We start from the raw sequence: 57,671 nt of genomic DNA, 5'->3' as shown, positions 1-57,671 counted from the left end.
CGTGGCTGCAGCGCCAATGTGAGCCAGGGCGGCAACGACAATGTCGCGGCCTTCGTGCAGGCCTGCCCTTAAGCAGCCCGCGATGAGGTGAAACGCGTCGAGATCGAAATATCAGATCGTCAGGGAGACGAGCCATGCCCCATACCCTCAGACATCCACGCCGTCTGGCGGCGATCCTTGCAATGGCCCTGCTTCCTTTCGGCGCCGTTGCGGCCATATCGACTGCAAAGGAACCGGCCGAAGGGCAGCGTTGCGAGATCAGGGCAACACCGCAGGCCGGCATGGTAAGGCTGGAGGCCGTCACGAAGGGTGACACCGGTGGCGGCGGGACCTACTCCTTTCACGTCGAAAAATCGGGCGGCAGCGGGCGTTCCGTCATCAATCAGGGCGGCGACTTCGACGCCGCGGCCGGACGTTCGCAACTGCTGAGATCGGTGACGCTCGATGCGAAGGGAGCCCGCTACAAGGCGGTGCTCGATCTCGTGATCGATGGCAGGAGCTTCAGTTGTACGAAGCAGATTGGCGGCGATTAGGCTGCCGTCATGTCGTATATTTCACCAGAAAGGGCGCCGGTTTCGGCGCCCTTTTCTTTTGATCGTGCCGAACCGCTGAACGACATGTGAATGGGCAATTCCGGTCTGGTTCAGTTGCGAAATGCGACAGTGGATCATCGGCAAGAGGCTGACAGATGGAGATAAGAATGACCAACAACCTATTGAAACTTATTACCATTACTGCGCTTGTCGGCAGCCTCGCGCCAATCGGGTTTTCCGCACCCGCTCAGGCCGGCGGCCGGATTTCATTCGACCTCGCGCCGGGCGATACAGCGGATGGAGATCTTCTTTCCACCGGGCTGCGCGCCTATTCGCTGTACCGTGGCCTGAAGGATGCCGATATCCGGCAGCTCGGCCGTGGCAACGCCGCCGACATCGCCCAGAACGGCGGCGGCAATCTCGGTTTCATCCGGCAACGGGGCAACGGTCATGCCGCAACATTGCAGCAGAATGGCAACAACAACGCCTATGGCATTTTCCAGTATGGCCGCAACACGCAAACCAATGTGGTGCAGGATGGCGACAATGGCAGCGGCCTGACTTTCAGCTATGGCTGGTGAGGCAATAACCGAACTGCCATGCCCACGGCACCTCGCCGCCGCGCGGGATCAATTCTGGAGAACGGACAGAACCTTTCCGTCCCTGCCCTGCACGATACCGTGCGACGGCACCGGTGGAGCATCGGCAGCCGGCAGGGGCGCGATTATCAACCACGCGCCGGGATAGTCCTTGCGAAGATGCCGGGGATTGTAGCGAATATTGGTTCCGGCAGCATGGTGAAGCGTCCCGAGCGTTGCGTCTTTTGACAGGACACCTCTTTTGATCTCGTGGAGTTTTCGCTCGCCATCAAGGGCAAGCGTCGCCTCGGAAAGATCGAAACCGTCGATGTGAACGGTCTGGTCCTTAGCCGTATCGAGAACCCATCGATCGGAATCGACGAAGCCATCGATATAGACATTTCCCGTGGAGGCACGCAGGGACGTGCCTTTCGGCAGGGTAATGCCATCAACAACATTGCTATCGGAAAGAGTGCAGTTGCTGAAAGCGGATATGCCGCCATCGGGCGAAAGATCGAACTCCACCGGTTGCGTCGCGTCGCAGCGCCAGCCGCTCTGGGTGGTCACGCCGTTGCCGGTGATCCGCATGGTCTGCGGGGTAAAGCCCACCGTTTCGTAGTTCTCGTTGGTTTTTATCGCGATATAACGGGCGATTTCGACGGCATCGATATCTGCCACCCGCACTGGATGTGGAAACACGGCCCGGTCGAAGGCTTCCCTGTTGTTGGCAATGGCCAGTTCGAGTTTCGTGCCCTTGGGCATATCGATCTGGCCAAGGCGCGTTGGCTCGAGCAGTTCCGGCCGATGGCTTGCCGCCCTCTCTTTGTCATAGGCGCGCATCTGGAGATAAAAATCACCGAACCGAAAGAGGGTGAAAAGCGCGACGACGGTTACCAGCCCATAGGGCAGGATCATCGGGCGCTTCCAGCGGCCTGCCACATATCGAACGAACAGCGAGAGCGTCCAGACGATCCATATGAGGGTCGTGATGAGCAAGAAGGCAAGAAGAAGCAGCGCTTCGACGGAGGGGAGTGCGACAGGGATCATGCAAACCAATGGTCTTGGGCGGATCGTTTTGATCCTGAAGAGACATCAGGGCTTTAGCCCACAAGCGGTTGTCTTTTCAACTCTGGGGATGGCGAGCGGGACAAGCCAGCGATCTGCTGGGACATTTTTCGGTGTTAACCGGGCGACAGATGGCCGCCGCCCGGTCAATGCGCTTATTCAGGCGCCAAGGACGAAACGGGAGAATGCCAGGGCATTGCGGGCATCCTCGTCCATTTTCGCGAGGTCGGCGCCGCCGCTGAGATCGCGCCACACCTTGATGTCGGAGCCGATCGTGCCGCCGGTCTTGACGAACGGCTCCATGACGACCGCGCCGGTGTAATTGATATCGCGAAGGGCGAGGCCGATTTCGTGCCAGGGCATTCTGCCCTTGCCCGGTACGCGGCGATTGCTCTCGCCGGTATGGAAATGCCCCAGCAACGGGCCGGCCGTGCGGATGGCCTCGCCAAAACTGTCTTCCTCGATATTCATGTGGAAGGTATCCAGCATGACTTTCACGTTGTTCTTGCCGACATCCTTGACGAAAGCAACACCTTCGGCCGCCGTGTTGAGCACGTGGTTTTCGAAGCGGTTGAGGACTTCGATGCACAGGTTGATACCGAGATCATTGGCGAAATCGGCAATGCCGTGAATGCCTTCGACACCGCGCGCATAATCGCCCGCCTTGTCGACCGGTTGCGAATAGTCGATCGGCCAATAGGAATGCAATGCCCCGCCGATAGTGTGGATGTCGAGCTTGGCGACATTGAACAGGGTACGTTCAAAAAACGCCTTGCCGGCTGCGCGAACTGCGGCATCCTCAGACGACAGGTTCTTGGTTTTCGAAGGGCCGATGCCGGCGGTGAGGATGATGCCGTTATCCTTCGCGCTCTGCCTGATGACGGCGAGTTCGGCGTCGCTGTATTCATTGATGTGGTGGGCGGCCACTTCGATGATATCGAAACCGAGCTTGGCGACCTTCTCGATATAGGGGCCGAACTTGGCGCTCCACTCATGTTCCCAGTAGGAATAATAGATGCCGTGTTTCATGGGGGTCTCTTTCGCTTTTCTGTTTCGCTTGACTTTGGATAGGGAGGCTCAGCCCTTCAGGCAGGTTCAGGACGCGGAACTGCTTCCCGGATTTCCGATGCGAAGATCCGGCTCCGTGCTTGTCGACGTGATGAAGCGGCCGTTGGGGAGATCGTTTTCCTCCACCTTCCGGTTGATCTCGTCCTCGCCGAGACCGAAGCTCCACCAGCGGTCCCGCAGCCGCGCACGCAGGTCGTCTTCGTCGACATCAACGAAAATCGTGAGATCGAAGATCGGCTTGAGACGATCCCATGGCGACTGGCCGGCGAGGAGATAATTGCCCTCGCAGACGATGATATCGACGGATTGCGGGATCAGGCGGCCGCCGGCGCGGGCGATTTCGATGGCCCGGTCAAAGACGGGGACGGCAACGACATCGTCTTGATTGGCCTTCAGGCGCTCAAGCATGTGGCGCAGGCCGTGAGCATCGAAGGTATCGATGGCGCCCTTGAAGGGACGGCGCTTCATCTCTTCCAGAACGGCATCGTCATAATGAAAACCATCCATCGGGAACAGTGCGGCGGACACGCCTTCGCCTGCATTCAACGTATCGACCACGCATTCGGCGATGGTTGATTTTCCCGATCCGGGAGCGCCGGCAATCGCAATCATCACACGCCGGCCCTTTGACCCTTCCAGTCGCTGGAGGGCAAGGCCCGCAATCTCGCGGGCATTATCGTCAATAGTGTTCAAGGTGCTTGCCCCGATAATGAGTGCTTTCAGAAAATGCGGTACTGGCTTGCCTTGTCGCGCAGGAATGACAGTCCCCTGTCGAGAACCTCATCGGCGCTGGGCGCAACCGGCCGCCAGGTCGAAATCGCGCCCGCCATCTCCCTGGGCATCGCGGCGAAGCTTTCGAGCGTCAGCACACCCTTGAAGCCAATGGCCGCGAGCGCCGAAAACACCTCGTCCCAGGCAACATTGCCGCAACCCGGCGTGCCGCGGTCGCTTTCCGACATATGCATGTATTTCAGATGGTTGCGGGCGGCGATGATGCCATTGGCGATGCCCTTTTCCTCCATATTCATATGGAAGGTATCGAGATGGATGAAGACGTTGTCGGCGCCGATGCGCTCCACCAGAGCCACCGCCTGTTCGGCGGAATTGAGCAGATGGTTCTCGTAGCGGTTGACCGTCTCGATGCCGAATTGCAGGCCAAGTGTTTTTGCGTGGCCGGCAGCGCTGGAGAGCGCCCTTGTCAGATTGTCATATTCACCCTGTGTCGGCGGAAATCCGGTTCGCTCATTGGTGCCGCCATAGGTAACACCCGTCAGCGCTTCCGCGCCCATATCGGCGGCCTTGTCGAGCGCGGCATTCAGATGGCCGATTGCCGCATCGGGACGCACGGACGCCCAGGCGGGCTCCGGCAGCACCAGCGAACAGACGGCGCGCAAGCCGTATTTCTCCAGCAGGGCGCGCGTGTGTTTTGCATCGACGGCGGGAATATCGATAAGCGGAATCTCGATGAAATCCTGACCGTAATCCGCAGCAGCGGCGATGGACCGTCTGGCGTTTTCGTGGTCCCATTTGAGAGACCACATCATTGCGTGAACACCGAAGCCTTTCACGTCATACCTTCTTTCTGAGAGATGCGAAGTAGCTTGAAAACAGGCCGCGCGCCGCCATGACGACAATCATCAGCACGCCCCAGAGCGCCGTTGCCAGATGCTGGTTGGCGCCAAGAAGATTGAGGCCGGATGACAGAAGTTGCAGAACGATGAGCGCGACAAAGACGGGCAGCACCCGACCGAAACCGCCGAACGGATTGATGCCGCCGAGAAAGGCCGCGAGCACCGTGATCAGCAGGTAGGATTCCCCGTGGCCGACACGGACGGAGTTGAAACGGGCAAGCATGATGATGCCGGCAACCGCACACATCAGACCCGAGAGCGTGTAGACGAGAACCTGGATCTTGCGCGTATTGAGGCCCGAATAACGCGCGGACTCGATGTTCGAGCCGATCATCAACAGGCCGAAGCCGAGCTTGGTGCGCGTCAGCAGCACATGCCAGAGCCCGACGCAGACGATGAAGATCAGAAGCGGGATCGGCAGACCGAGAAGCGTGCCGTGACCGAGTGGCGCCATATAGGCGGGGAAACCGGAAACGTCTCCGCCACGGGTGAGAAACTCGCCAAGGCCACGCAGGAAGATCATCATCGACAGCGTCACCAGAATGGGGTGCGCGCGGGTGTAGGCAATCGCCGCCCCAGTCATCGCTCCGGCAGCCCCGCCGGTGACAAGCGCGGCAAGGCAGGCGAACAGGAAGGCGCTCGGCGGCGCATCCACCCCGCCATGGGCCTGCAGCACCCAGGCTGCGGCCAGGCCGGAAAGATTGGCGGCGAAGGTGACGGACAGATTGATGCCGCCCGTCAGCAGCGGCAGCAGCATCGCCAGTGTCAGCAGACCGAGTTCCGGCAGCTGGAAGGCGACCGAACCGAATGTCGCTAGCGAGAGAAAGTTATCGGCAAAGGTTCCGAAGATGAGCATGACCGCGATGAAAGCAATCACCGGCCCGGCCATGTCGGCACCGAAAATCGCGTTGAATTTCCTGACAAGGCTGCTCATCGCTGGGCGCTCCCCTTCTTTGCGGATGTCCGTAAGGCGCTCGGCAGGAGCTTGTCGAAGCGGGTGGAAGAGAGTGTGATAGCGATGAGGATGATGGCACCGACGATCATCTTGAAGGCAAAGGGAGAAACGCCCATCAGGTTGAGGCCGTTCTGGGTGATCGACACCATCAGCACCCCGAGCACACAGCCGATGACGGAGCCCTTGCCGCCGCCAAGCCGCGCGCCGCCGAGGACGGTGGCTGCAAGAACATCCAGCTCGCGGCCATAAAGCGCGTTCGGCACCACCTCCTGCGCGTAATGCGCCTGCATGAGCCCGGCAATGCCCGCCATCAGGCCGAGCCAGCCGAAGGAAATATAGTGCATGGCGCCGATATTGATGCCGAAGCGGCGTGCGCCTTCGGGATTGTCACCGAAGGCATAGAGTTTGCGGCCGACGGTGGTGCGCGAGATCATGAACCAGGTGGCAAAGCAGCAGAGGATCATGACCACGACCGGCAGCGTCAGCTCGACCCAGGAACCATCGGACATCTCGCGCTCGTAAAACACCACGCGCGTCGACAGCCATTCCGGCAGATCGTAGATCGACACGCCCTTGGTGAAGAACATCAACAGCCCGAAGAAGATGTTGAAGGTGGAGATGGTCGCGACGATGGAAATGATGTTGAGCCGCCAGACAAGGAAGGCGTTGACGAAACCGAGACCAAGGCCAACCGCGCCGGCAATGATGAAACCTTCCGCCCAGTTGCCGCCGCCGAGCGCATTGAGCGCCAGCACCGTGACATATTGAACGACGGAGGCCGCGACCGCGAAGGAGATGTCGATGCCGCCGGAGATCAGCACCACGAGCAAGCCGACCGCGAAGATGATGTTGACCGCCGAGACATTCAGCACATCGAAGGCGTTGGAGATGGTGAGGAACCGGTCGGTCGCGAAGGACAGTCCCGTGCAGAGCAGCACCATGACGACAAGCAGTGTGAATTCGGTCGTATGTCCGAGAATGAGCCTACGCATAGATGGCGGACTCCAGTTCGGTAAGCGACAGGCGTCGCGGATCATAGGTGGCGTGGAACCGGCCTTCGACCATGTGGATGACCCTGTCTGTATTGAAATAAACTTCCGGGGCTTCGTCGGAGATCACGATGATCGAGAGACCTTGTGCGGCGAGCTTGCGGACGATTTCGAAGATGCCGGCGCGCGCGCCGACATCGACCCCCACGGTCGGCGCATCGAGGATGAGGATTTTCGGCCCAATCGCCAGCCACTTGGCAATCGCCACACGCTGCTGGTTGCCGCCCGAAAGCGTGCGGATCGGATCTTCGGGCAGGCCGATCTTCACCCCGAGCGCAGAAATCCAGCGGGAAACGACATCCGCCTTTTTCGACGGTGAGATCAGGCCGCCGCTCAGCAGCCGGTCGAGCGAGGCCATGACCAGATTGTCGGCAATGGATTGCGGCTGGTTGAGACCAAGCGATAGCCGGTCTTCGGAAAGATAGGCGACGCCCGCCCGGATCGCATCGCGGTTGGAATGAAAATCCACCTTCTTTCCATCGATGAGGATTTCACCCGATTGCGGCCGATGCATGCCGAACAGCGTCAAAGCCAGTTCCGTGCGGCCGGCTCCAAGCAGGCCGGTAATGCCGAGCGTTTCTCCCCGCCGCAGATCGAACGAAACATCCTCGAACTCGCCGGCCCGGCTCAGCCCGCGCACCGAGAGAACGACGGGCTTGTCATCGTGATCGGCGGCAATGACGGCGCTATCGAAGTTGCGGCCGGTCATCAGCTCGGTCACCCGAGACTGGGTCATGCCTTCAACGGGAAAGACACCGACAAGCGATCCATCCCGCAGCACGGTTATGCGATCCGAAATCTCGAGCACTTCCGCAAGGCGATGCGAGACGAAGACAACCGCGACACCGGAGGCCGACAGGTTGCGGACGATGTCGATCAGGTAATCCGTTTCCGACTGCGTGAGCGACGCGGTCGGTTCGTCCATGAAAACGAGCCGCGCTTCCCCGACCAGCGCGCGGGCAATCGCCACGATCTGACGCTGGGCGATAGGCAGTTCCTTGAGCGGCCTGTCGAGATCAATCTCGACGCCGAGCCGGGCCAGCGCCTTTTCGGCCGCCTGTTCGATGGCGCGCTTGTCGACCAGCCCGTATTTTCCATTCACCGCGTACTGGAAGCCGATATTCTCAGCCACCGTCATTTCATCGAACAGCGCCAGATCCTGCCAGATCACCTGGATGCCAAGCGATTGCGCAAGCGTTGGGGTCATCGTGGCTATCGGCTTGCCGTCGAAATAGAGCTCAGCATCGCTTTGGGGCGTGTAAACGCCCGTTATGACCTTGATCAGCGTGCTCTTGCCACAGCCGTTTTCGCCGGCAAGGCAATGCACTTCACCGGGATTGACCTCGAAAGAAACACCCTTCAGCGCGCGGACGCCGCCGAAGGTGACTTTGACATTTTTAAGGGACAGGAGCGGTTCTGCGCTCATGATAATGTAAATCTCCTTCGCCGCGGCAGCATTGCAGACGTGGCGCTCGGCATGTTTTCCAGATGGAACGTCGCGCGAGTATTACAACTCGCGCGACGCCCTTGGCCTTGGGGAGGATCAGAGGCCCATGGAAACGAGCTTGTCGATGCTTTTCTTGTCGATCTTCAAAAGCTGGTCGACGACGATGGTGTTACCCTCGGGATTGATGGTGCCGAGACCTTCGATATTGTCACCGGCCTTGGGTGTCTCGCCCTTGGCGATACGATCCGCGAGGGTGATGAAGACCTCACCGGCCTGTTTCGGGTTCCACATAAATCCACCCGTCAGCGCCCCCGACTTGATCAGCTTGGCGCCCTGCCCCGGCGAAAACGGGCCGATGACGAAGACCTTGCCATCCTTGCGTCGCTCTTCGACGGCGCGCCCGGCACCGATCGGTCCCTGCGAACCGAAGGCGAGGAAACCGCTCAGATCGGCATTGGCGGACATCAGGTCAAGCGCCGTCGAACGGCTCTTGTCGAGGTCCTCCGCCACGCCGTAGCGATCGCCGACGAGTTTCATGTCCGGATAATTGGCCTTGATGTAAGCGATGGCGGCATCGGCCCAGGCATTATGAAGCGGAACGGTGAGCGAACCGACGAAGACGGCATAGGAGCCCTTGCCGCCCATCTTTTCCGCCAAGAGCTTGCCATGCGCCTCACCGAAACCCTTGGCGGAAGCCAGTTCGAAATCCCAGTCGGCGCCGAGTTGCTTGGGCGATTCATGGGTGATGACCTTGATACCGGCGGCCTGGGCCTTTTTCAGTACCGGTTCCAGCACCTTCGCATCATTGGGCACAACGCCGATGAAATCGACCTTCTGGGCGATCAGGTCTTCGATGGCACGGACCTGCAGGGCGGGATCGGCGCTGGTCGGGCGACCATGAAACCGTCAACGCCGAGCTTCTTGCTCTGCTCCTTGATGCCGGCCTCCATGGCGTTAAACCACGGAATGCCGCCGATCTTGACGACGACGCCCACCTTCGGCCCTTCGGCAAAGGCTGCGGACGAAAGCAGCGCGAGCGACAGGCCGACCGCTGCAGCAATAATTTTCTTCATGATGTTCCTCCTCAAAAAACTAGGCAAACGAAACCCGCCGCAGCCATTTTTCATCTGGCGCGTTCAAAATTTCTCATCTCGCTTATTCGAGACTCTCCCTTGCCACTCCCACAGCAACCATCTTGCACAATCGATATTGCCAAGCTGCACAATCGATGGTGCAATAACCATATCACGAAGCGCCCTTCCGTCAAGGGGATGTGTGCTCTAATAATTGGAATCAGTTGGGGAGATCGCAGTGACGGGTATAACTTCCAAGAAAGCCACCATTTATGACTTGTCGATATTGTCGGGCGCATCAGCCTCGACAGTGAGCGCGGTCTTGAACGGATCGTGGCGCAAACGGCGGATTTCGGAGGAGACTGCCGACAAGATTCTCTCGCTCGCCAAGGCGCATCGCTACACCACCAACCTGCAGGCCCGCGGCCTGAGAAGTTCGAAATCCGGTCTCGTCGGGCTTCTGGTGCCCATTTATGACAACCGGTTCTTTTCATCGATGGCGCAGACATTCGAAGGGCAGGCGCGCAAACGCGGCCTGTCGCCCATGGTGGTCTCCGGGCGGCGCGATCCCGAAGAAGAACGCCGCACCGTGGAGACCCTGATCGCCTATTCCATCGATGCCCTCTTCATTGCGGGCGCGACCGATCCCGACGGCGTGCACCAGGTCTGCGCCCGCGCAGCACTGCCGCATGTCAATATCGACCTTCCCGGCAAATTTGTACCATCCGTCATTTCCGACAACAGGCACGGCGCGGAAATACTGACATCGGCGATCCTTGCCCATGCGGAAAAAGGCGGGCCTCTCGGCCCTGACGACGTCATTCTGTTCGGCGGTCATGACGACCACGCCAGCCGCGAGCGTATCGACGGCTTCCATGCCGCCAAGGCCGCTTATTTCGGGGCGGATGGCGGAGACGATATCGAGATCACCGGCTATTCACCGCATATGACGGAGCTGGCCTTCGAACGTTTCTTCGAGCGCAGGGGCCGCCTGCCCCGCTGTTTCTTCGTCAATTCATCGATAAATTTCGAAGGCCTGCTGCGTTTCATGGGGCGTCATGATGGCGAGGCCTTCGGCGACATCGTTGTCGGCTGCTTCGACTACGACCCGTTCGCATCCTTCCTTCCCTTCCCGGTCTATATGATCAAACCCGATATCGCGCAGATGCTCGAAAAGGGTTTCGAACTGCTGGAAGAGAACCGGACCGAGCCGGAAGTCACCATCATCGAACCGAAGCTCATCCCCCCGCGAACCGCTCTCGAAGGCCCGCTCGACGACATATGGGACCCGGTTGCATTGCGTCGCATGGCGAAGTAACCCCGCGAAATCCCGCTTGACCTCAACTGCGCTTGAGGTCGTACCGATTGCATGGTGCTTCACCATTGCAACGGGACAACGATGATCGAAAAACTCATGAGGATGCTGGAAGACGGACGGGACAGTCCGCTCCTGCGCTTTTCAATCGCGAAGACGCTCAAGGCGGCTGGGCAGTTCGAAGATGCCGCGCTTCATCTCCAGGAGGCCATCCGGCAGGATCCCGACTATTCGGCGGTCTGGGCCGAACTCGGCGAATGTCGCACACGGCTGGGAGATGACGACGGCGCCATTGCCGCATGGGTGGAAGGCATCGCGGTGGCCGTCAGGCGTGGCGACATTCAGGCAAAGAGGCAGATGGAGGTCCGGCTGCGACGTTTGCGGTCACGCGCCCTGAAGGGCGTCAGTTGACGAGAGCCTCCACCCATATCGTCAGAGAGTTCCGGCCCGCCTCCGTGAGACGGGCCGGGCGTTTTTACGACTGCGGCTTATCGGATCGCCAGAACCGATAAAGCTCGGCGACATTGCCGCTGGTCATGAGCGGCATTGCCGCCTTCAGCCGTGCCGCCGGCCAATCCCACCATTTCATCTCGAGCAGCAAGGCGATGCTGTCGTCATCGAACCGCTTGCGGATCGGTTTTGCGGGATTGCCGCCGACGATGGCGTAGGGTTCGACATTCTTCGTCACCAGCGCCCGCGTTCCGATCACGGCGCCATCGCCGACCGTGATGCCGGGCATGATGATCGCTTCCGAGCCTATCCAGACATCGTTGCCGATGACGGTATCGCCAGCCGGCAGATAACCGTTGCCGGCATTCTCGAATTCCGGCACCTCCGGCATGAAGAAGAACGGGAAGGTGCTGATCCACTCGTTACGATGGCCCTGATTGCCGGCCATGATGAAGGCGGCGCCCGAACCGATCGAGCAGAAGCTTCCGATCACCAGCCTGTCCGCGCCTTCATCCGGCAGCAGATAGCGGGCGCAATCCTCAAAACTGTGGCCGTGATAATAGCCGGAATAATAGCTGTATTTCCCGACCACGAGGTTCGGGTTCCTGACCTGCTTGTCAAGCGTGATGCCCCGGAACGGGCTTTCGAAGTAATTTTCCATTGGAGTAATCTCACTGCATATGTTCGCATTCGCTTGCCTTCAGACAAGCCGACGCCGAGCGCCAAGCCTGTCGGCTTTTCGCTCGATGCTCCTCGCGCGGCGGCGGGAGCTAGATGCAGGTGATACTCGAGGCTTTTATCATTCAGTCTGGTTACCGCAAAAAGGGGCGAAGGCCAAGCTGAGACATGTCGCCAGTCTCCCACGGCGTAGTTGGAGCACCGCCGGCCCATAAAAAACAGCGGGGATTTCTCCCCGCTGTCCGCGTTCATTCGGCATTTTCAGTGTATCGCCAGCGCAGAGCCTGTAGCCCACGCACGGCGATAATCACGACCTCAGTAATGGACCGACTGGGAATCGATCGGCGTTACCTTCGGTGGCGCGAACTTCGTCAGGTCGATCCCTTCGACGGCAGAGCGATATTCCTCGATGCTCGGCGTGCGGCCAAGGATGGCCGAGAGCACCACGACCGGGGTGGAGGCCAGAAGCGATTCACCCTTCTTTTCAGCCGTATCTTCCACCACGCGGCCCTGGAACAGGCGGGTGGAGGTTGCAAGAACCGTGTCGCCCTTTTCGGCTTTTTCCTGATTGCCCATGCACAGGTTGCAGCCCGGGCGTTCGAGATAGAGAATGTTCTCGTATTCCGTCCGGTTGGTGGTTTTCGGCTTCAGATCATCGAACTCGAAGCCCGAATATTTCTGTAGGATTTCCCAGTCGCCTTCCGCCTTCAGTTCATCGATGATGTTGTAGGTCGGCGCGGCGACGACGAGCGGCGCCTTGAACTCGACCTTGCCTTCGGACTTTTCGATGTTCTTCAGCATCTGGGCGACGATCTTCATATCGCCCTTGTGCACCATGCACGAACCGACGAAACCGAGATCGACCTTCTTGGTGCCGCCGTAATAGGAGACCGGGCGGATCGTATCGTGGGTGTAGCGTCGGGACACGTCGTTGTTGTTGACGTCAGGGTCGGCGATCATCGGCTCGTCGATCACGTCCAGATCCACGACGACTTCGGCGAAATATTTCGCATTGTCATCGGGCTTCAGCGCCGGCTTTTCGCCCGAGCGGATTTCGGCAATGCGCTGATCCGCCTTGGCAATCAGACCCTTGAGCGTCTGGGCGGGGTTATCCATGCCCTTGTCGATCATGATCTGGATGCGCGACTTGGCGATTTCCAGCGACTCGATCAGCGTTTCGTCCTGCGAGATGCAGATCGACGCCTTGGCCTTCATTTCGGCCGTCCAGTCGGTGAAGGTGAAGGCCTGATCGGCGAGCAGCGTGCCGATATGCACTTCGATGATGCGGCCCTGGAAGACGTTGTCGCCGTGCTGCTTCAGCATCTGCGCCTGCGTGGCGTGTACCACGTCGCGGAAGTCCATATAGGGCTGCATCGTGCCCTTGAAGGTGACCTTGACCGACTGCGGGATCGGCATGGTCGCCTCGCCCGTTGCCAGCGCCAGTGCGACGGTGCCGGAGTCAGCGCCGAAGGCAACGCCCTTGGACATACGGGTGTGGCTGTCGCCGCCGATGATGATCGCCCAGTCATCCACGGTGATGTCGTTCAGCACCTTGTGGATCACGTCCGTCATGGAGTGATAGGCGCCCTTCGGATCGCGCGCGGTGATGACGCCGAAATTGTTCATGAAGGACATGAGCTTCGGAATATTCGCCTGCGCCTTCTTGTCCCAGACGGAGGCCGTGTGGCAGCCCGACTGGTAGGCGCCATCCACCAGCGGCGAAATGACGGTGGCCGCCATCGCTTCCAGTTCCTGCGCGGTCATCAGGCCGGTCGTATCCTGCGAGCCGACGATGTTGACCTTGACGCGAACGTCCGAGCCGGCATGCAGCACCTTGCCGGGGGTGACGCCGACGGCGTTGCGGTTAAAAATCTTCTCGACGGCGGTGAGACCCTGGCCTTCGATGGAGATTTCCTTGTTGGGCGCGAAGACCGGAGTGGTCTCGACACCGAGCGTTTCAGCCGCGAATGTCTGGAGCTTCTTGCCGAAGACGATAGCGTAAGAGCTGCCGGCCTTCATGAACTCCATCTTCTGGGGCGTGAAGGAAGAGGCGATATCCACCAGTTCCGTGCCGGCCTCGTCGCGGAGCTTGCGGTTCCTGGCGTCAATTTTGAGGACAGTGCCGGTCTCGACCGAATATTTCTGTTCGAGGATCGGGTTACCATCGTTGTTGAGGATCGGCTTGCCGTCTTCGCCGAGCTTCTTCACCCAGTTCTTCAGGTTGATGCCGATGCCGCCCGTCACATCGACGGTGGTGGCGAAAATCGGCGAGATGCCGTTGGTGCCGGCGACGATGGGAGCGTAATTGACGAAGGGCACATAGGGGCTGGCCTGCTTGCCGGTCCACAGCGCCACGTTGTTGACGCCCGACATGCGCGACGAGCCGACGCCCATCGTGCCCTTTTCGGCGATCATCATCACCCGCTTATCCGGATGCTGCTTCTGCAGCGCGACGATTTCCGCCTGCGCTTCCGGCGAGATCATACACTGGCCGTGCAGCTGGCGGTCCGATCGCGAATGCGCCTGATTGCCGGGAGACAGGAGGTCGGTGGAAATATCGCCTTCGGCGGCGATGAAGGTGACGATCTTGATCTCGTCTTCGACATCCGGAAGCTTGGTGAAGAATTCGGCCTTGGCGTAGCTTTCCAGCACGGCCTTGGCGATGGCGTTGCCGGCCTTGTAGGCATCGCGCAGGCGGAACATGTCGGCATCGTAAAGGAACACCTGCGTCTTCAGCACTTCGCCGGCCTCAGCGGCAATCGCAGCGTCGTTGCCGAGCGCGATATCGAGCAGCACCTTGATCGACGGGCCGCCCTTCATGTGCGACAGGAGCTCCAGCGCGAAGGAAGGCGCGATCTCCGGCACGACGACTTCGCCGAGGATGATCTGCTTCAGGAAGGCCGCCTTGACGCCGGCAGCGCTCGTGGTGCCCGGCAGGGTGTTGTAGATGAAGAATTTCAGGGCGTCAGTGCGGTGCTCGCTGCCGGCATCCTTGATGAGTTCGATAATCTCGGCCGTCAGTGCACCGTCATCGATCGGCTTGGGCGCGAGACCCTGTGGTTCTCTGCTTTTGATTTCAGCCAGGTAATCCAAGTAAAGGTTCATCGCAATCCCAACGTCATGATGTCTATGGGGCCGAACACAGCGTCACCGAACGGTACTGTTGATCGGCCCGGGTTTCTATCGATTTCGAGTACGCCAACCGGGGCCGGCTGACAAGATGTCGCATTTCAGTAAAAAACTCGTAGACGGGATTTAGCGCCGATCCTGTGCTTTGCAACCACGTCGCGACACTTTTGATTGTGGCGGCTGCTGCATTTCAGCCAATGGTTTTTCAGGCATCCCCCATTAAGGATTTATTAACCAAATCGGTACGAGTATTAGATTATTCTAATTACCCGTTATTGGCGTAATTCCATGTTGCGTATCGAAAAATCAGCAGCGCAGCAGCTTGGGGAGGCAGCATGAAGTTTGCAGCATCAGGCTATTTATTATCATTTGCGGCACTGGTCCTCACACCGGCATCGGGCGTCGCGCAGGTCGCCACGACGAATTTCAACGTCCAGATCACCATTCAGGCGGCGTGCCAGATCAATTCCGCCGGCAACCTCAATTTCGGCACCAACGGTGTGATCGGCAGCAATATCGATGCGACCAGCGATATTGTCGTGCAATGCACGGCCAGCACTCCCTTCAGCCTGGGTCTCAGCGCCGGTGCCGGCTCTGGAGCGACGGTCGCCAACCGTCTGATGACATCGCCTGCGGGCGCGACCATTTCCTACTCGCTTTATACGACTGCGGCACATAGCACGGTGTGGGGGAACACCGTGGGAACGGACCGGCAAACGGGAACCGGAACCGGCGCGCCGCAGACATTCACTGTCTATGGGCGCGTACCTGCCCAGACGACACCCGCGGTCGGCGTCTATACCGATACGGTGACGGCCACGCTCAACTACTGATCGCCACAGGGAGGATCGCGCATGCGTGTTTTTACCTTAGCGGCTGCGTTTTTTGCCGGTTTGAGTGTTTCACCTTCACAGTCTGCATCGCTACGGGTCGCACCCGTGCTTCTGGATCTTAAAGCGCCCACGGCGGCCTCCAGCCTCCGCATCTGGAACGATGCGAAAACCCCGATCAACGTTCAGGTCAGGATATTCCGCTGGACCCAGCAGAACGGGCAGGACGTCTATACGGCGGCGCAGGACGTCGTCGCCAGCCCGCCGATGACGCAACTGAAGGGAGGCGCGGAAAACCTTATCCGCATCGTCCGGCTTTCCAAGGCGCCGCTGCGGGCCGAAGAGAGTTATCGCGTCATCGTCGACGAATTGCCGCCGGCGGGAAGACCGCAATCCGGCACGGTCAATCTGGTGGTGCGCCACTCCATACCCGTTTTCTTCTCACCCGCCTCCACAGGCGATGCGGAACCGGCCTGGAAGGTAACGCCGCAGGGCAATGGCTACCGGGTCTCGGTGTCCAATACGGGCGCAAAACGGATAAGGATCGCCAACCTGATGCTTTCCGGTAGCAACGGACAGGCGCTTGCCCGGCAGCAGGGGCTGGTGGGATATGTACTTGGCGGTTCCGCCGCAAGCTTTGTGGTTCCGGCAACGGGCGGCAAAAAAGGCGGCGGCACGCTGAAGATTTCGGCAGACAGCGAAGGCGGCCCCGTCAATGCGACGGCGCGCGTCTCGGGCGGCTGATCTCGCCGTTTTGACGATTGCCGCTCTGACGGTCATTTCATCGGGCAATTTCTCCGTGGCGCAGGATATTCCCCCTGCGGCGCAACCGGCCTCTTTTGCCGCAAAAGAAGCGGGACAATTGCAGCTCGAAGTCTACATCAACGATGTTTCGACAGAACTGATCGCCACATTTCGTCAAAACGACGCCGGATCGTTTCTCATCGAGCCGGAACAGCTCACCAATATCGGGATCTCCCCGGTTGAAAGCGCTGCCGGCGATGATGGCTGGATCGATATTTCCCGGCTGCCGGATGTGGTGGCGCGTTACGATGAAGGCAGCCAGTCCATGCATTTCACCCTGCCGATGGCGGCGCGGGCAAACAGGGTGATCGACGCCTCCGGCAAGATTGCGCAGGAAGAAGACGAAGAGACCCGGGAAAAGGCCACGAGCGATTTTGGAGGTCTGGTGAATTACACGATCTATGGTTCCTCCGGCGGCAACAAATGGTCGGATATCGCCGATTTCAACGGTGTCTCGGCCCTTTTGGAAAGCAGGGCCTTCGGTCCGCTCGGCGTGCTGTCCTCATCGCAGGTTCTGAGCACATCGCGCCTGTCGGAGTTCGACACCCAGCGCCTCGACACCACCTGGAGCTATTCGGACGAGGACACACTGACGAGCTATCGGGCCGGCGATCTCATCACCGGCGGGCTGAGCTGGACACGCCCAACGCGGCTGGGCGGCCTGCAGATACGCCGTAATTTCGACCTGCGGCCGGATATCGTCACCATGCCGATGCCGGAATTTGCCGGTTCCACTGCCGTGCCCTCCACCGTCGACGTCTATGTCAACAATGTCCGCCGCCTGTCGCAGGATGTTCCCGAAGGGCCGTTCTCGATCACCAATCTCCCTGTCATCAGCGGCGCGGGCAATGCGCGGCTGGTGGTGCGGGATGCGCTGGGGCGCGAAACCGTGTCCGAAACTCCCTTTTATGCTTCACCGGACTTGCTGGCGCAGGGCCTCATCGATTTTTCGGCCGAGCTTGGCTTTGCCCGGCGCAATTACGGAACCTCGTCTTTCGATTACGATGACAAACCGCTGGGGTCTGCGACGCTGCGTTATGGCGTGTCGGACAGCCTGACGCTGGAAGGCCATGCGGAAGGCGGCGAGAATTTCTACAATATCGGCTTTGGCGGCGTCTTCACCCTTGGAGCAGAGGGATTGGCGGCGGTTTCGGGCGCATCGAGCCGCTTTGGCACGGAAAGCGGTTATCAGCTTTCCGCGAGCGTCGAAGCGGAATTGCTGGGAGTAAAATTTCACGCACGGTCGCAAAGAACATTCGGCGATTATCACGATATGGCCTCCGTCTCCGCCGACCTGTCCGATATCCGCACGGTATCCGGGCTGCTGAGCGCGCGGCCGCCGCGTGCCCTCGACCAGATTTCCGTTTCCACCCAGCTCGGTTTCGATGAGACCAGCCTCAATTTCTCCTATACCGAACTCGAAACCTTCGATGAAAGACGATCCCGGCTGCTTGGCCTTTCCGCCACGCGGCCGTTCGGCGAGAACGGCAATATCTTCGTCACCGCCTATAAGGACCTTGAGGACAACAAATCCTACGGCATCTTCGCGGGCCTCTCCTGGTCGTTCGGCGGCGGCGTCTCCGGCTCGGCCGGCATGTCGTCGGATGCGGATGGATATTCGCTGACGGCCGAGGTCGGAAAATCCGAAGAGCAGGCCGAGGGAAGTTATGGCTGGCGCCTGCGCGGCTCGACCGGCGGCAACGATATCGCGTCCGTTTCCGGCAGTTACCGCGGCAGCACCGCACGCGTTTCGGCCGGCGTCGACCAATTCAACCGCACGACACAGGCCTATGCGCAGATCGAAGGATCGATAGCGCTCGCCGGCGGCGATGTCTTTGTCGGCAACCGGATCGATGACGCTTTCGCCGTGGTGGATGCGGGCGCGCCCGGCGTCGATATCCTGCTGGAAAACCGCCCCATCGGCCAGACCAACCGCCGCGGCAAGATATTGCTTCCGAACCTGCGTTCCTATGACGTCAACAACATCACGCTCGACCCGAGCAATCTTCCGGTCGACGCCCGCATCGACCGGACGAAACAGACCGTCAGACCGACGCAGCAGGCCGGCGCGGTGGTCAATTTCAAGGTGGAAACCGAGGGTCAGGTGGCGCTGGTGACGCTGAAAGACGGGAGCGGCGAATTCATCGAAACCGGATCGACCGGCAAAATCGACGGCAAGCGCGATTTCATCGTCGGTTATGACGGACAGGCATATCTCGACAATATCAGCGAAACGCATCGGCTCCGCATCATGCAGCCGACGAAGGGCGAATGCGAAGCGCAGATCACCCTCCCCTCTGCCGGCAATTCACGCGCAACTTTCGAAACCATATGCAGGAGCATCCAATGAAGGTCCTGACCCGTACCGCCCTTGCCATCGCCGCTTTCCTCCCGGCTTCACCGGTACTGGCGCAAAGCTGCACCTTCAGCATGTCGGACATGAATTTCGGCTTCGTCAATCTCGCAAGCGGCAGCGCCGTGGACACGACGGCGACATTGTCAGTCACCTGCTCCAACCCCTTGTCGCTGGCGCTTTCCATCCGCATATGCCCCAATATCAATGCCGGAAGCGGCGGGCAGTCGGGCGGCATACGTCGCATGCTTCAGGGCAGCAACATCCTCAATTACCAGCTTTACCAGAACTCGGCGCGGACAACCTCATGGGGATCGGTCACGCAGCCCGCACTCGGCTCGCCTCCGCCAATCGATATGGCGCTGCCGCTCCTGATCAACACCACGAGCCGCACGGTCTATGGCCGGATCAACGCCGGTCAGGCCTCGGCAGCGCGCGGCCTTTATCTTTCCAGCTTCGCCGGCGCGGAAACGAGCTTCACCTATACAAGTTTTACCCTGCTCGCACCGAGCTGCTCTTCCGTGACCCAGAACCCCACGCAGGTGCCGTTCAACGTGTCGGCCGCAGTGGCGCCCACATGCATCATCTCGGCCCAGAACATCGATTTCGGCAGTCACGGCGTGCTGAACACGGCAGTCAATGCGACCGGAGCGATCAATCTGACCTGCACCACCAATCTGAACTACAGTGTGGCGCTCAATGGCGGCCTGAGCAACAGCCCGCCCGCCGCACGCCAGATGGTGCAGGCAGGCGCATCGATAACCTATGGTCTCTACCGCGACGTGAACCGCACGAATGTATGGGGAAGTGCGGCGGGCGAGATAGCCACCGGCACCGGAACTGGCAGCCTGCAGACATTGACTGTCTATGGCCGCGTCCCGGCGCAGAACACGCCAGCGCCGGGAAACTACTCCGATACGGTCGTCGTGACGGTGAACTACTGAGCGCCCGAACGCATCTCCGACTTCCCAAGTTCCAGCCGCCTTTCGATGCCAATGGCGGCCAGGAACGCCTCGTCGTGACTGACGACCAGCAAGGCGCCATCATAGGCCTGAAGGCCAGCCTCCACGGCCGCGATGGAATCGATATCCAGATGGTTGGTCGGCTCGTCGAGGATCAGCAATTGCGGAGGCTGCGGGCCTCCCATAACACAGGCGAGACCGGCCCTGAGCATCTGCCCGCCCGAGAGCGTTGAAACGATCTGCAAGGCGGCATCGGCACGAAACATGAAGCGCGCAAGCGCAGCCCTGCAGGCATTCTCCCCGGCCTTAGGGTTAAGCCGAAGGAAGTTGTCGCGGATTGACAGGCTCGCATCGAGCAGGCTGACCTGCTGGTCGAGAAACACGGCCTTCACCCCGACATGCACCGCGCCTTCGAATGGCGGCAATTCTCTGGTGATCACCGAAAGCAACGTCGTTTTTCCAGACCCGTTCGGACCGGTGACGGCAACACGTTGCGGCCCTGCGATCTCGAAGGACAGATCGCGAAGCACGGGGTGTTCGGCCTGATACCCCGCAGTCAGATTTTGCAGGCTGAGCACGGTTTTTGTCGTGTGCAGCCCGCTGGGCGGCAATGTGACACTGACGCCCTGCAGGATTTCGATCCGCTCACGCGCCGTCTTCAGGTCTTCCGTCGCCTCGGCTGTCAGGCGGCTGGCCAGATTGGCGTTGTCGCCGCTCGTCTTTTCGGCACGCCTCTTCATCGCACCGACAAGGATACGGGGCATGTCGCCCCTCGCCGCTTTTGCAGCACCCCTGCTATCGCGGCGGGCCTTGCGCTCCAGGGCTTCCTGCGACCGGCGCTTGACATCCGACAGACGTTTTTCCGCATTCGCGAAGTCCTGTTCGGCGGCGGCCAGTTCCAGCGCTTTTTGTGCGCGATAGTGGCTCCAGTTGCCGCCGTAACGGGTGGCACCGAGCGTGGTCATTTCCACAATCGCATCGAGGGTTTCGAGAAGCTCCCGATCATGGCTGACGACGATCGCTCCGCCGCGCCAGCCCGCCAGAAAATCGGCAACGAAAATGCGTCCGTCCCGGTCGAGATTGTTGGTCGGTTCGTCGAGGATCAGGAAATCCGGCGCGGCATGGATTTGAGCCGCAAGTGCGGCCCGCGTGCGCTGTCCGCCGGAAAGCGCCGAAAGCGGTGTGGAGGGCAAGACGTCCAACCCGACCTGCGCGAGCGCCCCGGCAATTTTCTCCTCCAGCATCCAGTCGATGTCTTCAAGCTCTTCCAGAGTGGCCGTTCCCGCCTGCGCACGGGCAAGCACCTCCAGCGCATCGCGCGCTTCGAACAGATCGGCGACGGTCTCGTCGGACACGACTTGCACGCTCTGGCGCAGAAGATTGACGCTGCCCGAGACGGACACCGTGCCCGCGGACGGCGACAGTTCGCCGGCGATCAGTTTCAGAAGCGTCGTCTTGCCGACGCCGTTGCGCCCGACGAGGCCGGTGCGTTCGGGTCCGAAGCGAAGATTGATGTCGGAAAAGAGCGGATGACCGTCAGGTGTCGACCACGAGAGGTCCGAGAGAGTGATGAAATGCGGCATGGATATGGGTTCCCCTGATGACAAGGCGTTGCGGCTTTGTGATCGGGTGGAAATCCATGGTTCACCGTCCTGTTGGTGTTGCGCAGAACACCCCCTTACGCGAAAAAAGCGGCGTGTTCGTGGCGCGGGGTTCGGGAAGGGAACGCCGGGAGGATACCCCCGGCGTTTCGTTTTTTCAGGCCACCAGGCCCTTGGTCAGCTCCAGCGCCTGCCGTTCGAACAGCCGGCGGTAGATGCCGTCATTGAGACGGATCAGCGCCTGATGGTCACCCTCTTCGACAATCCTGCCCCTGTCGAAGACCAGCAGCCGGTCCAGCGCCCGGACCGTGGAGAGCCGATGGGCGATGACGAGCGTGGTGCGGCCGACCATCAGCCGCTCCATCGCCTGCTGGATCTGCACTTCGCTTTCGCTGTCGAGGCTGGAAGTGGCCTCGTCCAGTATCAGCACCGGCGCATCAGCGAGGAAAGCGCGGGCGATGGCGACACGCTGACGCTCTCCGCCGGACAGCTTGACACCGCGCTCACCCACCATCGTCTCATAACCTTTCGGAAGGGACATGATGAAATCATGGGCGCTGGCCTGTTTCGCCGCCTGCTCGATCTGACGCCGCGTGGCATCCGGCCGGCCGTAAGCGATGTTTTCCGCCAGCGTGCGGTGGAACAGGATGGGCTCCTGCTGCACGATGGCGATCTGGCCGCGCAGGCTCGATTGCGTGACCCCGGCGATATTCTGGCCGTCGATGCGGATCGCACCCGACTTGATGTCGTAAAGCCGCTGGATGAGCTTGACGAAGGTTGTCTTGCCCGAACCGGAATGGCCGACCAGACCCACCCGTTCACCCGCCTTGATGGTGACCGAAAAGTCATCGTAAAGCGGCGTGGGATGCGCGCCATACTGGAAGGTAACGTGATCGAAGACGATCTCGCCCTTTCCAATCCTGATCGGCCCTGCATCCGGCCTGTCCTCGATGCCGAGCGGCATCTTGTCCAGCAGCACCAGCTCTTCCATGTCGTTGACGGCGCGTTGCAGGTTGCGGATATCCTGCCCCACATCGCGCAGATAACCCTGCAACACGAAGAACATCGCCAGCACGAAGGTAATGTCGCCCGGCGTCGCCAACCCCTTTTGCCACATGATGAGGCCCGTACCCAGAATGCCGGCCTGCATGGAGACCATCATGAAGCTCTGGATCGTGCCGTTCAGCGTGCCACGCTTCCATGTCCTGCGCGTGCGGTTATCCCACTTCACCAGCACATGGCCCAGCCGCGTTTCTTCGCGGGTCTCGGCACCGAAGGCCTTGACCACCGAATTGCAGCTTATGGCATCCGCCAGCGCGCCGCCAAGTCTGGTATCCCAGGCATTGGCAAGCCTTGCCGCTGGCGACACATATCCCATGGAAAGGCCGACCGTGACGCCGATATAGATCAGCGATCCGAGACCGACGATCAGGCCCATGACCGGCCAGTAGCTGCCGAGCACGATGGTGGCGCCCACCAACATGACGATGGAAGGCAGAAGCGCGACGAGCAGCAGGTCGTTGAGCGAATCCAGCGCCCACATGCCGCGCGTGATCTTGCGGACCGTGGAGCCGGCGAAGCTGTTGGCATGCCAGTCGGTGGAGAAACGCTGCACCTTGTGGAAGCCGTTATTGGCGACATCCGCCATGATCTTCAGCGTCAGCCGGATGATGCCGTTGAAGATGAACCAGCGCAACACCACGCTCACCAGCCCCAGCGCCACCACGATGACGAAGGCGCGCAGCGCCTTATCCGCCCCGTTGCCGGCTCCATTGCCGGCCCCGGCGCCACCGGCAATGGCATCGACGATCTGGCCGGAAAAGACCGGCACCATCACTTCGGCCAGCGTGCTGGCAATCACCAGAACGATGATGAAACCCACCAGCGCCGGCCGATGACGCCAATGGTTGAAAACAAAGCCGAGCACATGTCGATAGGCATCGGCGCGGAAATCGAGCTTCTTGCGAGTCATTTTTACCAGCCCAGCGCCCTGTAATCGGCGACCGGTCCTCAAAACGGAAGTTGGATGGCACAGCCCGGGCGGGAGACGAAGTGATCCCGTCAGATCAATCGGGCTATGGGGGAAAGTAAAACCGCATGTCGGGCGCGCTCAAGGCGGGCCGCGAATGGATATGACCTAGTGTCGGGTCATTCCCTGCGGGAGGGTTTCGAAGAATGCTGGTGTCATGCAACGCCTCCCTTTGTTCGATCTGACGCGGTAGCGAGATTTGTAACTCAGCGGCCGGAGCTTGCCAAGCGGGTTTTTGCAACCGGCTGGTGAGTGATGCGGAATGGCCACACCGGTTGGGTGCGTCACTATAAATCGTGGCCGATGCGACAATGGCATCGGCCACGGCTTTGTCAGGTCTTTATTTCCGTCCGCAACCGGCAGGATGTGCGGCGGAAAATCGGGATGGTATCTGCCGTTACCGGTCAGTCCATCTGCACATTCGCGTCCTTGACCACCGGTCCCCACTTGGCGATTTCCGCCGCAACGTGGGTTTTCAGCTCATCCGGCGAAGAGGCGACGATCTTGGCGCTGAATTCCGCCATGCGTGCGGCAACCGCCGGATCGGCAAGCGCCTTCTTGGCCGCGGCATTCAGCTTGTCGACCACCTCAGCCGGCGTGCCGGCCGGGGCGAAAAGCGCATTCCAGGTGTAGGTCTCATAACCCGGCACCGTCTCGGCGATTGTCGGCAAATCCGGGAAGGACGAGGCGCGCTCCTTGGTCGTGACGCCGAGCGCCCGCAACGTGCCGGATTTGATATGTCCGGACGAAGACGGCAGATTGTCGAACATGATGGAAATCTGGTTGCCGAGCAGATCGTTGAGCGCCGGGCCTGCGCCCTTGTAGGGAACATGCTGCATGCTGACGCCGGCCATGCTCTTGAACAGCTCGCCGGAAAGATGCAGCGGGGTGCCATTGCCGGAAGAGGCATAGGCGTGTTTGTCCGGCTCGGCCTTCAAGAGAGCGATCAGTTCCGCCACGCTGTTGACGTTGAGCTTAGGATTGACGACCAGCACATTCGGGACCACCACGAGCAGCGAAACCGGCGTGAAATCCTTTTCCGGATCGTAAGGCTTGGTCTTGAGAATGAGCGGGTTGAGGGCGTGGGTGGCAACCGTGCCCATCAGGATCGTATAGCCGTCGGGATCGGCGCGGGCCACGCGGTCGGCACCGAGATTGCCGCCGGCCCCGGCGACATTTTCAACGACGATCTGCTGGCCGAGCTCATCACCCATCTTCTGTGCGATAACACGCGCGACCACATCGGTGGAGCCGCCCGCCGCGAAAGGAACGACCAGAGTAATCGTTCGATCGGGGAAGCCCTGCGCGACCGCAGCCGTTCCCAGCATGCCGAAAGAAACCGCCGCAGCGGCAAGTTTCAGCACCATGCGCCGTTTTGAAGACCGGTAAATCATGAACCCTCCTGTAACATGGCCTCCTCGCCATGGGCGCATAGTAGCTAAAATGCACCTCAGGGCAACCCGCAGGCGGCCGGCCGCTCCCGGCAGGTTTCGGGAGAAAGAGGATCGTTATGATTTCAGGCGCTCTTCGACGACCCGCCAATTGACCAGCCTGTCGAGCACGGCGCGAATATGTTCGGCCTTGCGATTTTCATAATCGACGTCATAGGCATGCTCTCACACCCTCCCCAAGGGCGGATGGACCTCACCGGCCCATATGAGAAAGGCCCTCCCGACGCGGAGAGGGCCTTGCCCGATCAGTATCGATAATAATCGCGACGATCGCGGTAGTCGCGATAATCTCTGCGGTCGCGCCACTCACGCCATTCCCGTCTGGCCTGACGCTCGCGCCATTCACGGCGAGCTTCCCAGCGGTCGCGCCGGTCCCAGCCGCGCTCATAACGCGGTCCGTTCGGACGGCAATAGCCGCGCGGGGTCAAATGGAAACCGCGTCCGCAGGCATAATCCACCTTTTGAATGTGGGATGCCGAAGGTGCAGACGGTTGACCGACAGGCATGGCGTTGGCACCGGTGCCGAACAGGGCGCCGAGAATTAGTCCGGCGGTTAGAATCATCTTGCGCATCTTATCTCCCTCCTTGTGGGATGAGGGGATTTAGCGCCCCGCCGGGTGAACTGCGGCTGAATGAATCGTGATCTTTTCGTGGCACGGACGCCCGCGCCCGATCACCGGCCGGCCCTTTCTTTACCGAATTTTGGGGGGGAGGGTTTTCCGGTCAGCTGGCCAGGGCCAGAACAAACGCGATGACGATCAGCAAAGGCCCCATCCACCTGAAGTGACGAACAACCGGCGGCTGATTGACCGTATTTTTTGACAGCGGCAGATAACCGAAGCCGACACATGTCATCCACAGGCCGGCACAAAACATGATGAATTCGTCGATATAGGCTGCGATCATCGCTCCCCTCCCTCCAATGCTATCGCGATCACTCTACCTGCCCGGCAATGCCTTTAGTAGGGCCTGCTTTCGAACGGCCATCCGGACAGGGCGTGCCGGCAATGCCTGTCGGCAGCAACCGTCACGAAAGCGTTATGGAAAGACATTAGAACCGCCGCCGGCCCGTTCAAAAAATGCACGGCTGTGCAACGACCGGCCAGAGCCTTCCCCATCTTTCCGGGGGCAGCGCTCAGCAGTTCCACTCGCGCCGAAAACATCGGAGACATAGATGAAACGCCGCACCTTTATGATGTCCGCCGCAGGCGCCGCCGCCGGTCTCGCCCTTGCACCGCGCATGAGCTTCGCCGCTCCGGGCACGATCGACTGGTACACCAGTTCGGATACGAATATCCTCGATTTCTGGTCCAATACGATCAAGCCCGCCTTTGAAGCCGCCAATCCCGGCCTGAAGCTCAACCTCGTCGATGCCGGCGACAGTGCCGGCATCACCGCCATCGGCGAGCGCGCCATCGCCGCAAAGCAGACCGGCACCGATCCGCAGGCCGACTATTTCGAAACGGCCGATCCGCTGCTGCCCACCGGCGGTATCGATGCCGGCATCTATGTGAACATGGCGAAAGCCGGCCTCTCAAACTATTCGCGCGTCAATCCGCTCGCCATCCGCAGCGAATACAGCCTGCCCTATCGCGGCAGCCAGGTTCTGCTCGCCTATGACACCAGCAAGCTCAAGCCGGCGGATGCACCGAAGACCTGGGATGAGCTTGTCAAATGGATCAAGGCCAATCCCGGCCAGTTCGTCTATAACCGTCCCGACAAGGGCGGCTCCGGCGGTAACTTCGTCCGCCGCGCCATCCATCAGGCCAACGGCCTCGACCCCAAGGCCTTCACGGTTGACAACTACACCCAGGAAGCCGGCGACAAGGCTCTCGGCAAGGCATGGGCGCTGCTCAAGGACATCGCACCGTCGCTCTATGACAAGGGCGCATATTCCTCCGGCAACACGCAGTCGCTGCAGCTGCTTTCGCAGGGCGTCGTCACCATGACCCCTGTCTGGTCCGATCAGGTGCTGAAGGCCATCGATCAGGGCGTTCTGCCGCAAGAAACCGGCCTCGTCCAGCTTCAGGATCTGGCGCTTTGCGGTGATTTCTCGCGCGCCGTGGTGCTTGCCAACGGCGTCAATCGCGACGCCGCCCTGAAGCTCGCCAATTTCGTGCTGTCGGAAGAAATTCAGGGCGCGATCCTCACCGAACTCGGCGGTTTCCCCGGCGTTTCCTGGGACTATGTGCCGGCCGAACTGCGCAAGCGTTTCGCCGACATCATCCCGCAGACCATTCCGACCTTCCCGGCCGGCAAATGGGAAACCGCCATCAATGATGGCTGGTATCGCAACGTCGCTCCCAACGTCGACCGCAAATCGTGACCGAGGTTGCGGAAGGAGCGGTTCGCCCGCTCATCGACAATACGGCAGGCAGGAGGCCAGTCGGCCTCCTGCTCGTCGCCATCCCCGTCTTCCTGATGATCTGGCTCGTCATCTGGCCTGCCATCAACGCCATCGGCCGCACCGTCTGGCGCATAGGAGCGAGCGGCGAGACGGGTTTCGACCTTTCGAGCTACGGCTTCTTCTTCTCGGACCGCTACAGCCTCGACAATCTTGCCGTGACGTTGTGGACAACAATGGTCTGCGCGATACTCCTGCTGGCGATCTGCCTGCCGATCGCGCTTTACCTGCGCTTTTCGCAAGGCCGCCTTTCGGCTTATGTGCAGGCGCTCGCCATCTTCCCGATGTTCGTGCCCTCCATCATCCTCGCCTTCGCCTTCATCCGCGTTCTCGGGCCCAACGGCATGGTGGACATATTGCTCAATGCGGTCGATCTGCCGAAAATCCGCACCCCCTATCTCACCCCGTGGGGACCGGTCATCGGTCTTGTCTGGGACAATATTCCGCTGACCGTTCTCATCCTGCTCGCGGGCCTCGGCAGCGTCGCCAACCAGTCGGTGGAGGCGGCACGGGATGTGGGCGCAAACGCGCTTCAGGTCTTCTGGCACATCATCCTGCCGCGCATTTCCAATTCCATCCTCGTGGCGCTTTCCTTTTCGGTGCTCGGCATTTTTTCCTCCTTCACCCTGCCCTATCTTCTCGGACCTGCCTCTCCCGAAATGCTCGGCCCCTTCATGCAGCGCACGCTGCGCGAAGTGCAGGATCCCATCGGCGCCATGACCCAGGCCGTCATCGCTTTCGGTTTCTGCATCGCATTCGGCCTGTTCTACGTGCGTTCGGTCGCACGCAACCAGGGGAAATGACATGACGACCCTCACGCCGGCGCGAGAGCGCATGGACTGGCCCGGCATATTTTTCGCCACCCTTCTCACCGTCGCCATCGTCGGGCCGCTGCTTGTGGTGGGCACCTGGGCATTCACCGAGGTCTGGCGTTTTCCCAACGTCATTCCCCAGCAGTTCGGTTTCCGCTTCTGGGGGCAGACGCTGGGACGCGCCGATGTGTGGAACGCACTGATGCTGAGCCTGCGGCTGACAACGGTGGTAACGCTGCTTTCAGCGGTGATCTGCCTTCCCGCCGCCTATGCCTTTGCGCGCATGAGCTTTCCCGGCCGCAACCTGCTGTTCTTCTCCTTCCTTGCCGGCCACGCCTTCCCGAAATTCGGGCTTCTGGTGGCAATCGCCGCCATTTTCCTGCAGCTCAACCTCATCGGCACCTTCTGGGGCGTCGTTCTCATCCAGCTCGTCGGCACGCTGATGTTCATGATCTGGATTCCCGTGGCGGCATTTCAGGCCGTCGACCGGCGCATGGAAGAGGCGGCCCGCGATGTCGGCGCCAGTCCACTCAGGGTCTTCTGGTCGATTACGCTGCCGCAGGCGGGACCGACCATCGCCGCCGCCGTGCTGCTGAGCTTCGTCGGCACTTTTTACGAGACGGAAGGCGCATGGCTGATCGGCGCGCCCGGCATCCGCACGATGCCGGTGCTGATGATCAGCTACATCAACAACCAGATGGTCATCCAGTATGGCGCGGTCCTGTCCGTCCTGCTCTGGGTGCCGTCCTTCATTGCCCTCATGTTCGCCCGCCGCGTCATCGGTGGCGGCGCATTCGCCCGCGGTTTCGGCGGTTAGGAAATCATCATGTCCGTACTTCACATCCGCCAGGTCACGAAAACCTATTCCGGCGGGACCAAGGCAGTCGACAGCTTCTCGCTCGATGTCGCCGATGGCGAACTCGTCTGCCTTCTCGGCCCCTCCGGTTCGGGCAAGTCGACGCTGCTGCGCATGGTCGGCGGCTTCGAGCAACCGACGGGCGGGCAGATCACCATCGATGGCGAAGATGTCACCCACCTGCCGCCGGAGCGGCGGCCGACAGGCATGGTGTTTCAGAGCCACGCGCTCTGGAGCCATATGAACGTCTTCAAAAACCTCGCTTTCGGCCTCAAGCTGCGCCGCATGCCGGCTGCCGTCATCAGAGAGAAAGTGGAGGCCGTGCTCGAACTCGTCGGGCTTTCCGGTTATGGCGAGCGCGCCACCGGCCAGCTTTCCGGCGGCCAGCAGCAGCGCGTAGCGCTCGCCCGCTCGCTGGTTCTCGAACCGAAAATACTCCTGCTTGACGAGCCCTTCGCCAGCCTCGACCAGCATCTGCGCGAGCGGCTGCGTGAAGAGGTGCGCGATATTCAGCAGCGTCTCGGCATCACCACCCTGTTCGTCACCCACGGTCAGGATGAGGCCCTTTCCATGGCCGACCGCATCGTCGTGATGGCGAATGGCAAGACCGAACAGATCGACCGGCCGAATGTGATCTACCGCGAACCGCAGACCCCGTTCGTCGCCGGCTTCATCGGCACCATGAACCTGATAGAGGGCGCGGTTTCAGACGGAATCTTCATGCGGGCTGATTTCAACCTGCCGCTTCCGGTCTCCGACGGACCGGCCATTCTCGCCGTTCGCCCGGAAGCCATCGATCTGACGATTTCCGAAACGCCGGAAGCAAGTGTGCATCGGGTGACGGATTATGGCACGCATGGCCTTGTCGACCTTGATCTCGCCGATGGTACAAGGATCAAATCCATGGTCGCCCACCCGGATATGTTCCAGACGGGACAGGGCGTACAGATTTCGCCCCGTGCCGTCACGGCCTATCGCGACAACCGCCCAATCTACCGGAGCTGACATGAACCAGCCGATCCTTATCGACCGCGACGGCCACAGAACATGGCTCAAATGGCATCGCGCCCGCCGCCGCGCCGAAGATCCGGTTTTTACCGGCGAGCGTATCATCGAGGCGATGCGGCTCGGCGCAAGCATCGAGGTCGATCTCGTCATTCACGCCGATCACGGCTGCACCGTTTTGCATGACCGGACGCTGGAGCGGGAGACCACCGGCACCGGCCGGGTGCGGGACACATCCGCCGCTGCCCTGCGCCAGCTTCATTTGCGCGACAATGATGGCCAGCCCATCGATGCGAAGGTAATGCTGCTCGAAGACCTTTGCGCCCTGCTTGCCGAGGACACCGTTCATCCCGACGCCCTGCTCCAGCTCGATTTCAAGGAAGACCGGCAGGCGCTTACCCCGCAGGTGGTCGCCGGTTTCGGGGCGAGCGTTTCGCCCATGGCAAAGTCGGTGATCCTGTCGGGCGGCGATTTCGACGCCATCGCGACGCTTGCCGGCTCAGCCCCCGGCCTTCGCACCGGATATGATCCCTGCCATCGCGGCACGCTAGCTGCACTGAAGGCAAGCGGAAACTATCTGGGCTTCATCGAAGACGCCCTTGCCACAGCACCCGATGCCGACATGATCTACCTCGCCTACGAGATCGTGCTTGCCGCCGAGGATGCGGGCGTCGATATCATCGCCCCCATCCATGCCGCCGGCCGCCGGGTCGACGCCTGGACGATCAACAGCGTCACACCGCAATCCATAGAACAGGTGAAACGCCTGTTGCGGCTTAAGGTGGACCAGATCACCACCGACGATCCGGAAGGGCTCGCCGAGGTTTTCAGCCGATGACAGTCAATTACAGCACCATTCTCGACCATATGGTCGCCACCGCCCGCGAAGCCGGCGCATTGACGCTCGACCATTTCAGGCGCTTCCGCGAGATCGAAATCGGCGTCAAGGGACCGGGAGACTTCGTTTCCGATGCGGACAGGGATTCCGAAACACTGATCCGCGACCGTCTGCTCGGGCAATATCCGTGGGGACTGACCGGCGAGGAATTCGCGCCCGTCGAAGGGGCGGATCAGGACCACCGCTGGCTGGTCGACCCCATCGACGGCACCACCAATTTCATCTTCGGCCAGCACTATACCATCACCATCGCGCTTCGCCGCGGCAATGAAACGATCTGCGGGCTGGTCTACAATCCCGTTTCCGACGAGATGTTCACCGCGATCAAGGGAGACGGCGCCTATCTCAATGGCGAGCGCCTGCGGGTCAATGCCAGCACCGATATCGCCCTGATGTGCGTCGGCACCGGCCTGCCCACGCCCAATCTCCAGCTTTATCCCGGCGCCTATCAGCGCCTCGACGCCATTCGTGTGCCCATCGGCGCGGTCCGCGTGGTCGGCAGCGCCGCCAATTCCTGCGCTTACGTCGCCTGCGGCCGGCTGACCGGCTATTACGAGGAAACGGGCTTCGTGGACACGGCAGCCGGCATTCTGTTGGTGCAGGAGGCCGGCGGCATCGTGACCGACTGGTGGGGCCGCGGACCGGAGTTCTATGAAAAGACCGGTACGCTGATCGTCGCCAATGCCGCGACCCATGCGTATCTCATGGAGCACCTGCGCGGCATTCCACCCAAGAACCCCGCATAACGGCTTCGTCTTCGGAGCATCCATGCCGCAGCAATCGTCTCAGGCCACCTGCACCAGATGGCCGGGCGACACCGTCCTGTAGGTCCGCACCGGCGTTTCATATCCCATGGCCCGTATCGGGCTTTTCAGCTCGTCATTGGATATGCCGCGCCTTATCCCGCGCCTTGCCGGGTCCGGCACCGGCACGGCGGCCATCAGCTTTTTCGTATAGGGATGTTGAGGATTGTCGAAAACCGCCGCACGCGGGCCGATCTCGACGATCTCGCCGAGATACATCACCGCCACCCGGTGGCTGACGCGCTCCACCACCGCCATGTCATGGCTGATGAACAGGAAAGCGAGGTTGAGGCTCTGTTGCAGGTCGAGAAGCAGGTTGCAGACCTGCGCCTTGATCGAGACATCGAGCGCCGAGACGCTTTCATCGGCAACGATAACCTTCGGATCGAGCGCCAGCGCACGGGCAATGGCGATGCGCTGGCGCTGGCCGCCTGAAAATTCATGGGGGTAGCGGCTGGCCATATCGGCGGACAGTCCCACCTTTTCGAGAAGATCGGCAGTCTTTTCCTTCGCCTGTCTGCTGCTGCCCAGTTTGTGCTTGATGAAGGGTTCTGAAATCGCCGTGCCCACCGTCATGCGCGGATTGAGCGACGAGAAGGGGTCCTGAAAGATCATCTGCACGGATTTGCGCATATTGCGCAGGCCGACCGTATCGAGCCGCATCACGTCGTAACCGTCGAGCGACACGTCGCCGGCCGTCGGCTCCACAAGCCGCATGATCGAGCGGCCGGTGGTGGATTTTCCGCAGCCGGATTCACCCACCAGCGACAGCGTTTCGCCCTGAAAGAGATCGAAGGAGACGTTTTCTACCGCATGGACTGCGCCCGTCTGGCGTGCCAGCAGGCCGGAGCGGATGGCAAAACGCGTCACAAGGTTCCGGACCGACAGAACCGGCGTTTGCCCGCTCGCAACCGTCCCCGCCACCTCCTGCGGCTCGCTCGAAAGGCCGGTCTTCATGTCCAGCACCGGAAACCGTGTCGGCCATTGCCGGTCGCGCATCGAGCCGAGCTTCGGCACCGCCGAAAGCAGCGCCCGTGTATAGGGGTGCTTGCCGCGCCGGAAGATGTCCTCGGTCGGTCCGGTCTCGACCTCATCGCCACGATACATCACGATCGTCCGGTCGGCGATTTCGGCCACGACGCCCATGTCATGGGTGATGAAAAGGACCGACATGCCCTCCTCTTCCTGCAACAGCTTGATCAGATCGAGTATCTGGCCCTGAATGGTGACGTCGAGCGCCGTCGTCGGCTCGTCGGCGATCAGCAATTTCGGTCGGGAGGCGAGCGCCATGGCGATCATCACGCGCTGGCGCATGCCGCCGGAAAACTGGTGCGGATATTCATCGAAACGGCCGGAGGCGTTTGGAATGCGAACCTTTTCCAGCAGCCGCACCGTCTCCGCCCGCGCCTCCTGCCTCGAAAGCCCCTTGTGCCGGATGAGCACTTCGGAAATCTGGCGACCGATGGTGAAGATCGGATTGAGCGAGGTCATCGGCTCCTGAAAGATCATCGAGATATCGTTGCCGCGCACGCCGCGCATTTCTCTTTCGGAAAGCGCAAGAAGATCGCGCCCGTTGAGCAACACCTCCCCCTCGATCCGGCTGGAGGCCGGGGCAAGCAGGCGCATAAGAGACAGCGACGTCACCGATTTACCGGAGCCGGATTCACCGACAATCGCGACGGTTTCGCCGGGGGCGACATCGAAGGACACGTTGCGCACCACGCTCTTCCAGGCGCCATCGACGAGGAAGGAGGTGGTGAGGTTACGGACGGAAAGGACGGGTTTTGTCTCCATGGTGTCACCGCCCTACCGCATAGGCCTGCATCAGCCGCGGTGTTGCGGCGGCGCGCAGCAGGCCATCCGCATCGCGACGCGCGGCGGTGAGCCGCCCGACCGACCATGCATCGGCAACCGTGACGCGGTGCCCGCGGCGGCGAAGCTCCTGCAAGGTCGCTTCGCCCACGGTGCTCTCCACGGTGATTTCACCCGGTGAACTGGTGCGCGGATAAAACGAACCCGGAAAATGCGCGGTGTGGAACAGCGGCATATCAATGGCGGCCTGCAGGTTCTTGCCGTGATGGGCATAACGCAGGAAGAAGGGCAGTTGCCACTGGTCCTGCTGATCGCCGCCCGGCGTGCCGAACACCATGGAGGGACGCCCCTGATGAAGCGCAAGCGAAGGCGTCAGCGTGGTGCGCGGGCGTTTGCCCGGTGCAAGCGAGGTCGGCAGGCCCTCCTTCAGCCAGAACATCTGGGCGCGGGAATTGAGCGCAAAACCGAGGCCGGGCACGATGGGCGAGGATTGCAGCCAGCCGCCCGAAGGCGTGGTGGAGACCATGTTGCCCCAGCGGTCGATGACATCGATATGCACCGTATCGCCGCGCTTCTCCGTCAGGTGCGACATGGTCGGCTCGTAGACCGTGCCGGTGCCGCTCATCTCGGCCAGCATGGCCATGGTGGCGTCCACCTGCTTTTCGTAACCCGGCACGGTGCCGGGGCGCAGCTCCAGCGAGGCCTCTCCGCTTATCAGCGCGCGGCGGCCGGCATTGTAGCCTTCCGACAGGAGATATTCCGTCGGGATCTGGCCGAATTCCGGATCGCCGTAATAGACCTCGCGGTCGGCATAAGCGAGCTTCATGGCTTCGACGATGGTGTGGATGAAATCGGGACCGGAGGGGTCCATGGCCGCAATGTCGAAGCCTTTCAGAAGCGCAAGCGATTGCAGCAGAACCGGACCCTGCCCCCAGGCGGGCGTCTTGGCAATCGTCCAGTCGTGATAGTCGAGCGTCTGCGGCGCTTCGACGGTCGCGCTCCAGTCCGCCATATCCTGCGCCGTCAACACGCCCTTGTGCCGTGCGCCGCTGGCATCCATGACTTCCGCAGTCCTCACGTAACTGTCGATAGCTTCCGCCACGAAACCCCGATAAAAGGCATCGCGTGCCGCCTCGATCTGGTTTTCGCGGCCGGAGCGCGCTTCGGCTTCGGTGACGATCCGCTGATAGGTCGCGGCCAGAACCGGATTGCGGAAATTGGCGTGAGGCTCGGGTGCCGCGCCACCCGGCAGCCACGTCTCGTGGGATGTCGGCCATTCCTTCTCGAAGAAATCGGCCAGACCCTTGATGGTGGCGGAGACGCGCGGCAATGTCGGATGCCCGTGCTCGGCGTAATAGATCGCCGGTTCCAGCACTTCGCGCACGCTCATGGTGCCATAGTCGCGCAGCATCAGCATCCAGCCGTCGAAAGCGCCGGGAATGACGGTGGCGAGCAGCCCGTCGCCGGGGATCAGCTTCAGCCCTTCCGACGTGTAATGTTCAATCGTCGCACCGCTCGGGGCCGGGCCTTGTGCGCAGATGACTTCCACCTTGTCCTTCTGCTTCGAATAAAACACGGCGGGCATATCTCCGCCCGGACCGCACAGATGCGGCTCGACGATCTGGAGGACGAAACCGGTGGCGACGGCCGCGTCGAAAGCATTGCCGCCTTTTTCGAGGATCGCCATGCCGACGGCCGATGCGATCCAGTGTGTTGAGGTGACGACGCCGAAGGTGCCAAGGATTTCAGGGCGTGTGGTGAATTCAGTCATTCGGATATTTCCTTGTAAAAGATCATGCTTCGCGCGGATCGAGCGCGTCGCGCAGGCCGTCGCCCAGAAGATTGAAGCCGATAACGACGAGGAAGATGGCGATGCCGGGCCACATCGTCATCCACGGCGCCTGGCTGAGGAAATTCTTCGCGGTATTCAGCATCGAACCCCAGGAGGGCGCAGGCGCCTGCTGGCCGAGGCCGAGGAAAGAAAGGCTTGCCTCCGCAATGATGGCGGTCGCCACCGTCAGGGTCGCCTGCACGATGATGGGGGCGAAGACATTCGGCAGGATGTAACGCGTCATGATGTCGATGTGGTTGAGGCCGATGGACCTTGCGCCTTCGACATAATCTTCGGTCTTGACCGCCAGCACCTGCCCGCGCGTCAGCCGCACGAAAATCGGCATGGCGGAAAGGCCGATGGCGATCATCGCATTGGTGAGGCTCGGGCCGAGGAAGGCGGCAAGCGCAATCGCCATGATGAGAAACGGCATGGCCAGCAACGCTTCGGTGATGCGGGATATGACCATATCCACCCAACCGCCGAAATAACCTGAAATCAGGCCGAAGGGCACGCCGATGACCACCGCGATCATCACCGAGACCACGCCCGCCATCAGCGAGGCGCGCGCGCCATAGATCATGCGGGAAAGGATGTCTCGGCCGAGATCGTCGGTGCCGAGCCATTGGGCGGCCGAGGGCGCCTTGCGGATCGCCGACCAGCTGGTCGCCACCGGATCGGCAATCGGCAGGATAGGCGCGGCGATGGCAAGAACGGCGAAAAACAGCACGATAACCATGCCGACAAGCGCGGATTTGTTGCGCTTCATCTTCTTCCAGGCGCGGCTTTCCTGCCGTGTTGCCGCTACGGAGAGGTTTTGATCGAGAACGGTCATGATATCGGGGCCTCAGATCGTCGCCCTGAGGCGGGGGTTGAGCAGGACATAGGCAATGTCGGCCAGAAGGTTCATGAGGATGAAACCGACGGCGGTGCAAAGAACGATGCCCTGCACGACCGCGTAATCGCGGGTGAACACCGCATCGACCGTCATCTTGCCGAAGCCGGGAATGGTGAAAATCTGCTCCGTCAGCACCGCCCCGGCCAGCAATTCGCCGAAGAGCAGCGCCAGCAATGTGATGACGGGCAGAAGCGCATTGCGGAAACTATGCGACAGGATGATCTCGCGCGGCGAAAGCCCCTTGGCGCGGGCGGTGCGGATATAGTCGGAACTGAGCACCGCCACCATCGCCGAACGTGTATGGCGCATCAGCGTCGCCGCAAGCGCATTGCCCAGCACGAAGGCCGGCATGATCATGGTTTCGATGGAGCGCACGGGATCGACAAAGATCGATTCATAGCCGGATGCCGGCAACCAGCCGAGTTTCACCGACACCAGCAGGATCAACATGATGCCGAGCCAGAAGTTCGGGATGGAGAGGCCGGAAAGCGCCACGATATTGGCCGTGTAGTCGATCCACGTATTCTTCTTGACGGCGGCCAGAATACCGATCGGAATGCCGATGACCATGGCAAAGAACATCGCCATCACCGCCAGCTGAATGGTGACCGGCAGCTTCTGGCCGATAAGCTCCAGCACCGGCTGGTTGGTGCGCAGCGAAATACCGAAATCGCCCGTCACGACGCCGCCCAGCCAGTTGACATATTGCAGCGGCACGGGGTCGTTCAGGCGATATTTCTCCCGCAGGAATTCAATCGTCGCCGGATCGCGCTCCTCACCAGCCATGGCAAGGACCGGATCTCCCGGCAGCAGTTTCTGCAGCGAGAAGACGAAGATGGAGATGATCAGAAGCGTCGGGATCGCGACCAGCAGTCGCTTGCCGATATAAACAGGCATGGCATGGCCCTCGTTCGTGCCAATTCGTGAGGGCCGCACGGCAAGGCCGTGCGGCGCATGCGAAGCGTTCAGTCCTTGGAGACGCCGAGAAGGCGGATCATGCCATCCGGCGACGGCGCCCAGCCCTTGACCTTGTTGGAAATGGCATAGGCATAGGGCTGGTGACCGAGATAGATGATCGGCATGTCATCGTTGAGGATGACGCTCGCGGCATCGTATTTTTCCTTGCGCACCGCATCCTCGGTCGAGGCGCGGGCCTCATTCAGCAGCTTGTCGACCTCGGGATTGCAATATTTCACATCGTTGATGCCGCCCTTGCAGGTGACGAACTGGTGCAGATTGCCATCCGGATCGATACGTCCCGACCAGTCGGAACGGCTGAGCTGGTAGTTTCCGGCCGTCTGTTCGGACAGAAGCGTCGCAAATTCCGTGGCCTTCAGGGTGACGTTGAAGCCCGCTTCCGCGACCATCGACTGGATGACCTGCATCATCTGCGTCTGCGTCGTGTTGTTGGCGTGCTGAAGCTCGATGTCGAGCTTTTCGTAACCCGCCTCCTTCATCAGCTCTTTGGCCTTGTCGATATCGCGCGCCGGCACCGGCAGATTCTGGTTGAACCACGGGCTTGTGGGCGGGAAGGCCTGATTGCCGGCCTTGGACGTACCTTCGAACACGATCTGGCCGATCGCTTCCCGGTCTATCGCATAGGAAAAGGCCTGACGCAGGCGCTTGTCCTTGCCGAGCGGATTATCCGCACGCGAACCATTGTTGATATTGACATACATGGCCATGTAGCCCGGTCCGATGACATCCGCATAGGTCAGATTGGCATCGTTCTTGACGGACTCGGCATCGGAGGCCGAGATGCGCTCGGCGATATCGAGGTCTCCCGAGCGAAGATTGGCAAGCTTCACGGTCGTATCCGGGATCGGCAGATAAACGACCCTGTCGACCAGAATTTTGTCCTTGTCCCAATAATCGGCGAATTTCTCGAGCACGATACGGTCCTGCTGGATGCGCTCGACGAATTTGAACGGCCCGGCGCAGACCGGCTTCGAACCGAAATTCGCACCCAGTTCCTTGGCCGCCTTCGGCGCGACGATCATGCCGGCGCGGTCGGAAAGCTGCGCCAGCAGCGTGACGTCCGGCGTCTTCAGGGTGAATTTGACGTCCAGCGGCCCGGTGGCTTCGACCTTTTCGACCGAGGAAAGCTCGCTCTTGCGGCGGGATTCCGGCAGGGTCATGTTGCGCTCGATGGTGGCGACCACAGCCGCCGCATCCAGTGTCTCGCCGTCGTGGAATTTCACGCCGTCGCGGATCTTCATCGTCAGCACCTTGCCGCCCTCGGACCAGGCCCATTCGGTGGCAAGCTGGGGAACGATCTTCATGTCCTGCGAAATGTCGACGAGCTTGTCGCACATGGCGGTATAAACGATACGGCCGACGAAGGTGCGCGATTGCGCGGGGTCGAGAACGTCGGCGTCATCGTTAAGGCCGATGCGCAATTCGGACGAGATGGCCGGCGTGGACAGGAATGCACCGGCCAATAAGGCGGCGGTCAATATCTTGATTTTCTTCATGTTCTATCCTCTGGTCTGGTTATCTTTGTTTTTCATTGGCCGGCCCGGAAAGGCCGGCAGGTCTGCCCTGCTGCCTATGAGGCCGGCGTGAGCGGATTATCGGCATCGCCCGTGCTGCGGGCGGCAATGTCTTCTCCGGCTTTCTCCTCCAGAAAGCCGAGCGAGGTGGCGCGGATCAGCCTTTCCTGATGCATGAGAAGGTGCTGGCGCATCGCTTCGCCGGCTCTTGCGGGGTCGCGGTCGGCGATGGCATCGACGATCGCTATGTGCTGCTCGAAGGAAGCCTTGCCGTTCGTGCCGCTGCGGCGCGCCAGTTCCCGTATCGACTGCCATGCATCGTCCTGGCGAATGCGGTTGACGACATCGAAGATGGACAGGAACAATTTGTTGCCGGCGCTCTGGGCGATCTGGCGGTGAAGTGAACCATCCCACAACTCCTTGGCGTCGGCATCCGTGCTCTGGCCGGTCTTCTGGACGAGGGCGCGCATGCGTTCCACCTCGGCAGGCTTGGCGCGCATGGCCGCAAGCTGCGCCAGCTGTGGTTCGATGCGCAGGCGCACTTCCATGATTTCCATGATATCCGTGCCGGCGACCAGTTCCGTCACTTGGGCGGACCAATCGTCCGGCTTTTCACCCACAAAGGTTCCCGCCCCCTGCCGTCGCCAGATCAGACCTTCGGCTTCCAGAACCTCAAGAGCGCGACGGACCGCACGCCGGCCGACATTGAAGGTTTCCGCGAAGGCCCGCTCTGTGGGCAGGCGACGGTCTTTCGCAAGATCCTGCGTCTGAATGTACTCCCGCAACTTCGCCAGCGCGTAGTTGGAGTTGTCGTTGGGGTTCACCGTCACGTCGCACCATTTACCGAACCAATACTACATTGGTTCATTTGGTGAGAAATTTTTGCCGCCGTCAAGCTTATTTTTGAGCGGCAACAACTGGCGCTCAAAATATGGGCATGTGGTTTTTTTGAAGGTGGGCAGTGGGCGGTTAGGCGTCATAGACGCACCCGCCCCTCCTAAAGATCGATGGAGAGCCTGATGCGCCCCGACAGGCGCTCCCCGGGAGCAACCGTCCAGAAACCCTGCCCTTCCCGCTGCGCCTGCGGCAAACCAAGCGCTCCGGCGGCCATGGAAACGGGCTCAAGACAGAGATAGCGCTCCATGCGGTGCACGGCGAGATGGCCGAAAACGGGATCGGCTTCGAGCCGTAGTGAAAACCTGTCGAAGTCGACCCGCGCGCTTGACCAATCGGTGAAATGCAATGTGTATCCCGTTGCGGCGGGAATGGCGGGTTTCGGGCGAGGTGCCGGCGGCTGGCCGGTTGGCACGTTCTGCGCATCCAGAGGATATTGCAGTTTGGCGTCCGTCCGCGCGTCGCAACCGAGCCCGGCGGCAAAATAGGGATGCCAGCCCAGCGACATCGGCGCTGGCCCATTCGCGAAATTGGTTATCGACAGCCCCACGGTAAGGCTGTCGTCCTCCAGCAGAAAAGACTGCTCGGCGCGGAAGGAAAAAGGCCACTCTCCGTCAGCCTCGTAGTCCAATACCAGTGAGACCCGATCCGGAGACAGATCTGAAATCGCCCACGGCCGGCGGTGAGCCGGGCCATGCATGGCGTCAGGCGCAAGCGCCGGATGCGGCAGCAGGTCATGGCGAATACCCGCATGGACGAAGGACCCGCCATAGAGCCGGTTGTGATAGGGAAACAGCGGATATGCGCCGGCCCTCGGCCAGTTGAACGGCTCGAACTCCTGCTCCGTTGTCGGCACCAGAATATCGCGGTAGTCGGAGTGCTGCAGATGAGTCATTCTGCCACCCCAGGCGGGGCGCAGGCGGGCGGAGAGCCGCCCGCAGGCAATCGCAACCGTTTCAGGCGAAGGCATAGGAGCCGTCAGGCCGTTTCGGCACCCGTCTTTGCCAATGAACATAGCCATCCTCCTGTATGGCTTTTTCATCCATCTCCACGCCCCAGCCGGGGCGGTCCGGCCTCAGTTCCAGATATCCGTCCTTCGGCAGGTAGGGGTCGACGACATAGCGGGTTTCATCCTCGCGTTTTTCGAGATCGGTGCCGCCATAGACGTAGCATTGCCCTTTCGGCAGCCGGTATTCGAGAATTCGGAAATTCTGCTGGGCGGCGGAAAAATGCACATTGACGGCGGTGGCGAGCGGTCCCATCGGGTTATGCGGCGCGATGCTGACGAAATGGGCTTCCGCAAGCGTGGCGATGCGGCGCATCTCCGAAATGCCGCCGACGACGCAGATGTCGGGCTGAATGATATCCGCACCCTTCACTTGAAGAAGACGCAGGAACTCATTGCGATTATAGAGACTTTCACCGGTTGCCAGCGTGCAGTTCAGCCCCTGTTTGAGGTCTCCCCACATCTCGATGTTTTCGGGACGCAAAGGCTCTTCGAAGAACAGCGGATCGTAAGGGGCAAGCGCATTGCCAAGCTGGCGGGCGGCCGCTGGCTCGAAAATCTTGGCATGGGCGTCGAAGGCGATATCGTAGTCGGGCCGCACGGTTTCGCGAAGCGAGCGGAAATATTCGGCCGAACTGCGCACCACCTCCCCCCAGCGATGGGCGTGAATATCGACGCGCCATGGGCTGAGCTTGAAGGCCGTGAAGCCCCAATCCTCGTTGAGACGGTCGAATTCCTCCTTCGCCGCCGGCGCATCCGGAGCGGTGTAGACACCGGCATAGACCTTGATACGGTCACGTACTTCGCCGCCCAGCAGCTTGTAGACCGGCACGCCCGCCGCCTTGGCTGCGAGGTCCCAGAGGCAATGGTCTAATGCCGAGATGGCGGACAGACCGAGCGCGCCGGGCGGAAAGCGGTTCTGCTGGAGCAGGAGATTATAGAGATACTCCACCCGTGTCGGGTCCTGCCCGGCAAGGAAGCTGTAGAGGTAGTCCAGCACCGGTGGCAAGGCGAGATCGGGGCCGTGATTGTAACATTCACCCCAGCCGGTCAAACCGTCATCGGTATCGAGAGCGACGATGACGCGGGGGCGGTCCTTGTCGCGGGTGACGAATACCCGCATACGATCGATTTTCATGCTTCAGTCTTCCTCATGAATTGCAGCCTGCGACAGGCCCGGCTCTATCGGGCGACGGCCCCGTTCTTGACTTCCGATGGTTCGACGTAGCGGAATCTGCGGGTGCGATCCCGGTCGCGCGGGTCCGGCGCGGAATGGCGGAAAGAAGCGCCTGCGTGTAGGGATGATCCGGCGCATTGCAGACCTTTTCGGCGTCTCCCACTTCCACCAGCTTGCCGCGATACATCACCCCGACGCGGTCGCACATATAGCGGATGACGCCGATGTCGTGGCTGATGAAGATATAGGCGAGCCCCAGCTCGTCCTGCAGCCGCATCAGAAGATCCAGCACCTGGAACCGCACCGAAACATCGAGCGCCGAGGTCGCCTCATCCGCCACGATGATGCGCGGCTTCAGGGTGATGGCGCGGGCGATGCCGATGCGCTGGCGCTGGCCGCCGGAAAAGGCGTGCGGATAGCGCTCGCGCCCGCTTGGGTCCAGTCCCACCTGCTCCATCAGGGCGCAGACGCGTTCATCCAGCTCCCTGCCCCTGGCAATGCCGTTGACTAGCAACGGCTCGCCGATGACCTGCGCCACCGTCATGCGCGGATTGAGCGAGCCGAACGGGTCCTGGAAGACCATGCGTAATTCACGCCGTGCGGCTTTCAGCTCGGCGCCTTCGATCCTGGCCAGATCGACCACGCTGCCATCCGCCCGGCGATAGAGCATAGCGCCACCGGTCGGATCGTAAAGACGCATGATGGAGCGGCCCATCGTGGTCTTGCCGGAGCCGCTTTCGCCGACGATGCCGAGCGTCTCACCGGGCAATAGCTTGATCGACACGCCATCCAGCGCCTTCATCTCGCCGAAATGCATGGAAAGGTCGTTCACTTCGAGCACCGGCGCAGCCGTTAAATCGAGCGGAGGCCGCGCAAGCCGGATTTCCGCCTTCTGCTCCAGCTTCAGCACGGAGCCGATCAACATGCGGGTATAGGCGTCCTGCGGGCTGTGGAATATCTCATCGACGGTGCCATATTCCTTGGCGACGCCGTGATGCATGACCAGCACGTCATCGGCAATCTGCGCCACCACGCCCATGTCATGGGTGATGAACAGCACCGCCATGCCATGCGCCTTTTGCAGCCGCGATATCAGATCGAGGATTTCGGCCTGCGTGGTGACATCGAGCGCCGTCGTCGGTTCGTCGGCGATCAGGAGTTGCGGTTTGCAGGCCAGCGCCATGGCGATCATCGCACGCTGGCGCATGCCGCCCGAATATTGGAAGGCGTAACGATCCAGCGCCTTTTCAGGATTGGGGATTTCCACCTGCCGCAGCAACTCGATGGCCTCGGCCCGCGCCTGCGCCTTGCTCATCTTCAGATGCAGACGCAGGACCTCGGTGATCTGGTCACCGACCGTGTGCACGGGTGAAAGCGACGACATCGGCTCCTGAAAGATCATCGCGATATCGGCGCCGCGCACCGAGCGGATGGCCCGGCTGCGCGGATCGAGCTTTGCCAGATCCAGAGAGGTGCCGTCGGCGCGGTTGAGGATGATCGACCCGGACGCGATGCGGCCGGGACTGTCGATGATCTGCAGAATCGAACGGGCGGTGACGGATTTGCCGGAGCCGCTTTCGCCGACGACGCAGAGCGTCTTGCCGGGATCGATGGAGAAAGACAGGTCGTTGACCGCCCGGAAAACCCCGTTTCTGACCGGAAATTCAGTGACCAGATTGCGGACTTCAAGCAGCGGCTTGGCTGGCTTCATGGAGAGAATGTCGCTCATCCGGGGCCTCACTTATTATAGGGGTCGGCTGCATCGCGCAGGCCGTCGCCGAGCAGATTGAGCGCCATGACGGCAATGACGACCGCCACACCGGGCAGGAACAGCCAGGGTGCTGTCGCAATCGAGCGGATATTCTGCGCCTCGCGAAGCAGCACGCCCCAGGAAATGGTCGGCGGCTGGAGACCGAGGCCAAGGAAGGAGAGCGATGTTTCCGCAAGGATCATCGCCGGAACCGCAAGCGTGACCGAGGCGATGATGTGGCTCGAAAAACTGGGCAACATATGGCGGAAGATGATGCGCCCTTCCGGCACGCCATCCAGCCGCGCTGCGGCCACGAATTCTTCGGTCCTGAGCGACAGGAACCGGCCGCGCACGACGCGGGCAAGCTGCGCCCAGCCGGTCAGGGACAGGATGATGGTGATCATCATATATTGCAGCGTGGCAGGCCAGCCCTGCGGCAGGGCGGCGGCCAGCGCCAGCCAGATGGGAATGGTGGGCAGCGATAGCACGAAGTCGATCACGCGCTGCATGACGAAATCGATGCGGCCGCCGTAATATCCTGAAATGCCTCCCAGAACGACGCCGAGCAGCAGCGAGAAGAACACGCCGACAAGACCGATGGACAAAGAAACCTGGGCACCCTGCACTACGCGGCTGAAGACATCGCGCCCGAGACGATCCGCACCGAAGAGGAAGAGCGGGCGCGTTTTATCGGTGGAGGCCAGCAGGTGGATATCCGTGGTGAACAGGCCGAAGACGGAATATTCGTAACCGCGACCGAAAAGCTGGACCGGGATTTTCTTCGCCGTATCTTCAACGAAGACCGCCGCCAGCGTTTCAGGATTGCGGGTCAGCTTCAGCGGATAATAATGCAGCCCGAGCGAGAAACCCTCGGTCGTGTCGATGAAATGGACGCGCTGCGGCGGATGGAAGGTGGCGCGGGCATTCTGCAGCACCGGATCGTTGATGGCGAAGAAGCCGGGCACCAGCGCGACGATATACATGGCGATGGTGATGAACAGGGCGGCCATGGCCAGCTTGTGGCGCTTGAAAGCCCACCAGATGAGCTGCCACTGCGAAGCGACGGCGGCGCGGTCCTGCCGGGCATTGGTGGTCATGGTGATATCGCTCATGGCGCCCTCCTATTCGAGACGGATGCGCGGATCGACCAGCGCAAGCAGGATGTCGCTGATAAGCGATCCGATCAGCGTCAGCGCGCAGATCAACAGCACGAAAGCGCCGGCGAGATACATGTCCTGCGCCATCAGCGACTGCAGGAGCAGCGGTGCGGCCGTCGGCAGATTGAGCACGATGGCGACAACCACGGAGCCCGAAATGAGGTTGGGCAACAGCCATGCAATGGTGGAGATGAAGGGATTGAGCGCAATTCTGAGCGGATATTTCGTCAGCAGCTTGAACTCGGACAGTCCCTTCGCCCGCGCGGTGGTGACATAGGGCTTGGGCAACTCATCCAGCATATTGGCGCGCATGACGCGGATGAGGCTTGCGGTGGAGGACACGGCAAGGATGGCGACCGGCAGCCAGATATGGGCCATGAGGTCCATCATCTTGGCGATGCTCCACGAGGCGGTCTCGTATTCCGCCGAAAACAGCCCGCCGACATCGGCCCCGAACTCCACCGCCGCGACATACATCAGCACCAGCGCCAGCAGGAACGAGGGTATGGAAAGGCCGAAGAAGGAAAATGCGGTGAAGAGATAATCGCCAATCGAATATTTGCGCACGGCGGAGAAGACGCCGATGGGAAGTGCAATGGCCCAGGTTGCGAGAAGGCTTGCGATGGCCAGAACCAGTGTCAGCGCCATGCGCTCCCAGATGAGGCCTGAAACCGGCTGCTGCCACTCGAACGAAATGCCGAAATCGCCGCGGCTGACGATGCCCCATATCCATTTCAGATATTGCACGATCATCGGGTCATCGAGGCCGAAACGTTCGCGCAGCTGCGCCGCCGTATTGTGGTCGATGACCTCGTTGGAGGCGGCCAATGTGGCGATATAGGTCGTCACATAGTCGCCGGGCGGCAGCTGGATCAGGACAAAGGCAAGGAAACTGACGGCAAACAGGGACGGTATCATCCACAGCAGGCGTTTTACGATAAAAAGCAGCATGTCGTTCTCGCAATCACATTGTGCCGCACGCGCCGCCTTCCACTAAGGAGACGGCTGTGGGTGGTCGAAACAACCTGAGAGGCGTCGCCGCGTTACGGCAGCGACGCCCATGTGGCGATGTCAGCTTGTGAAGGTGAACTGTTGCGGCAGCGCCGGGCCGGGATTAGGCCAGGTCCAGCTGTCGGGTTCCGTTTCCGGCACATTGCGCAGATTGTTGCGGATGATGCCAAAACCGCCCACCGCAAGGCAGAGGCCGATCGTTTCGAACTCTTCCGCCGCAATGTCGAAGATCTGCTTCATCTTCTCGCCGCGCTTGGCAAGGTCGGCCGTCGAGCGCGCCTCATCGAACAGCTTGAAGCGCTGCTTCTGGCTTTCCGGCGGCTCTTCGCCCTTCTGGCCATTCGAGGTGTACCAGAGCGCCCACGGGATGGCGTAACGCGACCCCTGCGGGTGGAAGGCGAAGAAATCGCGCGGATCGAGCATCGGATCGAGACCGCCGGGACCGGGCCAGACGGCGGCATCATGGGCGTTGTCATCGCCGCGTGTATAATAGAGCGCACGTTCGATGGTGTTGACCTTGATGTCGACGCCGATCTGCGCCCATTGCGCCTTCACCAGCTCCAGCGCATCGACCAGATCGGGATAGAGCGTCGGGATGACGTCAATCGAGAAGAAGACAGGCTGACCGTCAGGCCGCAACCGCATGCCGTTGCCGTTCTTCTTGTCGTAACCGGCCTTGTCGAGAAGTTCGTTCGCCTTGTCCGCATCGTATTCGGTGAATTGCCGCGCCAGCTTTTCATTGTACCAGGGATGTGTCGGGCGCGGCCCGGCCTGATAACCCTCGCTCTGGCCGAAATAGACGATGTCGATGATTTCCTGCCGGTTGAGCGCGATGGACAATGCCTGGCGGAACGACTTGTCGGCGAACATCTTGCGCATTGCCGGGTCTTTATGGGTGATGTTCAGGTAAATCTGGCACTGCTGCGCAGCAGACGGCACCAAAGTCAGCAGGCGGTAGTCACCCTTTTTCATGTTCTGCGACAGGGTCGGCTTGTTGGCGAGAACGCTGATATGGCGCTCCTGAATGTCGATCTTGCCGGAAATGACGTTCAGCATCAGCGATTCGACATCCTGCGAAATGCCGAAATTGATTTCGTCGATATAGGGCAACTGGTTGCCTTCGGTATCGACCTGCCAGAAGTAAGGGTTGCGGGTCATGACCACGCGTGTCGCACCGCCGGAATAGGGTTCCTTCACCACCCACGGGTCCAGCGTCGGCTTGTCGACATTCGACCAGCGGGACGGAATTTCGATATCGCCGCATTTGGCGCGGAACAGTTCGGTCCAGCTGGAGACACCCGCAGCCTTCACATCGGCATCGAGCGCCGTGTTGTATTTCGGCAGGAACTTGCTGCAATAGTGTTTGGGAAACAGCGTCGGATGCTGGCCGAGCGGCGTGGCGAGATTTTCGAGATAAAGCGCATTCGGCGCTGCGAATTTGAACTTTACCGTGAAATCGTCGACTTTTTCGACATCGACCGCCTTGCCGGCCACGGAAAGCTGCGCCGGCGTGGCGCTGTAAAGCTCCTTGTTCTTGATGCAGTCCTCGATGGCGAACACCACGTCATCGGCGGTGAAGGGGTGACCGTCCGACCATTTTGCGCCCTCCAGCAAATGGAAGGTGAATTGCGAGGCATCGTCGTTGACTTCCCATTTCACCGCAAGGTTCGGCAGAACCTCGGTAAAATCCATGTTCCAGCGGACAAGGCCCTGATTGCCGACCATGCGCAGGATGCCGTTATGGTCCGACGAACCGCGCAGGCCACGGCGCAATGTGCCGCCATAGGTGCCGATTTTCTCGTGCGGCGTCACCACCATCGGATTTTTCGGCAGACGTTCGGCCAAAGGCGGCAATTTGCCGTCCTTTACCAGCGCCTCCAGTTCCGGCGCCTGCTTGCCGGCAGCAGCCCGCGCCGAGGTCCCGATGACGGAAAGGGCGGCCACGCCGCCAACACCCGCCATAAAGGTTCGGCGCGTTACGCCCAGTGAAAATGCTTCGCCATCGCGCATCGACAATCCTCCCAAAAAATCACCGGCAGCGAGACGGCTTTCACCGAACCGCGACGGCCCTCCCGGCCAGCCAGCACGCCGATCCTCCATCGGCAGGGGCAGACCATATGGGCGTTTTCAGATGATTACAAGTATTGACAGATTTTTACATCTTTTTTATTTGTAGGCCGGTTTTCAGGATCAGGCTTGAAGAAAAAATCGGTACGACAGCCCCCTCGCTCACAAAAACCCCGGTATTTCTGTTGCGATTGAAATGCAGGAAACCCATTAACTTCAGCGATTTGCAACGGAAGGGCTGCTGATGGACAATCACACTGCATCTGCCGCCGCTCGAGGCGAAACTCGGCTGAGCGACATCATCTACGAAAAAATCGTCGGCATGATTTCGGACGGGCGGTTTCCCGTGAACGAGCGGCTGCCATCGGAACAGAATCTGGCGTCGCTGTTCGGCGCATCGCGGCCGGTTGTGCGGGAAGCGCTGGAGCGGCTTCGGAACGACGAGCTTATCGTTTCACAAAAGGGATCCGGCTCCTATGTACGCCAGCAGCCGGATTCTTCCGTGTTGCAACAGGTGCCGGTCGGCTCGCTGGCCGACGTGCAGCGTTTTTTTGAGTTCAGGGCCGGATTGGAGGCTTCCGCGGCTGAGCTTGCGGCGCGCAACTGGCAGGCAGCGGACAGGGTACGTATCGAGCAGGCGATTGCCGCGCTGGAACAGTGTCTCGAGCGCAACGATCTCGGCGCGGAGGAAGACTTCGCCCTGCACGAAGCCATCGCGAAGGCGAGCCATAACCAGTTCCACATCACGGTGCGGATATGGTTCAAACCCCATTTCGCCATCGGCCAGTCGGTGACACGCAGCCTCAGCCTCAAGCGGACGCCGCAGCATGTGCGTGAAGTCCAGAACGAGCACACGGCCATCGTGGAAGCGATTTTTGCGCGGCGCGAGCAGGCCGCGCATGACGCGATGAAAGACCACATATTGAAGGCGCGCGCCCGCATGTTTCAGGGCGTCGGCAGTTAGGCCGCACCCTGCAATGTCGAAAATAGAATCATAAGGGGCGGATGAGGGAGAGGAACCAGTGAGCCAGCCGCACATCATAGAACCGAAGCTCCGTTCCCTGATCGATACCCCGCTGAAGGTCGGCGAATCGCCTGCCTGGGACGAGCGAACCGGCGATCTGTGGTTCGTCGATATTCTCGCGCCCGCCATTTTCCGCCTGCATCCCGGCGGAAAACTCGACAGATACGACATGCCCGCCCAGGTGGGCTGTCTCGGCCTTTGCGACAATGGCTTGATCGTGGCGGGCCTCAAGACCGGCGTGCATCTTCTCGATCCCGCGAGCGGCAAGCTCGACCTTCTCTGCGATCCGGACGACGGGCGGCCTGACAGCCGCCTCAACGATGGAAAGGTTGGCCCGGACGGCCATTTCTGGGTGGGGACCCGCGACGAGGCCGCGATACAGACAGGCAATGCACGTCTCTATCGCATCGCTCCGGATGGCGGCATCGAATGCATCATCGATGGCGACATGTTCACATCGAACGGGCTTGCCTGGAGTCCGGACGGCAGGCGCATGTACCATTCCGACAGCAGCGGGCTGATGTATCAGGTATTCGATTTCGACGCCGCGACCGGCAGGATCGGCCCGGCCGAACGCCTTCACGATTTCGCGCCGAATGAAGGCAGGCCGGACGGTGCGGCGACCGATTGCGAAGGCTGTTACTGGAGCGCCGGCGTTCAGGCGGGACGTCTCAACCGCTTTTCACCGGACGGCGAATTGTTCGAGGTCTACAGGCTGCCGTTCAAGGGGCCGACCATGCCGTGTTTCGGCGGTCCCGACCTCAAGACGATCTACCTCACAAGTCTCGTGACCGAGACGGAGGGAATAACCACCGCAGGCACGGTTGTCGCATTTGATGCCCCGGTCGCCGGCGCGCCCGTTCACAAATTCTCCATTTGAAGATGACTTTTGATCCTAAGGAACCCAGTTGATGACGACATTCGATTTTCGCCAGGCCCTACAGGGCATCTCCGGCGTTCCGGTAACGGCTTACGATGCAAGCGGCGAAGTGGAGACCGGTGTTACCGCCGAGGTTTACGCCCGTGTCGCAAAGGCGGGCATCCACAATATCGTCGCGGCGGGCAATACAGGCGAATTCTACGCCTTGACGCCCGCGGAAATTCTGAAGGTTTATGAGGCTGCGATAAAAGGTGTCAGCGGCAAAGCCCCGGTTACGGCGGCGATTGGACGCTCGCAGCGCGAAGCGCTCTCCATGGCGCGTCAGGCAAAAGAAATGGGCGCATCCGCCGTCATGTCGCATCAACCGGTCGACCCTTTTGCAGCCCCGCAATCGCAGATCGACTATTTTATCGGTCTTGCGGAGGGCAGCGAATTGCCGCTGGTCGCCTATGTCCGGGCGGACGGCTTTTCGGTCGATGACATGGTAAAGCTTGCGAGCCACCCGAATGTCGCCGGCATCAAGTTCGCGACGACCGACATCATGCTTCTGTCGCGCGCGATTGCCGCTTCCGATCCGAACGGCGCTCTATATGTCTGCGGACTGGCTGAAAGCTGGGCGCCTGCCTTCGCGGCGGTTGGTGCGCGCGGCTTCACATCCGGTCTCGTCAATGTCGCGCCGCAATTTTCCCTGCAGGTTCATGACGCCCTGACGGCCGGCGATTTCCCGGCCGCACGGAAGATCATCGAAAGGATCGAATTGTTCGAACGGCTGCGGACACGATATCGCAACGGCGCAAATGTGACTGTGGTGAAGGAAGCCATGGAAATTCTGGGGATGAAGGTTGGCCCCGTTCGCGCCCCGGGACTTGCCCGTCTGGACAAAGAAGACCGCGCAACACTCGAAGGACTGCTTGCCAGCTGGCGTTGATGGACGCCTTGCCGGCAAGCTGCACACTTTCGCTTTGATCAGATCATATGCCGGCCATAAGCCGGCATATGCTTTCCGGGCCGATGGACGCTCAGCCGAACAGCGCAAGGCTGCTCTTCACGGTAACCCATACGCCCCACAGAAGCGGAATACCGACAGCAACCCAGGCAAGTGCCGCCTTGGTGTCCAGCCCGCCACGTCCGATGCCGAAGGAGCCTGTCGGACCGGCATTGGCGGCCGCCGTCTTTGCCTGCAGCGTCGCGACCTCCGCATCCGACATGAACCACTTGTCCGAAAGCGGCCGCACGAAGGCATTGGCCACGAGGCCGATCGCCAGCATGCCCGCCAGAATATACATGGTGCTGGTGTAGAGCGCGGGTCCTGGCGCCACGCCCGCCGCGATCTGCGCTTCGCGGATGTAGTTGACGACGACAGGGCCGGCGATGCCCGCAGTCGCCCAAGCCGTCAGCAGGCGGCCGTGGATTGCGCCGACGAACTGCGTGCCGAAAATATCGGCGAGATAAGCGGGAATGGTCGCAAAACCACCGCCATACATCGACAGGATGATACCGAAGGCGAGAACGAAGAGCGCCTTGTTGCCCATCGTCGCAAGCGTCGGCGCCAGCGCATAAAGAATGATGCCGAGAATGAAGAAGCAGAAATAAGTGTTCTTGCGGCCGATCTTGTCGGACATCGACGCCCAGAAGAAGCGGCCGCCGATATTGAACAGGGAAAGCAGCCCGGTGAAGCCGGCAGCGATCGCCGCGATCTGCGCCTTCTGCCCGGCATCGAGATCGGCAAAGCCCACGCCCGGCAGGCCGATCAGCGATCCTGCGAAGATTTCCTGCAGCATGGGCGAGGCCATGCCGATGACGCCGATACCCGCCGAAACGTTGAGGCACAGCACCGCCCAGATAAGCCAGAACTGCGGCGTCTTGTGCGCATCGCGCAGATGCACGTGGCGATGGGTTATCATGGCGCTTTTGGCGGAAGGCGCGGTCCAGCCTTCCGGACGCCAGCCCGACGGCGGAATGCGATAACCGAAGGCGCCCGCCATCATGAAGACGAAATAGATCATGGCCATGACAACGAAAGTCTGCCAGACGCCAACCGAAATATCCGTCTTGAAGTTGTTCATCAGCAGATTGGCGAGCGGCGCGCCGATCATCGCACCACCGCCAAATCCCATGATGGCCATGCCCGTCGCCATGCCGCGACGGTCCGGGAACCATTTGATCAGGGTCGATACGGGCGAAATATAGCCAAGGCCGAGACCGATACCGCCGATGACGCCGGCCCCCAGCCACATCAGCCACAGCTGATGCGTGATGACGCCGATTGCCGCCACCAGAATACCGCCGCACCAGCAGCAGGCGGAAACGAAGCCGGCCTTGCGGGGCCCCACCCTTTCCAGCCAGCCGCCCCAGATGGCCGCCGAGCAGCCGAGAAGAACGAAGAAAAGCGTATAGATCCAGCCGAGATCGGCCACGCGCCAGTTGCACTCAGTGGTGAACAGCGCACCCAGAAGGGTGAGGCTGGAGCAACTGGGGTCCGTGGCCGGCAGCGCCTTCGACAGCGGCAGCCAGAACACGCTGAAGCCGTAGGCCATGCCGATGCATAGATGAATGGCAAGGGCCGCCGGCGGTACCAGCCAGCGATTGAAACCCGGTCTTGCGATTATTCGTTCGCGGTCCAAAAACCCGGCTTGCGCCGCCTCTCCCGCTGTCGCACCTGCTACTGCCATTGACATTACCTCCCTCGTGGATGTCTGGACATGTCACGTTCGCCCCGCCGGGCGAACACCGATATCGCCGGACGTCCCCCGTCCGGCCGAAAGTGTGATTTTGCGGTCGCGCCGCTCAAGCCTCTGTGCTTTCCGGGACGCTCGGTTCCGAAAGGGACTCGCCCGCAATCGGTCCTTTGCCGCCCGGCGCGCCCTTCGCGTCGTCGCCGAGGCCCACGGCATCGGCCGGATCGTCGGGCCGCTTGATCTTCTTCGATGCGGCAAGCACAAGCGGCAGAAAATCACCGGCCCCGGCATCCACCATCTCGAAGAACCGGCGTCGCATGCGCGGTTCCCAGAACTTGTTGATGTGGGTCGCGACACCTTCGATGCGTATATCTTCCGGCTGCGACAGAAAGAATGTCGCGATCTGGTTCGCCATTCTCACCAGCTTTTCATCGGTGTGGTTGAGCAACATGACCTCTTCCCCCCGCGCCGGCTGCCGGCCGACGCCTCTGTGTGTGACAGGCCGGGCGCACCCGGCCCTCCTTATTCCGCCGCTTCGAGCTTGCCGCTGATCCGCCGCGAACGGCGGCCAAGCGCATCATATTCCTCCTGCCATTCCGTCGGCCCGTTGGAAGGCGATACCTGCACGGCGGTCACCTTATATTCGGGACAGTTGGTCGCCCAGTCGGAGAAGTCGGTGGTGATGACGTTTGCCTGCGTGCCGGGATGGTGGAAGGTCGTATAGACCACGCCCGGCGCCACACGGTCGGTAATCAGCGCCCGTAACGTCGTGTCGCCCGACCGGCTGGCGAGCTTGATCCAGTCGCCATCCTTCACGCCGCGCTGTTCGGCATCGTGCGGATGGATTTCGAGACGATCCTCCTCATGCCAGACAACATTTTCGGTGCGCCGTGTCTGCGCGCCGACATTGTATTGCGACAGGATGCGGCCGGTGGTGAGCAGCAGCGGGAACCGCGGCCCCGTGCGTTCGTCCGTCGCCACATATTCGGTGCGGATGAACTTGCCCTTGCCGCGCACGAAACCGTCCACATGCATGATCGGCGAACCGTCCGGGAATTTCTCGTTGCAGGGCCACTGCACCGAGCCCTTCTCCTCCAGATAGTCGTAGGAAACACCGGCGAAACTCGGTGTCGTCGCGGCGATCTCGTCCATGATCTCGGACGGATGCGTGTAGTTCCATGCAAGACCCATGGCCTGCGCCAGCTTCTGCGTCACTTCCCAGTCGGCATAACCGTTCTTCGGGGACATGACCTTGCGCACGCGGTTGATGCGGCGTTCGGCATTGGTGAAGGTGCCGTCCTTTTCGAGGAAGGTGGACCCCGGCAGGAAGACATGGGCGTAATTCGCCGTCTCGTTCAGGAAGAGATCGTGCACCACGACACATTCCATCGCTGCGAGACCGGCCGAAACGTGCTTCGTATCCGGATCGGACTGGAGAATATCCTCGCCCTGAATATAGATGCCCTTGAAGCTGCCATCCACGGCCGCATCGAGCATGTTGGGAATACGCAGCCCCGGCTCGTTGTTGAGCTTCACACCCCAGAGTTTCTCGAAGATGTCGCGCGTGGCATCGTCGGAAATATGCCGATAGCCCGGAAGCTCGTGCGGGAAAGACCCCATGTCGCAGGAACCCTGAACATTGTTCTGACCGCGTAGCGGATTGACCCCCACGCCCGGGCGGCCGATATTGCCGGTCGCCATGGCCAGATTGGCGATTGCCATCACCGTGGTAGACCCCTGGCTGTGTTCGGTGACACCGAGCCCGTAATAGATGGCGCCATTGCCACCCCTGGCATAAAGACGTGCGGCGCCGCGCACCTCTTCCGCCGGCACGCCGGTGAAGCTTTCGGTTTCTTCCGGGCTATGCTGAGGCTCGGCGACGAAAGCGGCCCAATCCTCGAATTCCGACCAGTCGCAGCGCTCGCGAATGAAGGCTTCGTTGAACAGCCCTTCCGTGACGATGACATGCGCAAGCGCCGTCAGCACCGCGACATTCGTTCCGGGCTTCAGCGGCAGGTGGAAGGACGCCTCCACATGCGGCGTGCGGACGAGATCGATACGACGCGGATCGATGACGATCAGCTTCGCGCCCTGTCGCAGCCGCTTCTTCAGCCGCGAGCCGAAAACAGGATGTCCATCGGTCGGATTGGCGCCGATGACAAGCACCACATCGGACTGTTCGACGCTATCGAAATTCTGCGTGCCGGCGGAAGTGCCGAAAGCCTGGCCGAGACCGTAGCCCGTCGGCGAATGGCAGACGCGGGCGCAGGTATCGACGTTGTTATTGCCGAAGCCGGCGCGGATGAGCTTCTGGACGAGGAAGGTTTCTTCGTTCGTGCAGCGGGACGAGGTGATACCCCCGATGGATTCCCGGCCATATTGACCCTGGATACGCCGGAACTCCGACGCGACATGGGAGAAGGCCTCCTCCCATGTGACTTCCCGCCATGGATCGCTGATCTTTTCGCGGATCATCGGGTTGAGAATGCGGTCCCTGTGGGTGGCATAACCATAAGCGAAGCGGCCCTTGACGCAGGAATGGCCGCGATTGGCCTGCCCGTCCTTCCACGGCACCATGCGCACCAGCTCTTCACCGCGCATTTCCGCCTTGAAGGAGCAGCCGACACCGCAATAGGCGCAGGTCGTGACCAGCGAATGCTCCGGCTGGCCGATCTCGATCACCGATTTTTCAGTGAGCGTCGCCGTTGGACAGGCCTGCACGCAGGCGCCGCAGGAAACGCAATCGGAATCGAGGAACGCCTCATGCGCGCCGGGCGATACTCGGCTTTCGAAACCGCGCCCTTCGATCGTCAGCGCGAAGGTGCCCTGCACTTCCTCACAGGCGCGCACGCAACGGGAGCAGACGATGCATTTGGAAGGATCGTAGGTGAAATAGGGATTGCTTTCATCCTTCGGCATCCAGCGGGCATTGAGATCGCCATCGCCGGTGCGGGCCTTGACGTGGTTGTCGCCTTCGTATCCGTAGCGCACATCGCGCAGGCCAACGGCGCCCGCCATATCCTGCAGCTCGCAATCGCCATTGGCGGCGCAGGTCAGACAGTCGAGCGGGTGATCGGAGATATAAAGCTCCATCACGCCCTTGCGGATCTGCTTCAGCCGCTCCGTCTGCGTGTGCACGACGAGACCGGGCGCGACGGGCGTGGTGCAGGAGGCAGGGGTGCCGTTGCGGCCCTCCACCTCGATCAGACAGAGGCGGCAGGAACCAAAAGCATCCACCATATCGGTGGCGCAGAGTTTCGGAACATCGATACCCGCTTCGCGCGAGGCGCGCATGATCGACGTTCCCGCAGGCACAGTCACCTGCCTGCCGTCGATGGTGAGCGTCACCATGTCCGTTGCGTGGGATTTGGGGGTTCCATAGTCGAATTCTGTCACAAGGGCCATGGTCTTACTCCGCCGCTTCAACACGTGGGGTGGGGGCAAAATCATCAGGGAAATGCCGGAGCGCGCTCATGACGGGATAGGGCGTGAAACCGCCGAGCGCACAGAGCGAACCGAATTTCATGGTTTCGCAGAGGTCTGCGAGGAGTGCCGTATTTTTCTCCCGCTCGATGCCGAGCGCAATCCTGTCCACCGTCTCGACACCGCGCGTGGAGCCGATGCGACAGGGCGTGCACTTGCCGCAGCTTTCGACGGCGCAGAATTCCAGCGCGAACCGGGCCTGATGGAGCATATCGGCGGTAGCGTCGAAAACCACGATGCCGGCATGGCCGATCAGGCCACCGGCGGCGGTGAAGGCTTCATAGTCGAAGATCGTATCGAACAGCGAAACCGGGAAATAGGCCCCGAGCGGCCCGCCCACCTGCACCGCCTTGATGGGGCGACCGGTGATCGTGCCGCCACCGATATCATTGACCAGCTGCCCGAGCGGCAGGCCGAAAGCGGTCTCGTAAAGCCCGCCATGCCTGATGTTTCCGGCAAGCTGGATGGGGATGGTGCCATGCGAGCGGCCGACGCCGAAATCGCGATAGAATGCCGCGCCGCGATCCATGATGACCGGAATGGAGGCGAGCGAAATCACATTGTTGACGACGGTGGGCCTGCCGAACAGGCCCTGTAAAGCAGGAAGCGGCGGCTTGGCCCGCACGGTGCCACGCTTGCCTTCCAGACTGTTCAGAAGCGAAGTTTCCTCGCCGCAGACATAGGCGCCGGCACCCATGCGCACTTCGAGATCGAAGGCCCGCCCGGAACCGAGCACGGATGGGCCGATGATCCCGTCGCGGCGGGCGATTTCGATTGCCTGCTCCATGACCTTGATGGCGTAAGGATATTCCGAGCGCGTATAGATGAAACCTTTCGTCGCGCCGACGGCGAGGCCGGCAATCGCCATGCCTTCGATCAGCACGAAGGGATCGCCTTCCATGATCATGCGGTCGGCGAAGGTGCCGCTGTCGCCCTCATCGGCATTGCAGACGATATATTTCTGGTCGGCCACCGCATCGGCGACGGTCTTCCATTTGATACCGGTCGGGAAACCCGCGCCGCCGCGTCCGCGCAGGCCGCTTTCGGTCACTTGCGCAACGATATCGAGCGGCGCCATGGCGACAGCTTTTTCGAGGCCTTTCAAGCCCTGATAGGCGCGATAATCCGCCAGCGACAATGGATCGGTAACGCCGCAGCGGGCAAATGTCAGGCGCGTCTGGCTTTTCAGGAACGGAATGTCCTTCGTCGGCCCGAGACAGAGGCGATGCTCGCCGCCGGTGAGAAAACCCGCATCGAAAAGCGAGGCAACGTCGCTGGACTTGACCGGCCCGTAGGCAATACGGCCATGTTCGGTGCGCACTTCCACCAGCACTTCAAGCCAGAGCATGCCGCGCGATCCATTGCGGACAATATGCACATCGAGATTGCGGCTGGCCGCCTCGCGGCCGATCGCTTCGGCGACACGGTCTGCGCCAACGGCAAGCGCGGCGGAATCGCCCGGAACAAAAACGGTGACACTCATCGGCGCGCCTCCGCCAGAATGTCGCCAAGACAGTGCTCGTCCAGTCGTGCGTGAAGTTCGCCATCCAGCATCAGCGCGGGCGCCTGTGCGCAAAGCCCGAGACAGAAGACCGGCTCCAGCGTGACGGAACCGTCGGCTGCCGTTTCGTGCCAGTCAAGGCCGAGCCGGGACTTGATGGTGTCCGCAAGAGGTTCGCCACCCATCGACTGGCAAGCCTCGGCGCGACAGAGCTTCAGCACATGCCGGCCG

At 61.0% G+C, this 57,671-nt stretch carries 48 protein-coding genes and 3 pseudogenes (2 of these 51 cut by a window edge); 18 read left to right on the top strand and 33 right to left on the bottom strand.

Features of this window, described 5'->3' with window-relative positions:
* From L904_RS06950 to L904_RS06940, 3 genes are all read left to right on the top strand, one after another.
* Positions 1–72, top strand: partial view of a curlin gene (locus L904_RS06950; protein ID WP_035261441.1) — the final stretch only. Its footprint begins 366 nt before the window's first position; the window shows 72 of its 438 coding nt (coding positions 367–438); its start codon lies off the left edge, out of view; it ends in the stop codon at positions 70–72.
* A gap of 62 nt (positions 73–134) precedes the next feature.
* On the top strand, positions 135–533 hold the full coding sequence (csgH, locus tag L904_RS06945; protein WP_035261443.1) for a curli-like amyloid fiber formation chaperone CsgH: 399 nt from the start codon (positions 135–137) through the stop codon (positions 531–533).
* Positions 534–700: 167 nt separating this feature from the next.
* On the top strand, positions 701–1,114 hold the full coding sequence (locus L904_RS06940) for a curlin (protein WP_035263581.1): 414 nt from the start codon (positions 701–703) through the stop codon (positions 1,112–1,114).
* A 48-nt stretch (positions 1,115–1,162) separates the two neighbouring features.
* Here L904_RS06940 and L904_RS06935 read toward each other — a convergent pair whose 3' ends face one another.
* The 8 genes and pseudogenes from L904_RS06935 to L904_RS06900 form a co-directional block, all read right to left on the bottom strand.
* The gene (locus L904_RS06935) at positions 1,163–2,158 is read right to left on the bottom strand and encodes a hypothetical protein (protein ID WP_035263580.1); all 996 of its coding nucleotides are present in this window, start codon (positions 2,156–2,158) and stop codon (positions 1,163–1,165) included.
* A 177-nt stretch (positions 2,159–2,335) separates the two neighbouring features.
* On the bottom strand, positions 2,336–3,205 hold the full coding sequence (locus L904_RS06930) for a sugar phosphate isomerase/epimerase family protein (protein WP_035263579.1): 870 nt from the start codon (positions 3,203–3,205) through the stop codon (positions 2,336–2,338).
* 66 nt (positions 3,206–3,271) lie between these two features.
* Positions 3,272–3,937, bottom strand: coding sequence for a nucleoside triphosphate hydrolase (locus L904_RS06925; RefSeq protein ID WP_035263578.1), 666 nt, complete (start codon positions 3,935–3,937; stop codon positions 3,272–3,274).
* A 26-nt stretch (positions 3,938–3,963) separates the two neighbouring features.
* Complete coding sequence (locus L904_RS06920) at positions 3,964–4,812, bottom strand: sugar phosphate isomerase/epimerase (RefSeq protein WP_035263577.1); 849 nt, start codon at positions 4,810–4,812, stop codon at positions 3,964–3,966.
* Position 4,813: 1 nt separating this feature from the next.
* Entirely contained in the window at positions 4,814–5,809 is a 996-nt protein-coding gene (locus L904_RS06915; RefSeq protein WP_035263576.1) for an ABC transporter permease, read from the bottom strand.
* A complete protein-coding gene (locus tag L904_RS06910) occupies positions 5,806–6,822 on the bottom strand; it encodes an ABC transporter permease (protein ID WP_003521642.1) in 1,017 nt (338 codons plus the stop codon). Before L904_RS06910 ends, L904_RS06915 begins: the two co-directional genes overlap by 4 nt.
* A complete protein-coding gene (locus L904_RS06905; RefSeq protein WP_035263575.1) occupies positions 6,815–8,305 on the bottom strand; it encodes a sugar ABC transporter ATP-binding protein in 1,491 nt (496 codons plus the stop codon). The genes L904_RS06910 and L904_RS06905 overlap by 8 nt, the downstream gene beginning before the upstream one ends.
* Positions 8,306–8,422: 117 nt before the next feature.
* A pseudogene (locus L904_RS06900) lies at positions 8,423–9,399 on the bottom strand (substrate-binding domain-containing protein).
* Between the two features lie 238 nt (positions 9,400–9,637).
* Between L904_RS06900 and L904_RS06895 the strand changes: the two are divergent.
* Both L904_RS06895 and L904_RS06890 read left to right on the top strand, forming a co-directional pair.
* Positions 9,638–10,717 carry a LacI family DNA-binding transcriptional regulator gene (locus L904_RS06895; protein WP_035263573.1) on the top strand — a complete coding sequence of 360 codons (1,080 nt, stop codon included), beginning with the start codon at positions 9,638–9,640 and terminating at the stop codon, positions 10,715–10,717.
* Between the two features lie 81 nt (positions 10,718–10,798).
* A complete protein-coding gene (locus L904_RS06890) occupies positions 10,799–11,125 on the top strand; it encodes a tetratricopeptide repeat protein (protein ID WP_035263572.1) in 327 nt (108 codons plus the stop codon).
* A gap of 64 nt (positions 11,126–11,189) precedes the next feature.
* On the opposite strand, the gene catB is transcribed toward L904_RS06890, so the two are convergent.
* The gene (gene catB, locus L904_RS06885; RefSeq protein WP_035263571.1) at positions 11,190–11,825 is read right to left on the bottom strand and encodes a type B chloramphenicol O-acetyltransferase; all 636 of its coding nucleotides are present in this window, start codon (positions 11,823–11,825) and stop codon (positions 11,190–11,192) included.
* A gap of 332 nt (positions 11,826–12,157) precedes the next feature.
* Complete coding sequence (locus L904_RS06880; RefSeq protein ID WP_035263570.1) at positions 12,158–14,947, bottom strand: bifunctional aconitate hydratase 2/2-methylisocitrate dehydratase; 2,790 nt, start codon at positions 14,945–14,947, stop codon at positions 12,158–12,160.
* A 359-nt stretch (positions 14,948–15,306) separates the two neighbouring features.
* Here L904_RS06880 and L904_RS06875 point away from each other — a divergent pair, with 359 nt between their 5' ends.
* From L904_RS06875 to L904_RS06860, 4 genes are read left to right on the top strand one after another with little or no spacing between them, the layout of a single operon-like run.
* Entirely contained in the window at positions 15,307–15,804 is a 498-nt protein-coding gene (locus tag L904_RS06875; protein ID WP_003521650.1) for a spore coat U domain-containing protein, read from the top strand.
* A 21-nt stretch (positions 15,805–15,825) separates the two neighbouring features.
* Positions 15,826–16,545 (top strand): molecular chaperone, encoded by a 720-nt coding sequence (locus L904_RS06870; RefSeq protein ID WP_026363542.1) that lies wholly within the window; start codon positions 15,826–15,828, stop codon positions 16,543–16,545.
* Positions 16,517–18,955, top strand: coding sequence for a fimbria/pilus outer membrane usher protein (locus tag L904_RS06865; protein WP_020810621.1), 2,439 nt, complete (start codon positions 16,517–16,519; stop codon positions 18,953–18,955). Before L904_RS06870 ends, L904_RS06865 begins: the two co-directional genes overlap by 29 nt.
* Complete coding sequence (locus L904_RS06860; RefSeq protein ID WP_020810620.1) at positions 18,952–19,902, top strand: spore coat U domain-containing protein; 951 nt, start codon at positions 18,952–18,954, stop codon at positions 19,900–19,902. Before L904_RS06865 ends, L904_RS06860 begins: the two co-directional genes overlap by 4 nt.
* On the opposite strand, the gene L904_RS06855 is transcribed toward L904_RS06860, so the two are convergent.
* The 6 genes and pseudogenes from L904_RS06855 to L904_RS06835 all read right to left on the bottom strand — a co-directional run bounded on the left by L904_RS06855 (position 19,896) and on the right by L904_RS06835 (position 25,907).
* On the bottom strand, positions 19,896–21,503 hold the full coding sequence (locus L904_RS06855; protein ID WP_020810619.1) for an ABC-F family ATP-binding cassette domain-containing protein: 1,608 nt from the start codon (positions 21,501–21,503) through the stop codon (positions 19,896–19,898). The two genes, L904_RS06860 and L904_RS06855, sit on opposite strands and share 7 nt — an antisense overlap.
* A gap of 175 nt (positions 21,504–21,678) precedes the next feature.
* Positions 21,679–23,493 (bottom strand): ABC transporter ATP-binding protein, encoded by a 1,815-nt coding sequence (locus L904_RS06850; RefSeq protein ID WP_020810618.1) that lies wholly within the window; start codon positions 23,491–23,493, stop codon positions 21,679–21,681.
* Positions 23,494–23,954: 461 nt separating this feature from the next.
* Complete coding sequence (locus L904_RS06845; RefSeq protein WP_020810617.1) at positions 23,955–24,944, bottom strand: tripartite tricarboxylate transporter substrate binding protein; 990 nt, start codon at positions 24,942–24,944, stop codon at positions 23,955–23,957.
* Between the two features lie 114 nt (positions 24,945–25,058).
* A pseudogene (locus L904_RS28325) lies at positions 25,059–25,154 on the bottom strand (superoxide dismutase); the annotation flags it as partial.
* A gap of 92 nt (positions 25,155–25,246) precedes the next feature.
* Positions 25,247–25,573, bottom strand: a complete 327-nt coding sequence (locus L904_RS06840; RefSeq protein ID WP_020810616.1) for a GCG_CRPN prefix-to-repeats domain-containing protein — start codon at positions 25,571–25,573, stop codon at positions 25,247–25,249.
* Positions 25,574–25,724: 151 nt separating this feature from the next.
* Positions 25,725–25,907 carry a hypothetical protein gene (locus L904_RS06835; RefSeq protein ID WP_020810615.1) on the bottom strand — a complete coding sequence of 61 codons (183 nt, stop codon included), beginning with the start codon at positions 25,905–25,907 and terminating at the stop codon, positions 25,725–25,727.
* Positions 25,908–26,175: 268 nt separating this feature from the next.
* Here L904_RS06835 and L904_RS06825 point away from each other — a divergent pair, with 268 nt between their 5' ends.
* Genes L904_RS06825 through L904_RS06800 form a run of 6 tightly spaced genes read left to right on the top strand, consistent with a single transcriptional unit; the run spans position 26,176 to position 31,722 of the window.
* The gene (locus L904_RS06825) at positions 26,176–27,327 is read left to right on the top strand and encodes an extracellular solute-binding protein (RefSeq protein ID WP_020810614.1); all 1,152 of its coding nucleotides are present in this window, start codon (positions 26,176–26,178) and stop codon (positions 27,325–27,327) included.
* Positions 27,324–28,208 carry an ABC transporter permease gene (locus L904_RS06820; RefSeq protein WP_020810613.1) on the top strand — a complete coding sequence of 295 codons (885 nt, stop codon included), beginning with the start codon at positions 27,324–27,326 and terminating at the stop codon, positions 28,206–28,208. The genes L904_RS06825 and L904_RS06820 overlap by 4 nt, the downstream gene beginning before the upstream one ends.
* Before the next feature lies 1 nt (position 28,209).
* Positions 28,210–29,034 carry an ABC transporter permease gene (locus L904_RS06815; protein WP_020810612.1) on the top strand — a complete coding sequence of 275 codons (825 nt, stop codon included), beginning with the start codon at positions 28,210–28,212 and terminating at the stop codon, positions 29,032–29,034.
* Positions 29,035–29,043: 9 nt separating this feature from the next.
* Positions 29,044–30,078 (top strand): ABC transporter ATP-binding protein, encoded by a 1,035-nt coding sequence (locus L904_RS06810; RefSeq protein WP_020810611.1) that lies wholly within the window; start codon positions 29,044–29,046, stop codon positions 30,076–30,078.
* Between the two features lies 1 nt (position 30,079).
* On the top strand, positions 30,080–30,916 hold the full coding sequence (locus L904_RS06805; RefSeq protein ID WP_020810610.1) for a glycerophosphodiester phosphodiesterase family protein: 837 nt from the start codon (positions 30,080–30,082) through the stop codon (positions 30,914–30,916).
* Complete coding sequence (locus L904_RS06800; RefSeq protein WP_020810609.1) at positions 30,913–31,722, top strand: inositol monophosphatase family protein; 810 nt, start codon at positions 30,913–30,915, stop codon at positions 31,720–31,722. Before L904_RS06805 ends, L904_RS06800 begins: the two co-directional genes overlap by 4 nt.
* Before the next feature lie 39 nt (positions 31,723–31,761).
* On the opposite strand, the gene L904_RS06795 is transcribed toward L904_RS06800, so the two are convergent.
* The 12 genes and pseudogenes from L904_RS06795 to L904_RS06740 all read right to left on the bottom strand — a co-directional run bounded on the left by L904_RS06795 (position 31,762) and on the right by L904_RS06740 (position 47,817).
* Complete coding sequence (locus tag L904_RS06795; protein ID WP_059762594.1) at positions 31,762–33,573, bottom strand: ABC transporter ATP-binding protein; 1,812 nt, start codon at positions 33,571–33,573, stop codon at positions 31,762–31,764.
* A gap of 4 nt (positions 33,574–33,577) precedes the next feature.
* On the bottom strand, positions 33,578–35,362 hold the full coding sequence (locus tag L904_RS06790; protein WP_020810608.1) for a gamma-glutamyltransferase family protein: 1,785 nt from the start codon (positions 35,360–35,362) through the stop codon (positions 33,578–33,580).
* Between the two features lie 22 nt (positions 35,363–35,384).
* Positions 35,385–36,257 (bottom strand): ABC transporter permease, encoded by an 873-nt coding sequence (locus tag L904_RS06785; protein ID WP_020810607.1) that lies wholly within the window; start codon positions 36,255–36,257, stop codon positions 35,385–35,387.
* A gap of 12 nt (positions 36,258–36,269) precedes the next feature.
* On the bottom strand, positions 36,270–37,217 hold the full coding sequence (locus tag L904_RS06780; RefSeq protein WP_020810606.1) for an ABC transporter permease: 948 nt from the start codon (positions 37,215–37,217) through the stop codon (positions 36,270–36,272).
* 68 nt (positions 37,218–37,285) lie between these two features.
* The gene (locus L904_RS06775) at positions 37,286–38,794 is read right to left on the bottom strand and encodes an ABC transporter substrate-binding protein (RefSeq protein WP_020810605.1); all 1,509 of its coding nucleotides are present in this window, start codon (positions 38,792–38,794) and stop codon (positions 37,286–37,288) included.
* Between the two features lie 74 nt (positions 38,795–38,868).
* Positions 38,869–39,642, bottom strand: a complete 774-nt coding sequence (locus L904_RS06770; RefSeq protein WP_031233969.1) for a FadR/GntR family transcriptional regulator — start codon at positions 39,640–39,642, stop codon at positions 38,869–38,871.
* 167 nt (positions 39,643–39,809) lie between these two features.
* Complete coding sequence (locus L904_RS06765) at positions 39,810–40,676, bottom strand: aldose 1-epimerase (RefSeq protein ID WP_020810604.1); 867 nt, start codon at positions 40,674–40,676, stop codon at positions 39,810–39,812.
* Entirely contained in the window at positions 40,663–41,850 is a 1,188-nt protein-coding gene (locus tag L904_RS06760) for a galactarate dehydratase (RefSeq protein WP_020810603.1), read from the bottom strand. Before L904_RS06760 ends, L904_RS06765 begins: the two co-directional genes overlap by 14 nt.
* 44 nt (positions 41,851–41,894) lie before the next feature.
* Positions 41,895–43,618 (bottom strand): annotated as a pseudogene (locus tag L904_RS06755) (ABC transporter ATP-binding protein).
* Between the two features lie 8 nt (positions 43,619–43,626).
* Complete coding sequence (locus tag L904_RS06750; protein ID WP_020810601.1) at positions 43,627–44,751, bottom strand: ABC transporter permease; 1,125 nt, start codon at positions 44,749–44,751, stop codon at positions 43,627–43,629.
* 9 nt (positions 44,752–44,760) lie between these two features.
* Complete coding sequence (locus L904_RS06745; RefSeq protein WP_003521681.1) at positions 44,761–45,747, bottom strand: ABC transporter permease; 987 nt, start codon at positions 45,745–45,747, stop codon at positions 44,761–44,763.
* A 120-nt stretch (positions 45,748–45,867) separates the two neighbouring features.
* A complete protein-coding gene (locus L904_RS06740; RefSeq protein WP_035260480.1) occupies positions 45,868–47,817 on the bottom strand; it encodes an ABC transporter substrate-binding protein in 1,950 nt (649 codons plus the stop codon).
* 301 nt (positions 47,818–48,118) lie between these two features.
* Here L904_RS06740 and L904_RS06735 point away from each other — a divergent pair, with 301 nt between their 5' ends.
* The 3 genes from L904_RS06735 to L904_RS06725 are packed head-to-tail and all read left to right on the top strand — an operon-like array spanning position 48,119 to position 50,706.
* Entirely contained in the window at positions 48,119–48,838 is a 720-nt protein-coding gene (locus L904_RS06735) for a FadR/GntR family transcriptional regulator (protein WP_003521683.1), read from the top strand.
* Between the two features lie 58 nt (positions 48,839–48,896).
* Positions 48,897–49,778 carry an SMP-30/gluconolactonase/LRE family protein gene (locus L904_RS06730; RefSeq protein WP_020810598.1) on the top strand — a complete coding sequence of 294 codons (882 nt, stop codon included), beginning with the start codon at positions 48,897–48,899 and terminating at the stop codon, positions 49,776–49,778.
* A gap of 31 nt (positions 49,779–49,809) precedes the next feature.
* Positions 49,810–50,706 carry a dihydrodipicolinate synthase family protein gene (locus L904_RS06725; protein WP_020810597.1) on the top strand — a complete coding sequence of 299 codons (897 nt, stop codon included), beginning with the start codon at positions 49,810–49,812 and terminating at the stop codon, positions 50,704–50,706.
* A gap of 91 nt (positions 50,707–50,797) precedes the next feature.
* On the opposite strand, the gene L904_RS06720 is transcribed toward L904_RS06725, so the two are convergent.
* The 5 genes from L904_RS06720 to L904_RS06700 form a co-directional block, all read right to left on the bottom strand.
* Positions 50,798–52,450 (bottom strand): OFA family MFS transporter, encoded by a 1,653-nt coding sequence (locus tag L904_RS06720; protein WP_020810596.1) that lies wholly within the window; start codon positions 52,448–52,450, stop codon positions 50,798–50,800.
* A gap of 115 nt (positions 52,451–52,565) precedes the next feature.
* Positions 52,566–52,907, bottom strand: coding sequence for a formate dehydrogenase subunit delta (locus L904_RS06715; RefSeq protein WP_020810595.1), 342 nt, complete (start codon positions 52,905–52,907; stop codon positions 52,566–52,568).
* 71 nt (positions 52,908–52,978) lie between these two features.
* The gene (gene fdhF, locus L904_RS06710) at positions 52,979–55,861 is read right to left on the bottom strand and encodes a formate dehydrogenase subunit alpha (RefSeq protein WP_020810594.1); all 2,883 of its coding nucleotides are present in this window, start codon (positions 55,859–55,861) and stop codon (positions 52,979–52,981) included.
* A 4-nt stretch (positions 55,862–55,865) separates the two neighbouring features.
* A complete protein-coding gene (locus tag L904_RS06705) occupies positions 55,866–57,422 on the bottom strand; it encodes an NADH-quinone oxidoreductase subunit NuoF (RefSeq protein WP_020810593.1) in 1,557 nt (518 codons plus the stop codon).
* On the bottom strand, positions 57,419–57,671 hold the 3' portion of the coding sequence (locus tag L904_RS06700) for a formate dehydrogenase subunit gamma (RefSeq protein WP_031233968.1). The gene runs 227 nt beyond the window's last position; 253 of the gene's 480 nt are visible here — the last part of the coding sequence; its start codon lies beyond the right edge, outside the window; it ends in the stop codon at positions 57,419–57,421. The genes L904_RS06705 and L904_RS06700 overlap by 4 nt, the downstream gene beginning before the upstream one ends.

It is taken from the genome of Agrobacterium sp. LY4, from assembly GCF_001526585.1.
Classification (GTDB): domain Bacteria; phylum Pseudomonadota; class Alphaproteobacteria; order Rhizobiales; family Rhizobiaceae; genus Agrobacterium; species Agrobacterium leguminum.
The sequence above is the reverse complement of the archived record's forward strand: the minus strand, read 5'-3'. Positions and strand labels throughout refer to the sequence as shown.

What these genes read in the sequence shown, in the direction of transcription:
- L904_RS06735 (WP_003521683.1), top strand. Translation starts at nt 48,119, where the DNA reads ATGGACAATCACACTGCATCTGCCGCCGCTCGAGGCGAAACTCGGCTG.
- L904_RS06765 (WP_020810604.1), bottom strand. Translation starts at nt 40,676, where the DNA reads ATGCCTTCGCCTGAAACGGTTGCGATTGCCTGCGGGCGGCTCTCCGCC.
- L904_RS06725 (WP_020810597.1), top strand. Translation starts at nt 49,810, where the DNA reads ATGACGACATTCGATTTTCGCCAGGCCCTACAGGGCATCTCCGGCGTT.
- L904_RS06840 (WP_020810616.1), bottom strand. Translation starts at nt 25,573, where the DNA reads ATGCGCAAGATGATTCTAACCGCCGGACTAATTCTCGGCGCCCTGTTC.
- L904_RS06850 (WP_020810618.1), bottom strand. Translation starts at nt 23,493, where the DNA reads ATGACTCGCAAGAAGCTCGATTTCCGCGCCGATGCCTATCGACATGTG.
- catB (WP_035263571.1), bottom strand. Translation starts at nt 11,825, where the DNA reads ATGGAAAATTACTTCGAAAGCCCGTTCCGGGGCATCACGCTTGACAAG.
- L904_RS06860 (WP_020810620.1), top strand. Translation starts at nt 18,952, where the DNA reads ATGAAGGTCCTGACCCGTACCGCCCTTGCCATCGCCGCTTTCCTCCCG.
- L904_RS06825 (WP_020810614.1), top strand. Translation starts at nt 26,176, where the DNA reads ATGAAACGCCGCACCTTTATGATGTCCGCCGCAGGCGCCGCCGCCGGT.
- L904_RS06805 (WP_020810610.1), top strand. Translation starts at nt 30,080, where the DNA reads ATGAACCAGCCGATCCTTATCGACCGCGACGGCCACAGAACATGGCTC.
- L904_RS06845 (WP_020810617.1), bottom strand. Translation starts at nt 24,944, where the DNA reads ATGATTTACCGGTCTTCAAAACGGCGCATGGTGCTGAAACTTGCCGCT.
- L904_RS06835 (WP_020810615.1), bottom strand. Translation starts at nt 25,907, where the DNA reads ATGATCGCAGCCTATATCGACGAATTCATCATGTTTTGTGCCGGCCTG.
- L904_RS06790 (WP_020810608.1), bottom strand. Translation starts at nt 35,362, where the DNA reads ATGACTGAATTCACCACACGCCCTGAAATCCTTGGCACCTTCGGCGTC.
- L904_RS06940 (WP_035263581.1), top strand. Translation starts at nt 701, where the DNA reads ATGACCAACAACCTATTGAAACTTATTACCATTACTGCGCTTGTCGGC.
- csgH (WP_035261443.1), top strand. Translation starts at nt 135, where the DNA reads ATGCCCCATACCCTCAGACATCCACGCCGTCTGGCGGCGATCCTTGCA.
- L904_RS06705 (WP_020810593.1), bottom strand. Translation starts at nt 57,422, where the DNA reads ATGAGTGTCACCGTTTTTGTTCCGGGCGATTCCGCCGCGCTTGCCGTT.
- L904_RS06815 (WP_020810612.1), top strand. Translation starts at nt 28,210, where the DNA reads ATGACGACCCTCACGCCGGCGCGAGAGCGCATGGACTGGCCCGGCATA.
- L904_RS06905 (WP_035263575.1), bottom strand. Translation starts at nt 8,305, where the DNA reads ATGAGCGCAGAACCGCTCCTGTCCCTTAAAAATGTCAAAGTCACCTTC.
- L904_RS06750 (WP_020810601.1), bottom strand. Translation starts at nt 44,751, where the DNA reads ATGAGCGATATCACCATGACCACCAATGCCCGGCAGGACCGCGCCGCC.
- L904_RS06760 (WP_020810603.1), bottom strand. Translation starts at nt 41,850, where the DNA reads ATGAAAATCGATCGTATGCGGGTATTCGTCACCCGCGACAAGGACCGC.
- L904_RS06865 (WP_020810621.1), top strand. Translation starts at nt 16,517, where the DNA reads ATGCGACGGCGCGCGTCTCGGGCGGCTGATCTCGCCGTTTTGACGATT.
- L904_RS06775 (WP_020810605.1), bottom strand. Translation starts at nt 38,794, where the DNA reads ATGAAGAAAATCAAGATATTGACCGCCGCCTTATTGGCCGGTGCATTC.
- L904_RS06795 (WP_059762594.1), bottom strand. Translation starts at nt 33,573, where the DNA reads ATGGAGACAAAACCCGTCCTTTCCGTCCGTAACCTCACCACCTCCTTC.
- L904_RS06870 (WP_026363542.1), top strand. Translation starts at nt 15,826, where the DNA reads ATGCGTGTTTTTACCTTAGCGGCTGCGTTTTTTGCCGGTTTGAGTGTT.
- L904_RS06800 (WP_020810609.1), top strand. Translation starts at nt 30,913, where the DNA reads ATGACAGTCAATTACAGCACCATTCTCGACCATATGGTCGCCACCGCC.
- L904_RS06855 (WP_020810619.1), bottom strand. Translation starts at nt 21,503, where the DNA reads ATGCCGCATTTCATCACTCTCTCGGACCTCTCGTGGTCGACACCTGAC.
- L904_RS06935 (WP_035263580.1), bottom strand. Translation starts at nt 2,158, where the DNA reads ATGATCCCTGTCGCACTCCCCTCCGTCGAAGCGCTGCTTCTTCTTGCC.
- L904_RS06930 (WP_035263579.1), bottom strand. Translation starts at nt 3,205, where the DNA reads ATGAAACACGGCATCTATTATTCCTACTGGGAACATGAGTGGAGCGCC.
- L904_RS06745 (WP_003521681.1), bottom strand. Translation starts at nt 45,747, where the DNA reads ATGCTGCTTTTTATCGTAAAACGCCTGCTGTGGATGATACCGTCCCTG.
- L904_RS06740 (WP_035260480.1), bottom strand. Translation starts at nt 47,817, where the DNA reads ATGCGCGATGGCGAAGCATTTTCACTGGGCGTAACGCGCCGAACCTTT.
- L904_RS06875 (WP_003521650.1), top strand. Translation starts at nt 15,307, where the DNA reads ATGAAGTTTGCAGCATCAGGCTATTTATTATCATTTGCGGCACTGGTC.
- L904_RS06910 (WP_003521642.1), bottom strand. Translation starts at nt 6,822, where the DNA reads ATGCGTAGGCTCATTCTCGGACATACGACCGAATTCACACTGCTTGTC.
- L904_RS06780 (WP_020810606.1), bottom strand. Translation starts at nt 37,217, where the DNA reads ATGCCTGTTTATATCGGCAAGCGACTGCTGGTCGCGATCCCGACGCTT.
- fdhF (WP_020810594.1), bottom strand. Translation starts at nt 55,861, where the DNA reads ATGGCCCTTGTGACAGAATTCGACTATGGAACCCCCAAATCCCACGCA.
- L904_RS06880 (WP_035263570.1), bottom strand. Translation starts at nt 14,947, where the DNA reads ATGAACCTTTACTTGGATTACCTGGCTGAAATCAAAAGCAGAGAACCA.
- L904_RS06915 (WP_035263576.1), bottom strand. Translation starts at nt 5,809, where the DNA reads ATGAGCAGCCTTGTCAGGAAATTCAACGCGATTTTCGGTGCCGACATG.
- L904_RS06785 (WP_020810607.1), bottom strand. Translation starts at nt 36,257, where the DNA reads ATGACCGTTCTCGATCAAAACCTCTCCGTAGCGGCAACACGGCAGGAA.
- L904_RS06810 (WP_020810611.1), top strand. Translation starts at nt 29,044, where the DNA reads ATGTCCGTACTTCACATCCGCCAGGTCACGAAAACCTATTCCGGCGGG.
- L904_RS06715 (WP_020810595.1), bottom strand. Translation starts at nt 52,907, where the DNA reads ATGTTGCTCAACCACACCGATGAAAAGCTGGTGAGAATGGCGAACCAG.
- L904_RS06720 (WP_020810596.1), bottom strand. Translation starts at nt 52,450, where the DNA reads ATGGCAGTAGCAGGTGCGACAGCGGGAGAGGCGGCGCAAGCCGGGTTT.
- L904_RS06890 (WP_035263572.1), top strand. Translation starts at nt 10,799, where the DNA reads ATGATCGAAAAACTCATGAGGATGCTGGAAGACGGACGGGACAGTCCG.